The organism is Variovorax ureilyticus (assembly GCF_037889935.1).
Lineage (GTDB): Bacteria > Pseudomonadota > Gammaproteobacteria > Burkholderiales > Burkholderiaceae_C > Variovorax > Variovorax ureilyticus.
Window position 1 is genome coordinate 221977 of the sequence record NZ_JBBKZU010000010.1, and the last position, 56736, is coordinate 278712.

The 56736-nt window shown below is 67.2% G+C and carries 51 protein-coding genes (2 of these 51 cut by a window edge); 24 read left to right on the forward strand and 27 right to left on the reverse strand.

Going from position 1 to position 56736, the window contains the following annotated elements; translation table 11 throughout:
• From WKW77_RS22685 to WKW77_RS22700, 4 genes are all read right to left on the reverse strand, one after another.
• Positions 1 to 486: the beginning of an ABC transporter substrate-binding protein gene (locus tag WKW77_RS22685; protein ID WP_340359132.1), read on the reverse strand. The gene continues 1107 nt to the left of window position 1, outside the view; 486 of the gene's 1593 nt are visible here — the first part of the coding sequence; its start codon is at positions 484 to 486; its stop codon lies beyond the left edge, outside the window.
• Positions 487 to 514: 28 nt separating this feature from the next.
• A complete protein-coding gene (locus WKW77_RS22690; RefSeq protein ID WP_340359133.1) occupies positions 515 to 1768 on the reverse strand; it encodes a M20 aminoacylase family protein in 1254 nt (417 codons plus the stop codon).
• Positions 1768 to 2748, reverse strand: coding sequence for an ABC transporter permease (locus WKW77_RS22695; protein ID WP_340359134.1), 981 nt, complete (start codon positions 2746 to 2748; stop codon positions 1768 to 1770). Before WKW77_RS22695 ends, WKW77_RS22690 begins: the two co-directional genes overlap by 1 nt.
• Before the next feature lie 184 nt (positions 2749 to 2932).
• Positions 2933 to 4249, reverse strand: a complete 1317-nt coding sequence (locus WKW77_RS22700; RefSeq protein ID WP_340359205.1) for a porin — start codon at positions 4247 to 4249, stop codon at positions 2933 to 2935.
• Between the two features lie 282 nt (positions 4250 to 4531).
• Between WKW77_RS22700 and coq7 the strand changes: the two genes are divergently transcribed.
• Entirely contained in the window at positions 4532 to 5161 is a 630-nt protein-coding gene (gene coq7 / locus WKW77_RS22705; RefSeq protein ID WP_340359135.1) for a 2-polyprenyl-3-methyl-6-methoxy-1,4-benzoquinone monooxygenase, read from the forward strand.
• A gap of 32 nt (positions 5162 to 5193) precedes the next feature.
• Here coq7 and WKW77_RS22710 read toward each other — a convergent pair whose 3' ends face one another.
• Positions 5194 to 5643: an OsmC family protein gene (locus WKW77_RS22710; protein ID WP_340359136.1), complete on the reverse strand. Its 450-nt coding sequence runs from the start codon at positions 5641 to 5643 to the stop codon at positions 5194 to 5196.
• Positions 5644 to 5904: 261 nt separating this feature from the next.
• On the opposite strand from WKW77_RS22710, the gene ilvA reads away from it, so the two are divergent.
• Complete coding sequence (ilvA, locus tag WKW77_RS22715) at positions 5905 to 7470, forward strand: threonine ammonia-lyase, biosynthetic (protein WP_340359137.1); 1566 nt, start codon at positions 5905 to 5907, stop codon at positions 7468 to 7470.
• Positions 7471 to 7480: 10 nt separating this feature from the next.
• Here ilvA and WKW77_RS22720 read toward each other — a convergent pair whose 3' ends face one another.
• Positions 7481 to 8101 (reverse strand): type II secretion system protein N, encoded by a 621-nt coding sequence (locus WKW77_RS22720; RefSeq protein WP_340359138.1) that lies wholly within the window; start codon positions 8099 to 8101, stop codon positions 7481 to 7483.
• 108 nt (positions 8102 to 8209) lie between these two features.
• On the opposite strand from WKW77_RS22720, the gene gspG reads away from it, so the two are divergent.
• The 10 genes from gspG (at position 8210) to gspE (ending at position 17642) form a co-directional block, all read left to right on the forward strand.
• Positions 8210 to 8650 (forward strand): type II secretion system major pseudopilin GspG, encoded by a 441-nt coding sequence (gene gspG / locus WKW77_RS22725; protein WP_340359139.1) that lies wholly within the window; start codon positions 8210 to 8212, stop codon positions 8648 to 8650.
• Positions 8625 to 9128: a pilus assembly FimT family protein gene (locus tag WKW77_RS22730; RefSeq protein ID WP_340359140.1), complete on the forward strand. Its 504-nt coding sequence runs from the start codon at positions 8625 to 8627 to the stop codon at positions 9126 to 9128. Before gspG ends, WKW77_RS22730 begins: the two co-directional genes overlap by 26 nt.
• Positions 9125 to 9490, forward strand: coding sequence for a type II secretion system minor pseudopilin GspI (gene gspI / locus WKW77_RS22735; RefSeq protein WP_340359141.1), 366 nt, complete (start codon positions 9125 to 9127; stop codon positions 9488 to 9490). Before WKW77_RS22730 ends, gspI begins: the two co-directional genes overlap by 4 nt.
• The gene (locus tag WKW77_RS22740) at positions 9490 to 10137 is read left to right on the forward strand and encodes a PulJ/GspJ family protein (protein ID WP_340359142.1); all 648 of its coding nucleotides are present in this window, start codon (positions 9490 to 9492) and stop codon (positions 10135 to 10137) included. Before gspI ends, WKW77_RS22740 begins: the two co-directional genes overlap by 1 nt.
• Positions 10134 to 11234, forward strand: coding sequence for a type II secretion system minor pseudopilin GspK (gene gspK / locus WKW77_RS22745; RefSeq protein WP_340359143.1), 1101 nt, complete (start codon positions 10134 to 10136; stop codon positions 11232 to 11234). Before WKW77_RS22740 ends, gspK begins: the two co-directional genes overlap by 4 nt.
• Positions 11235 to 11371: 137 nt before the next feature.
• Positions 11372 to 12574 (forward strand): type II secretion system protein GspL, encoded by a 1203-nt coding sequence (gene gspL, locus WKW77_RS22750; RefSeq protein WP_340359144.1) that lies wholly within the window; start codon positions 11372 to 11374, stop codon positions 12572 to 12574.
• Entirely contained in the window at positions 12571 to 13125 is a 555-nt protein-coding gene (gene gspM / locus WKW77_RS22755) for a type II secretion system protein GspM (protein ID WP_340359145.1), read from the forward strand. The genes gspL and gspM overlap by 4 nt, the downstream gene beginning before the upstream one ends.
• Before the next feature lie 2 nt (positions 13126 to 13127).
• The gene (gene gspN / locus WKW77_RS22760) at positions 13128 to 13931 is read left to right on the forward strand and encodes a type II secretion system protein N (protein ID WP_340359146.1); all 804 of its coding nucleotides are present in this window, start codon (positions 13128 to 13130) and stop codon (positions 13929 to 13931) included.
• The gene (gspD, locus tag WKW77_RS22765; RefSeq protein ID WP_422823247.1) at positions 13928 to 16204 is read left to right on the forward strand and encodes a type II secretion system secretin GspD; all 2277 of its coding nucleotides are present in this window, start codon (positions 13928 to 13930) and stop codon (positions 16202 to 16204) included. Before gspN ends, gspD begins: the two co-directional genes overlap by 4 nt.
• A gap of 16 nt (positions 16205 to 16220) precedes the next feature.
• The gene (gene gspE / locus WKW77_RS22770; RefSeq protein WP_340359148.1) at positions 16221 to 17642 is read left to right on the forward strand and encodes a type II secretion system ATPase GspE; all 1422 of its coding nucleotides are present in this window, start codon (positions 16221 to 16223) and stop codon (positions 17640 to 17642) included.
• A gap of 1 nt (position 17643) precedes the next feature.
• Here the strand turns inward: gspE and WKW77_RS22775 are convergent, their stop codons facing one another.
• Entirely contained in the window at positions 17644 to 18213 is a 570-nt protein-coding gene (locus tag WKW77_RS22775; protein ID WP_340359149.1) for a hypothetical protein, read from the reverse strand.
• A gap of 65 nt (positions 18214 to 18278) precedes the next feature.
• On the opposite strand from WKW77_RS22775, the gene gspF reads away from it, so the two are divergent.
• From gspF to WKW77_RS22795, 4 genes are all read left to right on the forward strand, one after another.
• A complete protein-coding gene (gene gspF / locus WKW77_RS22780) occupies positions 18279 to 19511 on the forward strand; it encodes a type II secretion system inner membrane protein GspF (RefSeq protein WP_340359150.1) in 1233 nt (410 codons plus the stop codon).
• A gap of 223 nt (positions 19512 to 19734) precedes the next feature.
• On the forward strand, positions 19735 to 20631 hold the full coding sequence (locus WKW77_RS22785; protein ID WP_340359151.1) for a 5'-nucleotidase: 897 nt from the start codon (positions 19735 to 19737) through the stop codon (positions 20629 to 20631).
• A gap of 37 nt (positions 20632 to 20668) precedes the next feature.
• Positions 20669 to 22078 (forward strand): 8-oxoguanine deaminase, encoded by a 1410-nt coding sequence (locus WKW77_RS22790; protein WP_340359152.1) that lies wholly within the window; start codon positions 20669 to 20671, stop codon positions 22076 to 22078.
• A gap of 93 nt (positions 22079 to 22171) precedes the next feature.
• Positions 22172 to 23938, forward strand: coding sequence for an ABC transporter ATP-binding protein/permease (locus WKW77_RS22795; protein WP_340359153.1), 1767 nt, complete (start codon positions 22172 to 22174; stop codon positions 23936 to 23938).
• Here WKW77_RS22795 and queC read toward each other — a convergent pair.
• From queC to WKW77_RS22810, 3 genes are all read right to left on the reverse strand, one after another.
• The gene (gene queC, locus WKW77_RS22800) at positions 23917 to 24618 is read right to left on the reverse strand and encodes a 7-cyano-7-deazaguanine synthase QueC (protein WP_340359154.1); all 702 of its coding nucleotides are present in this window, start codon (positions 24616 to 24618) and stop codon (positions 23917 to 23919) included. The two genes, WKW77_RS22795 and queC, sit on opposite strands and share 22 nt — an antisense overlap.
• A gap of 78 nt (positions 24619 to 24696) precedes the next feature.
• Positions 24697 to 25161: a cyanophycin metabolism-associated DUF1854 family protein gene (locus tag WKW77_RS22805; RefSeq protein WP_340359155.1), complete on the reverse strand. Its 465-nt coding sequence runs from the start codon at positions 25159 to 25161 to the stop codon at positions 24697 to 24699.
• The gene (locus WKW77_RS22810) at positions 25158 to 27434 is read right to left on the reverse strand and encodes a cyanophycin metabolism-associated ABC transporter (protein ID WP_340359156.1); all 2277 of its coding nucleotides are present in this window, start codon (positions 27432 to 27434) and stop codon (positions 25158 to 25160) included. Before WKW77_RS22810 ends, WKW77_RS22805 begins: the two co-directional genes overlap by 4 nt.
• Before the next feature lie 139 nt (positions 27435 to 27573).
• Between WKW77_RS22810 and WKW77_RS22815 the strand changes: the two genes are divergently transcribed.
• The 5 genes from WKW77_RS22815 (at position 27574) to WKW77_RS22835 (ending at position 35154) form a co-directional block, all read left to right on the forward strand.
• Positions 27574 to 29814, forward strand: a complete 2241-nt coding sequence (locus tag WKW77_RS22815) for a cyanophycin synthetase (RefSeq protein WP_340359157.1) — start codon at positions 27574 to 27576, stop codon at positions 29812 to 29814.
• Between the two features lie 238 nt (positions 29815 to 30052).
• Complete coding sequence (cphA, locus tag WKW77_RS22820; RefSeq protein ID WP_340359158.1) at positions 30053 to 32623, forward strand: cyanophycin synthetase; 2571 nt, start codon at positions 30053 to 30055, stop codon at positions 32621 to 32623.
• 156 nt (positions 32624 to 32779) lie between these two features.
• Positions 32780 to 33256 carry a hypothetical protein gene (locus WKW77_RS22825; RefSeq protein WP_340359159.1) on the forward strand — a complete coding sequence of 159 codons (477 nt, stop codon included), beginning with the start codon at positions 32780 to 32782 and terminating at the stop codon, positions 33254 to 33256.
• 105 nt (positions 33257 to 33361) lie between these two features.
• Entirely contained in the window at positions 33362 to 33613 is a 252-nt protein-coding gene (locus WKW77_RS22830; protein ID WP_340359160.1) for a hypothetical protein, read from the forward strand.
• A 29-nt stretch (positions 33614 to 33642) separates the two neighbouring features.
• Complete coding sequence (locus WKW77_RS22835; RefSeq protein WP_340359161.1) at positions 33643 to 35154, forward strand: CYTH and CHAD domain-containing protein; 1512 nt, start codon at positions 33643 to 33645, stop codon at positions 35152 to 35154.
• Between the two features lie 120 nt (positions 35155 to 35274).
• On the opposite strand, the gene WKW77_RS22840 is transcribed toward WKW77_RS22835, so the two are convergent.
• From WKW77_RS22840 to WKW77_RS22880, 9 genes are all read right to left on the reverse strand, one after another.
• Positions 35275 to 37008 (reverse strand): IlvD/Edd family dehydratase, encoded by a 1734-nt coding sequence (locus tag WKW77_RS22840; protein ID WP_340359162.1) that lies wholly within the window; start codon positions 37006 to 37008, stop codon positions 35275 to 35277.
• Between the two features lie 8 nt (positions 37009 to 37016).
• On the reverse strand, positions 37017 to 38051 hold the full coding sequence (gene yjfF, locus WKW77_RS22845; protein WP_340359163.1) for a galactofuranose ABC transporter, permease protein YjfF: 1035 nt from the start codon (positions 38049 to 38051) through the stop codon (positions 37017 to 37019).
• A gap of 82 nt (positions 38052 to 38133) precedes the next feature.
• Entirely contained in the window at positions 38134 to 39189 is a 1056-nt protein-coding gene (locus WKW77_RS22850; protein ID WP_340359164.1) for an ABC transporter permease, read from the reverse strand.
• A complete protein-coding gene (locus WKW77_RS22855) occupies positions 39186 to 40688 on the reverse strand; it encodes a sugar ABC transporter ATP-binding protein (protein ID WP_422823248.1) in 1503 nt (500 codons plus the stop codon). The genes WKW77_RS22850 and WKW77_RS22855 overlap by 4 nt, the downstream gene beginning before the upstream one ends.
• Positions 40689 to 40847: 159 nt before the next feature.
• Complete coding sequence (gene mmsB / locus WKW77_RS22860) at positions 40848 to 42071, reverse strand: multiple monosaccharide ABC transporter permease (protein ID WP_340359166.1); 1224 nt, start codon at positions 42069 to 42071, stop codon at positions 40848 to 40850.
• On the reverse strand, positions 42061 to 43584 hold the full coding sequence (gene mmsA, locus WKW77_RS22865; protein WP_340359206.1) for a multiple monosaccharide ABC transporter ATP-binding protein: 1524 nt from the start codon (positions 43582 to 43584) through the stop codon (positions 42061 to 42063). Before mmsA ends, mmsB begins: the two co-directional genes overlap by 11 nt.
• Before the next feature lie 88 nt (positions 43585 to 43672).
• Entirely contained in the window at positions 43673 to 44746 is a 1074-nt protein-coding gene (gene chvE / locus WKW77_RS22870) for a multiple monosaccharide ABC transporter substrate-binding protein (RefSeq protein ID WP_340359167.1), read from the reverse strand.
• 142 nt (positions 44747 to 44888) lie between these two features.
• On the reverse strand, positions 44889 to 45854 hold the full coding sequence (locus tag WKW77_RS22875) for an ABC transporter substrate-binding protein (RefSeq protein ID WP_340359168.1): 966 nt from the start codon (positions 45852 to 45854) through the stop codon (positions 44889 to 44891).
• A 54-nt stretch (positions 45855 to 45908) separates the two neighbouring features.
• Positions 45909 to 47360, reverse strand: coding sequence for an aldehyde dehydrogenase family protein (locus WKW77_RS22880; protein ID WP_340359169.1), 1452 nt, complete (start codon positions 47358 to 47360; stop codon positions 45909 to 45911).
• 88 nt (positions 47361 to 47448) lie between these two features.
• Here WKW77_RS22880 and WKW77_RS22885 point away from each other — a divergent pair, with 88 nt between their 5' ends.
• A complete protein-coding gene (locus tag WKW77_RS22885; RefSeq protein ID WP_340359170.1) occupies positions 47449 to 48405 on the forward strand; it encodes a LysR family transcriptional regulator in 957 nt (318 codons plus the stop codon).
• A 199-nt stretch (positions 48406 to 48604) separates the two neighbouring features.
• Positions 48605 to 49249, forward strand: a complete 645-nt coding sequence (locus WKW77_RS22890) for a response regulator transcription factor (RefSeq protein WP_340359171.1) — start codon at positions 48605 to 48607, stop codon at positions 49247 to 49249.
• 18 nt (positions 49250 to 49267) lie between these two features.
• Here the strand turns inward: WKW77_RS22890 and WKW77_RS22895 are convergent, their stop codons facing one another.
• Genes WKW77_RS22895 through WKW77_RS22905 form a run of 3 tightly spaced genes read right to left on the reverse strand, consistent with a single transcriptional unit; the run spans position 49268 to position 50934 of the window.
• Positions 49268 to 49822, reverse strand: coding sequence for a hypothetical protein (locus WKW77_RS22895; RefSeq protein WP_340359172.1), 555 nt, complete (start codon positions 49820 to 49822; stop codon positions 49268 to 49270).
• 40 nt (positions 49823 to 49862) lie between these two features.
• Positions 49863 to 50492: a hypothetical protein gene (locus WKW77_RS22900; protein WP_340359173.1), complete on the reverse strand. Its 630-nt coding sequence runs from the start codon at positions 50490 to 50492 to the stop codon at positions 49863 to 49865.
• A gap of 46 nt (positions 50493 to 50538) precedes the next feature.
• Complete coding sequence (locus WKW77_RS22905; protein WP_340359174.1) at positions 50539 to 50934, reverse strand: hypothetical protein; 396 nt, start codon at positions 50932 to 50934, stop codon at positions 50539 to 50541.
• A gap of 368 nt (positions 50935 to 51302) precedes the next feature.
• Between WKW77_RS22905 and WKW77_RS22910 the strand changes: the two genes are divergently transcribed.
• Positions 51303 to 51689 (forward strand): hypothetical protein, encoded by a 387-nt coding sequence (locus WKW77_RS22910; RefSeq protein ID WP_340359175.1) that lies wholly within the window; start codon positions 51303 to 51305, stop codon positions 51687 to 51689.
• Between the two features lie 11 nt (positions 51690 to 51700).
• On the opposite strand, the gene WKW77_RS22915 is transcribed toward WKW77_RS22910, so the two are convergent.
• The 5 genes from WKW77_RS22915 to WKW77_RS22935 form a co-directional block, all read right to left on the reverse strand.
• Positions 51701 to 52000: a hypothetical protein gene (locus WKW77_RS22915; protein ID WP_340359176.1), complete on the reverse strand. Its 300-nt coding sequence runs from the start codon at positions 51998 to 52000 to the stop codon at positions 51701 to 51703.
• Positions 52001 to 52130: 130 nt separating this feature from the next.
• Positions 52131 to 53021: a hypothetical protein gene (locus WKW77_RS22920; RefSeq protein ID WP_340359177.1), complete on the reverse strand. Its 891-nt coding sequence runs from the start codon at positions 53019 to 53021 to the stop codon at positions 52131 to 52133.
• Positions 53022 to 53127: 106 nt separating this feature from the next.
• Positions 53128 to 54573, reverse strand: coding sequence for an NAD-dependent succinate-semialdehyde dehydrogenase (locus WKW77_RS22925; RefSeq protein ID WP_340359178.1), 1446 nt, complete (start codon positions 54571 to 54573; stop codon positions 53128 to 53130).
• A 134-nt stretch (positions 54574 to 54707) separates the two neighbouring features.
• A complete protein-coding gene (locus WKW77_RS22930; protein ID WP_340359179.1) occupies positions 54708 to 55328 on the reverse strand; it encodes a hypothetical protein in 621 nt (206 codons plus the stop codon).
• A gap of 99 nt (positions 55329 to 55427) precedes the next feature.
• Positions 55428 to 56736: the 3' portion of an efflux transporter outer membrane subunit gene (locus WKW77_RS22935; protein WP_340359180.1), read on the reverse strand. Its footprint extends 170 nt past the window's final position; 1309 of the gene's 1479 nt are visible here — the last part of the coding sequence; its start codon lies off the right edge, out of view — the gene reads right to left on this strand; it ends in the stop codon at positions 55428 to 55430.

Genomic DNA, 56736 nt, shown 5'->3' on the forward strand with positions numbered 1-56736 from the left:
CTTCTTGCTCATGATCATCGTCAGCGTGATCACGTCGGGGAGGATCGGGAACGGGCCGTTGGTTTCGATCTCGACCGCGTGGTCGCCGACCTTGCGCACTTCCTTGATATCGCTGAGCGTGGCCTTCATGTCGGAGCCATCGCCCTTCGCGCGAGCGAAGCTGAAAACCACGTCGTCGGCGGTGAACGGCGTGCCGTCATGGAAGGTCACGCCCTTGCGCAGTTCGAAGCGCCAGACGCTCGGCGAGGTCTGCTTCCAGCTCGTGGCAAGCAGCGGCGCGAGGCTCAGGTCCTTGTTGCGGCCCACGAGCGGCTCGTAGGCATTCGCCGTCACGCTCAGCTGCAGCGATTCGTTGAGCGAGTGCGGGTCGAGCGAAAGTGCGTCCCCCTGGTTCGCGATGCGAATGGTTTGCGCGCCGGCCACCAGGCTCGTGGCCGTCAGCACCGACAGGATCGCCGCGGCGATCACGTTTTTCTTCAGACTCATGAGAAGCACTCCTCTGGGTTGGAAAGGCTCAAGCGGCCGTCTGGGCCATCTTGCTTCGTGAACTGCCGGCCTCGGCGGCCAGCGGCATGCCCTGCTCGATCAGACCCGCGTGCAATGCGGCGCCGAGTGGCAGGATTTCATCGTTGAAGTCGTAGCGGCTGTTGTGCAGGAAGGCGCCGCCCTTCGCGTCCTGGCCGATGCGCAGGTAGGCGCCCTTCTTCTTCTGCAGCATGAAGGAGAAATCCTCGGCGCCCATGCTGGGCTCCATGTTGCGCTCGACGTTGTGCGCGCCGACCAGCGACTGCGCGACGTCGCCCGCGAACTGCGCCTCGGGCGCGGTGTTGATGGTGGCCGGATAGATGCGCTCGAACTTCACATGCGCGGTCGCGCCGAAGCCGGCGGCGACCGCGGAGCACAGCTCGGCCAGACGGCGCTCGACCTGCTCCTGCACGCGCGAGCTGAAGGTGCGCACCGTCCCGACGAGGGTCGCCTTGCCCGGCACCACGGCCATCGCGCTGAGGTCGCCGGCCTGCACCGCGCAGATGCTGACCACCGCCGCATCGATCGGCCGCACATTGCGCGACACGATGCTCTGAACCGCGGTGATGATGTGCGCCGAAACCACCACCGGGTCGATGGTGAGATAGGCATGTGCACCGTGGCCTCCCTTGCCCGTGACTTCGATCGTGATGCGGTCCGCCGCAGCCATCATCGCGCCGCGGTTGATGCCGACGGTGCCTGCCGGCAGCCCGGGCCAGTTGTGCATCGCGTAGACCGAATCCACCGGGAAGCGATCGAAGAGGCCGTCTTCGATCATCACGCGCGCACCGGCGAAGCCCTCCTCGCCGGGCTGGAAGATCAGCACTGCGGTGCCGTCGAAGTTGCGCGTCTCTGCCAGGTAGCGCGCAGCCCCGACGAGCATGGCGGTGTGGCCATCGTGCCCGCAGCCGTGCATCAGGCCGTTCTTGGCAGAGCGCCAGGCGAAGTCGTTGTCTTCGCACATGGGAAGCGCATCCATGTCGGCGCGCAGGCCGATCATGCGGCCGCTGTCGGTGGAGCGCCCGCGGATCACGCCGACCACGCCGGTCTTGCCGATGGCCGTGTGGATCTCGTCGACGCCGCACGCCCGGAGCGCCTCGGTCACGCGAGAGGCGGTATAGACCTCCTCGAAGCCGAGCTCGGGATGCGCATGCAGGTCGCGCCGGAACGCGGTGATCTCGGGATAGAAGCGGGCGATATGCGCAAACGCTCGTCCGGAGGCTTGCAAACGGGGTGCGGTCATCAGTGTCCTCCTGCAGTGCCGACACGCAAGCGTGGATCGACGACGAAGTAGAGCAGATCGACCACGAGATTGATGACGACGAAGATCAGCGCGATGAGGCAAAGATACGCGGCCATCACCGGAATGTCGGCGAAGGTCACTGCCTGGATGAACAGCAGTCCCATGCCAGGCCACTGGAAGACCGACTCGGTGATGATCGAGAAGGCGATGAGACCGCCGAGCTGGAGCCCGGTGATGGTCATCACAGGGACCAGCGTGTTCTTCAGTGCATGGCCGAAGTGGATCGCGCGGTCTGTGAGCCCCCGCGCGCGAGCGAACTTGATGTAGTCGGTGCGGAGCACTTCGAGCATCTCCGACCGGACGAGGCGCATGATCAGCGTGAGCTGAAAGATCGCGAGCGTTGCCGCCGGCAACACGATGTGCGTCCACCCATCGGCGCGCAACAGTCCGGTGCTCCACCAGCCGAGTCGAACGACCTCGCCACGTCCGAAGCTCGGGAGCCACCCGAGCAAGACCGCGAAAACGAGGATCAGCAGGATGCCGACCAGAAAGGGCGGCAGCGAGACACCGAGCAGCGAGAGCGTCATGAACACCTGGCTCATGAAGCTGCCGCGTCGCAACGCGGCATAGACCCCCATCGGCACGCCGATGACCAGCGCCAGAACGGCAGCGACCATCGCCAGTTCGAGCGTGGCCGGGAAGCGCTCTGCAATCAGTCGCGAGACCTTCGCGCCCTGCCGCAAGCTCAGACCGAACTCGCCCTGCGACGCGTTGACGAGGAAATGCCAGAACTGAACGAAAAAGGGCTGATCGAGCCCCAGCGAAGCCCGCAGCTCACGGATCTGCTCGGGCTTGGCATCCTGGCCGAGCAGAAACACCACCGGATCACCGACGTACTGGAAAAGAAGAAAGGCGATGAAGGCAACCGCGATCATGACGATCACGGCCTGAATCAGGCGACGCAGTACGAAAGCGATCATTCAGCAGATGAAGTGTTCGTCGATGCTAGCAGGAGCAAGGTGTATGCCCATGCAGGAGTACCCCAGTGTGGTGCGCCGGCACACATCGCGACGACAGTCACGGCAGCAATGAAAAAAGCCACTCGACTTTCGTCGAGTGGCTTTCAAGAACTTCCCATTGATGCTGGCTTACGCCAGCGTCAGATCAGAAAGCGTGACGGATACCGATGTCGTAACCGATCGAGCTGGTCGGGTGCGTAGCACCGATGGCAGCTTGAGCGGCAGCGTTGTTGGCGCTGAGACCCGTCGCGGCGGTGGTCGCCGGCGCGTAGAAGGAACCGCTGGTCGACAGACCGGAACCATACAGATCGTTGTCCTTGTTGTTCACGTAGGCAACGGTCGCGTACAGGGCGGTGCGCTTCGACAGGTTGTGCACGTAGCCGAGAGCGAACTTGTCAGCCTTCGGATCCTTCAGACCGAAGATCTGATTGACCGTGCCGATGGCAGCAGCGGGGACCGGCAGGTCGCTGTACTTGACGCCCGAGTACGACGCACGGATCAGGCCAGGGCCGACCGGAACGGTCGCGCCGATGAGCCAGCCCTTGGCGCTGGGATCGGTGAAGCCGAAGGCGTTGAAGGCGTTGACAGCCGAGCGATCGGTCTTGTTCTTGCCGTACGAGTACTCGCCGAAGAGCTTCACGACGCCGAGGTCATACGAAGCGCCGATGTTCCAGGACTGGAGCGTGCCGGTCGTGCCAGCGAAGAAGTTGTCCGTGTTCGTGGCTTCGCCGTAGGCAGCAGCAACATCCAGCGGGCCGTTGGCATAGCCAAAACGACCACCGATGTAGCGGCCAGCGCGCTGCGTGTCAGCGAGGTCAGGCGTCAGAGCAGCGTTGTCGTACTTCGTCGCTTCGTTGAAAGCGTACATGACTTGGCCATAGAAACCACCCAGGTTCGGGGGCAGGAAGTAGCCGACCGAGTTGCTGGCGCGGACGTACATCTGGTTGGTCGTGAAGCCGGTCGGAGCACCAGCACCGTAGCCGTTGGCCGTCGAGATCAGGTTGGTACCAACGCCGTTGGTGCCGAACGGATCGAACACGGTGTCGTTCCAGAAGGTCGGGACGTAGTCACGGCCGAGGCGGACTTCACCGAATGCGCCCGACAGGCTCACGGTCGAACGGCGGTTGAAGAGGCCAGTCACGGTGCGGCTCGTGCCAGCAACGTTCGAAACATTGCCACCAGTCGTGCCGTCGTCGTTGCCCAGCGAGGCTTCGAGCCAGAAGCTAGCAGCCAGACCGCCACCCAGATCTTCCGTGCCACGGAAGCCAAGACGGCTGCTGTTGTAGCCGGAGTTCGTCAGTTGGTTCTTCGTGACCTTGACTTCTTGGCCGAAGATGTTTTCCGACTTGTTCGAGTAGCCACTGAAAGCAGCGTCGACCACGCCGAACAGCGTCACGGACGACTGAGCCGAAGCAACGCCGGCAACAGCCAGAGCAGCCAGGGCGACTAGAGATTTTTTCATTGCAAGTTTCTCCAAGGTTAAACATAGGGCTCCGGTGCGAAGGGCTCACCGTGACTGGCACTTCTGTGCACCCACCGGACCCCGGGCCAACCTCCTTTTGGGAAGTTGACGCTATTGCACCAGAGCAGCTCCGCAAGGGCAAAACAAATCGCCCGAAATGTCGGCTGCGCTCGACGTTTCGTTGCACGACTGCAACAAAGCATCTCGAACGCGCGGCGTACCGCAGTGCAGAACGTGTTTCGCGGGATTTGTGTCTTTTTGTAGATCGGTTCCAATTGCCCGATGAACCGATCGCTCGACTCCATCCTGTCGGTGGCAGACGCGGCACTGCGCACCCTTTTTGCAACGCCGCACGCGACGCGGCCGACACCGTCGCCGGACACGCCGCCCAGCGCGCTGACTGATGCGGAACGCCGCGAAGCGGGCGCGCTCATGCGCGTGAACCATGTGGGAGAAGTCTGCGCGCAGGCGCTCTACACCGCGCAGGCCGCGGTGACCCGGGATCCTGCGCTGCGCATGCATTTCAACGATGCTGCGCGCGAGGAGACCGATCATCTCGCATGGACGCAACAGCGGCTGGACGAGCTCGGTTCGCGCCCGTCCGTGCTGAATCCGGTCTGGTACATCGGCGCGTTCGGCCTCGGTCTTGTCGCCGGGCGGCTCGGCGATTCGTTGAGCCTGGGATTCGTCGCAGAGACCGAGCGACAGGTGGAAGCCCATCTCGACGGCCATCTGGACCGATTGCCCGCCGGCGATACGGCATCCCGGGCCGTGATCGACCAGATGAAGTTCGATGAAGCGCGCCATGCCAGCCAGGCATGGAGTGCAGGCGCCAAGGAGCTGCCGCCGCCGGCCAAGTTCCTGATGCGCGCAGCGGCCAAGGTGATGACGACCGTCGCCCACCGCATCTGAAGCCCCGACGGCTCGCGAGGGCCGGGCTGTCTTTACAAGTCGATCAGATCGAAACTGGTGGTGATCTCGGCCGTCTTCGCCAGCATCACGCTGGCCGAACAATAAGTGTCGTGGCTCAAGGCGATGGCCCGCTCCACCGCGGCTGCCGGAATGCCCTTGCCCGCCACGGTGAAGTGCATGTGGATCTTGGTGAAGACCTTGGGGTCCTTCTCTGCACGCTCGCTGGTGAGCTTGACGCTGCATCGCTCGACCTGATGCCGGCCGCGCTTGAGGATCAGCACGACGTCATACGCCGTGCATCCGCCCGTGCCGGCAAGCAGCGTCTCCATGGGGCGCGGCGCCAGGTTCTGGCCGCCGTTCTCGGGCTTTGCCGCGTCGGGCGCGCCATCCATCATCAGGACATGGCCGGTCCCGGTCTCGGCAACGAAGCCCATCGCCGATCGCGCACCGGAATTCCCGGTCCAACTGACAGTACATTCCATCTTCACTGACTCCAAAGGGTCCACGAACACACGCAGAATCACAAAATTCATACGGCGGCGTGAATTTGTGTTCGAAAAGCATCACTCGCTTGTTGCAATGCAACAAACAGTCGATATACTTTATTTCATCGCACACGAAGCCGTGTGCACCGGTTGTCTCCTCCACCCTCCCAATTGGTGGATTTAGCCCCGAGCCGCAAGGCCCGGGGCTTTTTTCTTGGCACAGCCGCCCGCGGGTGAGAGGCCTATGATCGCGGCCCTATGTCCAGCAACCCGAATCCGCCAGCCCCTCCGCTCACCCCTGCCGACTACCTGAAACGCATCCTGACCGCGCGCGTGTATGACGTCGCCGTCGAATCCGCGCTCGAGCCGGCGCGCGCGCTGAGCGCGCGGCTCGGCAACACCGTGCTGCTCAAGCGCGAAGACCAGCAGCCCGTCTTCAGCTTCAAGCTCCGGGGCGCCTACAACAAGATGGCGCACCTGAGCCCCGAGCAGCTCGCCAGCGGCGTGATCTGCGCCTCGGCGGGCAATCATGCCCAGGGCGTGGCGCTGGGCGCCAGAAAACTCGGTGCGCGCGCGGTGGTCGTGATGCCGGTCACCACGCCTCAATTGAAGATCGATGCCGTGCGCGCGCTCGGGGGCGAGGTGCACCTGCATGGCGACAGCTACTCGGACGCCTATGTCTATGCCCTCGAGCAGCAGAAGACGCATGGCCTGACCTTCGTCCATCCCTTCGACGATCCGGACGTCATCGCGGGACAAGGCACGATCGCCATGGAGATCCTCCGCCAGCACCAGGGGCCGCTCGACGCGGTCTTCGTGGCGATCGGCGGTGGCGGCCTCATCGCGGGCGTGGCCAGCTACATCAAGGCACTGCGCCCGGAGATCAAGGTGATCGGCGTTCAGATGAACGATTCGGACGCCATGATCCAGTCCGTCGCCGCGAAAGAACGCGTGGCGCTCCCGGACGTGGGCCTCTTCTCCGACGGCACTGCCGTCAAGCTGGTCGGCGAGGAGACCTTCCGGCTGGCATCGGGACTGGTCGATGAATACATCGCCGTCGATACCGATGCCGTCTGCGCCGCCATCAAGGACATCTTCATCGACACCCGCAGCATCGTCGAACCCGCGGGTGCACTCGCGGTCGCCGCGATCAAGCAGTACGTCGAGGAACGCGGCACCCGCGGCGAAACCTATGCCGCCATCCTGTGCGGCGCCAACATGAATTTCGATCGGCTGCGTTTCGTCGCCGAGCGCGCCGAGGTCGGCGAGGAGCGCGAGGCACTGTTCGCAGTCACGATCCCCGAGGAGCGCGGGAGCTTTCGCCGCTTTTGCGAACTGGTCGGCCAGCTGCCCGGCGCTTCGCGGAACGTCACCGAGTTCAACTACCGCATCAGCGACTCGAAGGAAGCGCACGTCTTCGTCGGGCTGACCACCACGACGCGGGGCGAATCGAAGACGATCGCGGACATCTTCGGGGCGCACGGCTTCGGCGCCATCGACCTCACGCACGACGAGCTCGCGAAGGAGCATATCCGCCACCTCGTGGGCGGTCGCACGGGGCTCGCGCACGACGAGCGACTGCTGCGCTTCGTGTTCCCCGAGCGGCCCGGCGCTCTGCTGAAGTTCCTGAGCCTGCTCCGGCCGAACTGGAACATCAGCCTCTTCCACTACCGGAACCAAGGCGCCGACTACGGGCGCATCCTCGTCGGACTTCAGGTTCCAGCGAGCGATAACGCCGCGTTCGACGAATTCCTCCAGACGCTGGGCTATCCCTTCGTGGAGGAAACCCAGAACCCCGCGTACCGGCTGTTCCTGCAGGCCTGAGCCGTCGCGCTCAGCTCGGCTGGGCCGCAGGCGGCATCACCGGAGCGACCCCGGGCGTAGGGAAATTCGGCGGCAGCGGTGGTGGGGCGGTGCCCGCCGGCGGGGCGCCCGCCGGCGACGGCGGTGCCGCCAAAGCCGGCTGCTGCGGCGCCACCGCCGCGGGCTGAGGCGGAGCCGCCAGAGCCGGCTGCTGCTGCGGCTGGAGCGGCCGCGATGGCGACGGTATCGCCAAAGGCCGCGTCGGCAGCTGCAGCGTCAAGGCCGCCTTGCCATCCGCGCTCGGACCGAGCGCGGCCCCGCGCGTCGTCACGGACTGGAGCACGAATCCGTCAACCACCCTGGCACCGACCTTGAACGGGCGCGCCGGCTTTCCATCGACAGCGATGAGCGCCGCACCCTGCTGGTCCGCATCCGCGACCACGCCGAGCAATGCGAAGCGGCTTGCCGCCTCGGGCGTGGCGGCCACGGGCTGGTTCGAGATCGCGCCCAGCATCTGAGCCACAGCCGCCGGATCGGGCTCCAGCGGGGCCTTGACGACCGCAGGCGGCGCGACTGCATCGGAAGGCGCCGTCAATCTCAGTCCCCAGAACACGGCGCTCGCCGCCGCAAGTGCCCAGATACCGGCTGTCACAGAGGCTGCAGGCCATCGGGCAGGTGCGTAAGGGACAGACATAAGGCCGGATTATCATTCAGCGAACACGGCGAGCGCCGCCCTCCCCCCGGGTTCTCACTCAAATCCATGCCCATTTCCTACCGCTCCATTTCGCGCACCCTGCAGCGCGGCTTCACGCTGATCGAACTGATGGTGGTGCTGGTCATCATCGGCGTGCTCGCCGCGCTGATCGTTCCCAACGTCATCGAACGCGCGGATGACGCACGCGTGACCGCGGCCAAGACCGACATCAACAACCTGATGCAGGCGCTCAAGCTCTACCGGCTCGACAACCAGCGTTACCCGACCGGGGAGCAAGGGCTGCAGGCACTGGTCGCCCGCCCGACAGCGGGTCCGGCGGCGCCCAACTGGAAGCCCTATATCGACAAGCTGCCCAACGACCCCTGGGGCCATCCCTACCAGTACATGAATCCGGGCATCAAGGGCGAGGTCGACGTACTCTCGCTCGGCGCCGACGGACAGCCCGGCGGCGAGGGCAAGAATGCCGACATCGGCAGTTGGCAGTAGGCGCGGCTGGCGACCCTTCCAGCGGACACGCCGCGCGGGCCGCGGGTTCACGCTGCTCGAGCTGCTGGTCGTGATCGCGATCATCGCGGTCGCCACCGCGGGCGTGAGCTTCGCGATGCGCGATTCCGCCCAGGCCGCGCTCGATCGAGAAGCGGAAAGGCTCGCGGCTCTGCTCGAATCGGCGCGTGCGCAATCGCGTGCAAGCGGCATCGTCGTGCGCTGGCGACCGACGCCCGAAGGTCCCGGCAGCTTCGCCTTCGACGGACTGCCGGTCGGCACGCTGCCGAACGTGTGGCTGACCGAAGGCATCGCGGCCCAGCCGATGACGGCGGGCCGGGTGGCGGTGTCGGCGCTGCAGCTCGGGCCCGATCCGATCATCGCGTCCCAACAGGTGCTGCTGACATCCGAGACGCTCCCCAATCGCAGCCTCATCGTCGGCACCGATGGCCTGCGACCGTTCACGGTGATGACGCCATGAAGCGCGTGCGCCAAGTCGGCTTCACGCTGATCGAGGTGCTGGTCGCGCTGGGCATCGTCGCGATCGCGCTCGCTGCCGGCACGCAGGCGAGCATGGCGCTCACGCGCAATGCACAGCGCCAGTCCGATGTGATGCTGGCCCAGATCTGCGCCGAGAACGAGCTCATCAAGACCCGGCTCGCCAAGCAGTTGCCTGCAGTCGGGGACGCGGGCTCCACCTGCGTGCAGGCAGAAGCCACATTCGGCGTCACCGTCTCGACCACCGCCACGCTGAACCCCAACTTCCGCCGCGTGGACGTGCAGGTCGTGGATGTGGACCAGGCGCCGGTGCTCAGAATCTCGACCGTCGTGGGGCGCTACTGATGCGTCGCGCGCGCGGCTTCACGCTCATCGAGCTGCTGGTCGCGATCGCGGTCATGTCGATGCTCGCGATCATGAGCTGGCGCGGCCTCGACGGCATGGCCCGCGCACAGGCAGTGAACCGCGAGCGCGGGGATGCGGTGCTCACGCTGCAGACCGCCCTGACCCAATGGGGCGCCGACCTCGATGCCACGGTGGCGCTTTCGCGGATCAGTGCCATCGACTGGGATGGCCGCGTACTGCGCATGACCCGCCGAAGCACCGACGGCGACACGCCGCGCATCCATGTCGTGGCCTGGACGCTGCTGACGGACCCGGCGACCGGCACGCGGTGGCGCCGCTGGCAGTCGCCGGGCTTCACCACCCAGCCCGAGTGGCAGCAGGCATGGGATCGCGCAGCGGCATGGGCGCAGGGCAGTTCCACCGATGCCGGCGATGCCCAAGTCGACCTGCTGCCGGTCGCCGAATGGCGCGTCTACTACTTCCGCAACGACGCCTGGAGCCCCGCGGTCAGCGCCGAGGCGCTCGGCGCCAGCACGCCCTTGCCCGATGGGGTCAGGCTGGTCATCAGCATTCCCTCTGGCGCATCGCTGTCAGGCACGATCACGCGCGACTGGGTGCGCCCTTCCGTCACGGTGCCCAAATCATGAAGCGAACCCAGCACGGCGCGGCCCTGTTGACCGCCATGCTCACCGTGACGCTGGTCGCGACCTTCGCGGCGGCCGCGCTCTGGCAACAATGGCGCTCCACGGAAGTCGAAGGAGCAGAGCGGGCGCGCGTGCAGTCAGGCTGGATCCTGATCGGGGCGCTGGACTGGTCGCGGCTGATCCTGCGCGAAGACGCGCGCGCCAGCTCCGCATCCGGTGGCGCGGACCATCTCGCCGAACCGTGGGCCGTCCCGCTGGCCGAGGCGAAGCTGTCGAGTTTCCTGGCTGCCGACAAGAACATCTCCAGCGACGCGCTCGAGGGGCTGCCGGATGCCTTTCTTTCAGGCCAGATCATCGACGCGCAATCCAAGCTCAACGTGATGAACCTGGTCGACGGCGGCAAGCCAGTGGAATCGGCCGTCACCGCCTTCACCAAGCTCTTCCAGTTGCTGGACCTGCCGGCTGGCGAGGTCAACGTGCTGGTCAGCAACCTGCAGCGCGCGTTGCCTCCGGCCGCGACCACGAGCACCAGCAGCGCGACACCCGGCAGCACCGCGACCACGACAACGGGAACGACTTCGACCACCTCGACCGGCTCGACTTCCACGACGTCGACGACCGGCGCGACCGGCACCACGGCCGCGAGCAACAGCCCGGGCACTGGGCCCCTGATGCCGCAGCACACCTACCAGCTGGTCTGGCTCGGCCTGTCGTCGTCGACCGCGGCGGCGCTCGAGCCGTACGTCACGGTGCTTCCGGTGAAAACTCCGCTCAACCTCAACACCGCCAGCGCCGAGGCGATCTACGCGAGCGCGCCCAAGCTCGACATGGCCAGCGCCAAGCGGCTGGTCGAACGCCGCGCCCGGAGCTATTTCCGAAGCCCGGCCGATGCCAGCGCGCTGGTCCAGGAAAGCTCCACGCAGTTCACCGACACGAACCAGTACAGCGTGGCCACCAGCTACTTCGAAGTACAGGCCCGCCTGCGACTCGACAACGCCTGGGTCGAGGAGCGAACCCTGCTCCAGAGAGACAACCTCGATGTCCGCATCGTGTGGCGGGAGCGTGGCGCCGGAGCCACGGTCCTGCCGCCGAAATCCTGACGGCTGAGTTGAACTGACGTTGATTGGGTCAAGAATATTTGCAACGCCCGCAGCTCCTGTATGGGATGCTATCAAATTTGTAGCGGAAATTGTCGTCCCGCCCCTACAATGACGACCCTCTTTCTCCTTCTATATCCGTGCTGCTTGTAACTATTCCTCTCACATCCGGTTCGGCGCCCGCCGAATACGGCTGGGCGGACTGGTCCAGCGACGGCCGCAAGCTGCAAGCCCAGGGGACGGCGCCCGCGGCCCTCTTGCCGTCGAGCGATGAAATAGTGCTCGGGGTGCCCAATGGGGCACTTTCCTGGCATCGGGTCACGCTGCCGCAAGGCAGCATGAGCGGCGGGGCCCGCGTGCGCTCCGTGCTCAACGGCCTGCTCGAGGACCATCTTCTCGACGACCCCGAATCCCTGCATTTCGCGCTGGAGCCCGGCGCCAGCGTGGGCGCCCCGATCTGGGTGGCGGCATGCAACCGGACCTGGCTGCGCAGCGCCGTCCAGGCGCTGGAGGCGGCCGGCCGCCGTGTCACGCGCATCGTTCCCGAATTCACCCCTGCGCCCGTCGATGGTCCCTCGATGCTGTTCGTCATCGGCGAGCCCGATGCGGCGGTCTGCGTGATCACCGGTCCGGACGGCGTCGCGACGCTGCCCTTCGACAGCACGGGCCTCGCAGTGGCGGGCACGCTTCCGCCCGGCACCAGCGCGCTGGCCGAGCCCGCGGTCTCCGAGCTGGCTGAAAGCGTCCTCGGCCAGCGGGTGCCGATCGTCAAACCGGCGGAACGTTGGCTGCGCGCCAGTGCGTCGCCCTGGGACCTCGCGCAATTCGACCTCGCCTCCACCGGACGCGCCCGCGCGAGCAAGAAGCTCGCGGCAATTTCGCGCGAACTCTGGCGCGGCCGCCGGTGGCGCGCGGCGCGTTGGGGTGCGCTGGTGCTGGTGCTGGCGCAGCTCGCCGGTCTCAACGCATGGGCCTGGAGGGAACGCAGCGCGGTCGAAGCCAAGCGCGCTGCGGTGCGCAACGTGCTCACGCAGACCTTTCCCTCGGTGCAGATCGTGGTCGACGCGCCGGTCCAGATGGCGCGCGAGGTCGCGGCGCTGCAGCAGGCGACTGGGGGCGTCACCGCCGCGGACTTCGAACCCATGCTGGGCGCGCTCTCAGCCAGCCTGCCGCGCGGGCGCGTGCCGACGGCCATCGATTTCAGCGGCGGGCAGCTTCGCCTGCGCGGCCTTGGTTTGCAGCCTTCGGAGCTGGCCAGCGTGACCTCGGCACTGTCTTCGCGCGGCTACAGCGCGCGCAGCGAGGGTGATCTCCTGCTCGTGCAGGCGGAGGCAACGCGATGAAGTGGACCCAGACCCTCGAAGCCCGCTGGCAGGCTTGGTGGCCTGAGCTCGGCGCGCGCGAACAGCGGCTGGTCATCGCCGCCGGCGTGTTCGTGGCGGTCGCCCTGTTCTGGTGGATCGGTCTCGCGCCGGCACTGCGCACGCTGTCTTCCGCCCCTGCCGAACACGCGCAGCTCGACGCGCAACTGCAGAACATGACGAACCTGCAGAAGCAGGCCAAGGCCCTGCAATCGCAACCGCGCGCAAGCCGCGACGACGCCATGCGCAGTCTCGAAACCTCGGTGCGCGAGGACCTGCGCGGCGCCGGGCAGTTGCAATCCGCCGGCGTCGGCGAAGGCGCGACCATCGCGGTGCGCGGCGCATCGGCCGAAACGCTGGCGCAATGGTTTGCGCAGGTGCGCAGCAATGCACGCGCGGTGCCGCGCGAGGTCCACCTGACGCGCAACACGCAGCAGGGCGGCAAGCCGCCGGGCACCACGGGTTCCGGGGGCGCCGAGCCTTCGGGCTCGCGCTGGGATGGCACCCTCGTCATGAGCCTGCCGGCTCGCTGACCATGGCCGCACGACGCCTCGCCCCCAACTTCGACGGCGCCTCCGGCTGGCGCTGGGCGGCGCTCGGCGGGCTGGTCGGGGTCGCGTTCGCCCTCGCTTTCTTCGCACCGGCGCGCTGGCTGGCGGCCGGGCTCTCCCAGTGGAGCAACGGTCACCTGAAGCTGGTCAACGCACGCGGGACGGTCTGGACCGGCACGGCGGGACTCGTGTTCTCGAGCGGCGCGGGCGGCGCCGAGGCGATCTCGCTGCCGGGCACGCTCGGCTGGACGCTGCGCCCGCGCTGGGACGGCGTCACCGCCGCGCTCGACATCCCGTGCTGCGCCGCGAAGCCGCTGGAGTTCAGCGCACGGCCTCGCCCGGGCGGGCTCGAACTCGCATGGCGCGACGGTCAGTCGCGCTGGCCCGCCGCGCTGCTGACCGGCTTTGGCGCCCCCTGGAACACGCTCAAGCTCGACGGCACCATGGACGTCTCGATGCAGGCCTTCAGCCTGCGCTGGAACGGCCCTCAACTCGCACTCGCGGGCCGCGCCGTGCTCGACGCGACCGACATTTCGTCCAGTCTCTCGACCCTGAAGCCCATGGGCAGCTACCGGGTGGCCCTCGAAGGCGGCCCGTCGCCGAGCCTGCTCCTGACGACCCGCGAAGGCAGCGGCCTGCAGCTCAGCGGCAGCGGCCGATGGAACGGCAGTGCGCTGCACTTCGACGGCGAGGCCAGCGCAGCGCCGGGACGGGAAGACGCACTGTCGAATCTGTTGAACATCATCGGGCGGCGCGAAGGCGCACGTTCGCTCATCACACTGGGATGATCATGAAGAAGCCCAAGACTTCGTACGGTGCGCGCATCGGCACCATCGCGCTCGCCGCACAGATGCTGGTCGGCGCGTGCATCCCGTCGGCCTTCGCGCAAGACCTTCCGCGGCGGGGCGAGCCGATCACCCTGAACTTCACCAACGCCGAGATCGAGTCTGTCGCCCGCACGATGGCGGTGGTCACCGGCCGCGACGTGGTGGTCGATCCGCGCGTGAAGGGCACCGTGACGCTGCAGACCGATCGCGCGATCCTGCCGGAGGCGGCGTTCAACCAGTTCGCCGCCGCGCTGCGGCTGCAGGGCTTCGCGGTCGTGCAGGCCGAGGGGCTTTACAAGATCGTGCCCGAGGCCGATGCCAAGCTGCAGAGCACCACGGTGTCCGCGGCCACGCCCGTCACGTCGAGCGTGAGCGGCAACCAGATCGTCACGCAGATCTTCCGGCTCAACTACGAGTCGGCCAACAACCTGCTGCCGGTGCTGCGCCCGCTGATCGCGCCGAACAACACGATCAACGTGAACCCTGGCAACAACTCGCTGATCATCACCGACTACGCCGAGAACATGCGCCGGCTGGCGCGCATCATCGCCTCGCTCGATTTGCCGAATGCATCGGACATCGAGGTGATTCAGCTCAAGCATTCGGTCGCGACGGACCTGGCGCCGCTCGTGACCCGGCTCGTCGAAGGCAGCTCGGGTACGGCCGGCGCGCCGGGTGCCGCCCCGGGCACTACCGACGCGTCGTTCCGGACCACGCTGCTGGCCGAGCCGCGCAGCAACTCGCTGATCCTGCGCGCCGCCAACCCGGCAAGGGCGCAACTGGTCCGCACGCTGGTCGAGAAGCTCGACCGCCCCCCAACGGACAACGGCAACGGCGCCGCGGGCAATGTGTACGTGGTCTATCTGAAGAACGCCGACGCGGTGAAGCTCGCGGCGACGCTGCGCGCGGCCATCGCCGCGCAGGGAGGCGATCGAAGCGCCGGCGCCAGCAGCGTGACCCCGGTCACCGGCGGGAACCAGCCTGCGGCGCAGCTCAATGCGGCGCAGGGAACCTCCGGGGCTTCGACGCAGGCGACCGCGCCGGTGAACAACGCGAACCAGCCATCGACCGGCGGCCAGATCCAGGCCGACCCCTCGACGAACTCGCTGATCATCACCGCCGCCGAGCCCCAGTACCGCCAGTTGCGCGCCGTCATCGACAAGCTCGACGGCCGCCGCGCGCAGGTCATGATCGAGGCCCTGATCATCGAGGTCAGCGCCACGCGGGCGGCCGAGTTCGGCGTCCAGTGGCAAACGGCGGTCGGCAACCGCGGCGTGATCGGCACCAACTCCAGCCTGACGGGCGCGAACATCCTGGCGCTGACCGCGGCGCTCGCGGGCGGCACCACGTCGGCGCTGACCACGCTGGGCACGGGCATGAACATCGGCATCGGACGCCAGACCTCCAGCGGCTTCGTGATCAATGCGATCGCCAACTTCCTCGCCCAGAACAAGGAAGGCAACCTGCTGTCGAAGCCGAATCTGCTGACCCTCGACAACGAGGAGGCAAAAATCGTGATCGGCCAGAACGTCCCCTTCGTCACCGGCCAGTTCACGAACACGGGCGCCTCGAACGGCTCGGTCAATCCGTTCCAGACCATCGAGCGCAAGGACGTCGGCCTCACTTTGCGCGTGCGCCCCCAGATCAACGAAAACGGCACCATCAAGATGGTCGTCTTCCAGGAAACGTCGACGGTGCAGGCGGGCACCGAGAACGCGCTCAACGGCCCGACCACCAACAAGCGGTCGATCGAATCGAGCGTGCTGGTCGAGGACGGCGGCCTCGTGATGCTCGGCGGCTTGCTGTCGGACAACTACAGCAACAATCTGGAGAAGATTCCTCTCGCCGGCGACATCCCGGTGCTGGGGAATCTCTTCAAGAACGAGACCCGCTCACGCGAGAAGGTCAACCTGATGATGTTCCTGCGCCCCGTCGTGGTTCGGGACGGCGCCACCACCGACGCCCTGGCCTACGACCGCTACCAGATGATCCAAAGCGCCCAGCAGCAAGTGCAGCCCGAAGGCGGCAACGTGATGCTCAACAACGTGCCCGAGTCCGGCGTCATACCGCCGGTGCCGGTTCGCCCGACGAGCAGCAGCAGTAGCAGCGGCGGGATCGAGGGGACGGTGCTCATTCCGCCGCCCACGCCGACGTCGACGCGGCTCGCACCGTCGCCGCTCAGGGGCGCCCTGCCGGCGACGTCCGACCCAGCGAGCTCGCGCGAACTGCCGTAACGAAGGCGAAGTTCCGATGCGCTACCCACTTCCCTACGCTTTCGCGCGCAGCCAGCAGTTGCTGCTCGAAGAAACGGATGACGGCAACCTGACGCTCTGGATGCCGACGGTGCCGCCACGCAGCGCGCTCGGCGAGGTGCTGCGCAAGTTCCAGGTGAAGAGCTTCGAGCCGCTCCCGCCGGACCAGCTCGCCAAGCGCATCAGCGCCGCCTATGCGCAGGGCGAATCCAATGCCGCCGCGGTGGTGAGCGAAGTGCAAAGCGACGCCGACCTGTCGCGCATGATGCAGGAGCTGCCCGCGGTCGAGGACTTGCTCGAATCGGCCGGCGACGCGCCGATCATCCGGATGCTCAACGCGCTGCTCACGCAGGCGGCGCGTGATGGCGCGAGCGATATCCACATCGAGCCCTACGAGCGGACGTCTTCGGTGCGCTTTCGCATCGACGGCACGCTGCGCGAGGTGGTTGAGCCCAACCGCGCGCTGCACGCGGCGCTGATCTCGCGTCTGAAGATCATGGCCGACCTCGACATCTCCGAGAAGCGCCTGCCGCAGGACGGCCGCATCAGCCTGCGCATCGGCACGCGGGCGGTGGATGTGCGGGTCTCGACCCTCCCTTCGGCACACGGCGAGCGCGCGGTGCTGCGTCTGCTCGACAAGTCCGAGAACAAGCTCACGCTCGAATCGGTCGGCATGCAGGGCGACACGCGCGCCCGCTTCGAGCACCTGATCGGGCAGCCGCACGGCATCGTCCTCGTGACCGGGCCGACCGGCTCGGGCAAGACGACGACGCTGTACGCCGCGCTCGGCCAGCTCGATGCCAGCAGCAGCAACATCATGACGGTGGAAGACCCGATCGAGTACGAGCTGCCCGGCGTCGGCCAGACGCAGGTCAACGCGAAGATCGACCTGACCTTCGCCAAGGCGCTGCGCGCCATCCTGCGGCAGGACCCGGACGTGATCATGATCGGCGAGATCCGCGATTTCGAGACCGCGCAGATCGCGATCCAGGCATCGCTCACCGGCCACCTCGTGTTCGCCACGCTGCACACCAACGACTCTGTCAGCGCGGTGACCCGGCTGACCGACATGGGCGTCGAGCCCTTCCTCCTGAGTTCTTCGCTGCTCGGCGTTCTCGCGCAGCGTCTGGTGCGCAAGCTCTGTCCCGTGTGCTCTGCGCCCGGCCCCGGCGGCGGCGAGGCCGTGCCCGTCGGATGCGACGCCTGCGGCCAGACCGGCTACCAGGGCCGCACCGGCATCTTCGAGCTGCTGGTGGCGGACGACACGGTGCAATCGCTGATCCACAACCGCGCGCCCGAAAGCCAGATCTTCGTGGCAGCCGAGCGCGGCGGCCTGCGATCGATGCGCGAGGACGGCGAGCGGCTGGTCAAGGCCGGCATCACCTCGCGCGCCGAGTTGCTCCGGGTCACCCGCGAGTAGCTCAATCCGCCACGACGAGGTTCTTGGTCTGCGGGTCGGTCACGATCTCGCGCACCCTGCCAGCCTTGTCGAAGACGACCTGGTATTCGGCGAAGCTGCTGATCCACATGCGCCAGATCTCGGCATCGAGCTTCGGGTTCTCGCTGCTGATCGGCCAGCCGACCGCCATCGCGACCTGTTCTCGCGTCATGCCTTTGGTCACGCGCGCTTCCTTGATGGCGGCCTGGATCTTCGGCGGGAAGGTCGCGATCTTGGCGGCCGGGTCTTCCTGCACCACCCAGCGCTGGGCGAAGCCGCCCAGGTCGATGTCGCGGCTGTAGTCGTTGCCGATGTCCTGCTTGCCGCCGTTGACCTCGATGTGCACCCGGTAGCGGCCGTAGCCCGTGACCTTCACCGGCGTGCCGACGGGAATGATGCGCTTACCACTTTCGGCATAGTTGCTGTCGCTGGCCCAGCTTCCGTCGGTGCGCAGGTTGCAGCACAGGTAGCCGCTGAAGGTGGGTTGCGCCCAGGCGGGAACGGCGAGCGCGCCGAGCAGAGTTGCAACGACGGCGATATGGCGGATCGGCATGATGAACTCCTCCGATGGGTATTGCCCCGACAATGCGGGCTCGCGCATTCTGCAACCCGTCCCCCATGCCTGCCTATTCCTTCGAAGCCATAGACCAACAGGGACAGCCCCGCAAGGGCGTACTGGAGGCCGACACCGCCCGCAGCGCGCGCGGCATGCTGCGCGCCCAGTCGCTGATCCCGCTCGCGGTGACGGTGGTCGGCAGCGCCGAAGGCGGCGCACCGGCCGCCGGCGGCTGGAACCGCGTGATCGGCGGCGGCCGGATCTTCAACTCGACCACGCTGGCCGTCTGGACGCGCCAGCTCGCCGGGCTGGTCTCGTCGGGGCTGCCGCTCGAACGCGCGCTGACCGCGCTCACCGACGAGGCGGAGAACGAGGCGCAGCGCAACCTCGTCGCTTCGCTGCGCGCCGAAGTCAACGCGGGCTCGCCCTTCGGCCGTGCACTCTCGCAGCATCCCCGTGAGTTCTCTCCGATCTACACCGCAGTGATCGGCGCCGGCGAGCAGAGCGGCAACCTCGGGCTGGTGCTCGAACGCCTCGCGGACGACCTCGAGCAGCGGCAGGCCCTGCAGCAGAAGCTGGTCGGCGCCGCGCTGTACCCGGCGATCGTGACCATGGTCGCGATCGTCATCGTCGTCTTCCTCGTGAGCTACGTGGTGCCGCAAGTGGCGAACGTGTTCGCGGGGACCAAGCGTGCCCTGCCGATCCTCACCGTCGCCATGTTGGCGATCAGCGACTTCGTACGCAACTATGGGTGGTTGATGCTGGGCGTGATCGTCCTCGCGGCGCTCGGTGCGCGGGTCGCACTTTCGCGTGCCGCATTGCGCGAGAAGTTCGACGCGGCCTGGCTCAACCTGCCGCTGGTCGGCAAGCTCTCGCGCGGCTATAACGCCGCGCGCTTCGCGAGCACGCTCGCGATGCTGGCCACGGCCGGGGTGCCCATCCTTCGCGCGCTGCAGGCGGCGTCCGAAACGCTGGGCAACCGCGCCATGCGCGCCGATGCGCTCGATGCGCTGGTGCTGGTGCGCGAGGGCGCGCCGCTCGCATCGGCGCTGGCGCAGAAGAAGCGCTTCCCGGGCATCGTCTCGATGTTCGCGCGGCTCGGCGAACAGACTGGCACGCTGCCGCTGATGCTTCAGCGCGCGGCCAATCAGCTCGGCGCCGAAGTGCAGCGCCGCGCCATGCATCTCGCAACGATCCTCGAACCGCTGCTGATCGTCGCCATGGGCGGCGTCGTGATGCTGATCGTGCTCGCCGTGCTCATGCCGATCATCCAGCTCAACCAGTTCGTCAAATGAAGCACACCCCCGGGCTCGCGCACTTCGTGTCGCTCTCCACCCCCTTGCAGGGGGCGCAGCCAGCGGACCGGCAGAGCCAGTTCCGCGGCGCCCCCCGCGAAGAGCAGCGCGAAGCATTGCGAGCCATACCAGGAATACCGCGGAACCGGCTTTGCCGGGCCGCTGGTATTGCCCCCGGTCGAGGGGTGGCGGCTACACGAAGTGAGCAAGCCTGGGGGCGAGTGTGGTAACCCTCGAGGACAAACTCGTCGTCGCGATCTCCTCGCGCGCCCTTTTCAACCTCGAGGAGGAAAACCGCATCTTCGAATCGGGCGACGATGCCGGCTACATGAAGCTGCAGCTCGAAAGGCTGGACGTCCCGGCGCAACCGGGCATCGCCTACTCGCTGGTGCGCAAGCTGCTGCGCTTCAACGACGATGGCGTGCAGCGCGTCGAGGTGGTGATCCTCTCGCGCAACGATCCGGTGTCGGGCATGCGCGTGTTCCGCTCGGGCGTGGCGAACGGGATCACGCTGCAGCGCGGCGTGTTCACGCAGGGCCGCCCGCCCTTCGGCTATCTGCGGCCGCTGCGTGCGCACCTCTTCCTCTCGGTGAATGCCGATGACGTGCGCGAGGCGCTGCGCGCGGGCTTCCCGGCCGCCCGCGTGCTGGTCGAATCGGTGCATGCGAGCGATGCCTATCCGAACGAAGTGCGAATTGCCTTCGACGGCGATGCAGTGCTCTTCAGCGACGAGGCGGAGCGCGTCTTCCAGTCGCAGGGCCTGGACGCCTTCCAGCTTCACGAATCGAGCAAGGCGCAGATGCCCCTTCCGGAAGGCCCGTTCAAGCCGCTGCTCGCCGCGCTGCACCGGCTGCAGCAGGCCAGCAATCCGGCGATGCGCATCCGCACCGCGCTCGTCACGGCGCGCAGCGCGCCGGCGCACGAGCGCGCCATCCGCACGCTGATGGACTGGAACATCAAGGTCGACGAGGCGATGTTCCTCGGCGGCCTGCCCAAGGGCGAGTTCCTGCGCGAGTTCGAGCCCGACTTCTTCTTCGACGACCAGACCGGCCACGTCGACGCGGCCGCGCGGCATGTGCCGGCCGGCCACGTTGCGAGCGGCATCAGCAACGAGCGTTGATCGCGCCGCAGCACACGCCTTCACGGGAGGGAATGACATGAACGCACCCCCTCGCACTCTCATCCTTCGCCATGCCGACGTGCTGGTCACCATGGACGCCGACCGCCGCGAGATCCCGGACGGTGCTGTGGTCGCCGATGGCCCGGCCATCACCTGGGTCGGCGCCACGTCCGAGCTGCCGGCCGTCCATGCCGATGCCGCGCGCGAGGGCCGCGCCGACGTGTTCGACCTGCGCGGGCACGTGGTGATGCCCGGCCTCGTCAACACGCATCACCACATGTACCAGAGCCTGACGCGCGCGGTGCCCGAAGCGCAGGACGCCGAGCTTTTCGGCTGGCTCACCAACCTCTACCTGCTGTGGGCGCGCATCACCCCCGAGATGATCCGCGTCTCGACCCGGACCGCGATGGCCGAGTTGATGCTCTCCGGGTGCACCACCACGAGCGATCACCTGTACCTCTTCCCGAACGGCGCGCGGCTCGACGACTCGATCGAGGCGGCCGAGGCGATGGGCATGCGCTTCCACGCGTCCCGCGGGAGCATGAGCGTCGGCCGCAGCCTCGGCGGCCTGCCGCCCGACGAGGTGGTCGAGACGGAAGACGCCATCCTGCGCGACAGCGAACGCCTGATCGATCGTTGGCACGACCCTTCGCGCCACGCGATGCGGCGCATCGTGCTGGCCCCGTGTTCGCCGTTCTCCGTCTCGCGCGACCTGATGCGCCTGGCGGCAGAGCTGGCGCGCGAACGCGGCGTCTCGCTGCACACGCACCTGGCCGAGAACGACAACGACATCGCGTACTCGCGCGAGAAGTTCGGCATGACGCCGGCCGAATATGCCGAGGACCTCGGCTGGGTCGGCCATGACGTGTGGCATGCGCACTGCGTGAAGCTCGACGCGGCCGGCATCGCGCTTTTCGGCCGCACGGGGACCGGCGTCGCCCACTGCCCCTGCTCCAACATGCGCCTCGCCTCGGGCATCGCGCCGATCGGTGCGATGCGCCGCGCCGGCGTGCCGGTGGGCCTCGGCGTGGACGGCAGTGCGTCGAACGACGGCGCGCACATGCTCGGCGAGGCGCGGCAGGCCATGCTGCTGCAGCGCGTCGGCTTCGGGCCTTCAGCGATGACGGCGCGCGAGGCGCTGGAGATCGCGACGCTCGGCGGCGCGCGCGTGCTTGGCCGCGACGACATCGGCGCGCTCGCGCCGGGGATGGCGGCCGACATCGTGGCGTTCGACATGAATGGCGTCGCGCACGCCGGTGCGGGCCACGATCCCGTCGCGGCCCTGGTGTTCTGCCAGCCGGGCGGGGTCGCGCTGAGCGTGATCAACGGGCGCGTGCGCATTCGCGACGGCCGCTTCGACGATGTCGAGCTCGCACCGCTCCTGGCGCGGCATCGCGATCTGGCGCGCACGCTGTACGAGCGGGCGCGGCATCCGCACACGGCCTGAAGCATCCTTTTTCAGCGGTGCTTAAGACTGGGGCGCTGCAGGGGGGTAGCATGAAAGCAACGCGCCTTCCCGGCGCGCTTACATGCCCACGCAATGAATTCTCCTGACGGCTCCAAGAACCTCCTTGCCACCCTGCGTCGCATCGGTGCACTGACCGCGCCCTACTTCCGCTCGGAAGAGAAATGGACCGCCCGCGCGCTTCTCGCAGCGATCGTCGCGCTCAACCTCGGCACGGTCTACATGCTGGTGCTCAACAACGAGTGGTACGCACGCTTCTACGATGCCCTGCAGAACAAGGACCAGGCCGTCTTCTGGCGCGAGATCATCTTCTTCTGCTGGATCGCCGCCGGGTACATCGCCATCGCGATCCTGAAGTTCTATCTGACGCAGTTGCTGCAACTGCGCTGGCGGGCGTGGATGACGCGAAGTTATCTCGCGCGCTGGATGGCGGACCACACCTTCTATCACCTGGAACTCGCGCGCTACGGGCAGAAGGACGGCCAGTCGCCCGACAACCCCGACCAGCGCATCCAGGAAGACATGCAGCTCTTCACCGACTACACGATGACGCTGTCCATGGGCCTGCTCAACGCCGTGGTCACGCTGGTGAGCTTCATCGGCATCCTGTGGGGACTGAGCGGCGTCACCTCCGTCTCGCTGTTCGGCAACACCTACACCGTGCCGGGCTCCATGGTGTGGATCGCACTGGCCTATTGCGCGGCGGGCACGATCATCACGCACTACATCGGCCGTCCGCTGATCGGCCTCAACTACCAGCAGCAGCGCTTCGAAGCCGATTTCCGTCACCACCTCGTGCGGGTGCGCGAATACAGCGAAGCCATTGCGCTCGACCGCGGGGAGCAGGTCGAGCATGAGCAACTCAAGCTGCGCTTCGGTTCGGTGCTCAGGAACTACCTGCAGCTGATCACGAAGCAGAAGAACCTCGTGGCGTTCACCGCATCGTTCGGGCAGGCCTCGGTGATCTTCGCGTTCATCGTGCAGGCGCCGCGCTTCTTCAGCGGCGCGATCCAGCTCGGACAACTCATGCAGGTCAACTCCGCGTTCGGCCGCGTGCAGGATTCGCTGAGCTGGTTCGTCGACAACTACGACCGTGTCGCGGTATGGCGCGCCACCGCCGATCGTCTCACCAGCTTCGAGGCGGCGATGCGCGCGCATGCGAGCGAGACGAGCGCGCTCGAGCGCACGCCGGCGGTGAGCGGCGAAGGCCTCCAGGCCGCCGACGTCAGCGTCACGCTGCCCGACGGCGTGCCGCTGATCCAGGGCGCGGCGCTCGCGGTCCAGCCCGGCGACAGCGTGCTGCTGCAGGGCCCCTCGGGCAGCGGCAAGTCGACGCTGTTCCGCGCCTTCGCGGGCATCTGGCCGTTCGCGAACGGCCGTGTCTCGATACCGGCGAACGCGATGTTCATTCCGCAGCGGCCTTATGTGCCGAACGGCCGCCTGCGCGATGCGCTTGCCTATCCGCAGCCGGCGAGCGCCTATACCGACACGCAGCTCGTACAGGCCTTGAAGGAAGCGATGCTGCCCGACCTGGCGACACGCCTGGACGACAGCGATGCCTGGAGCCAGAAGCTCTCCGGCGGCGAACAGCAACGGCTCGCGATCGCGCGCGTGCTGCTGCGCAAGCCGGCATGGGTCTTCGCCGACGAGGCCACGAGCGCACTGGATGCCGAGACCGAAGAGACGCTGTATCACCGCCTCACGTCGGGCGTGAAGGCCGCGGGCGGCGCGATCGTGTCGATCGCGCATCGCGCCTCGGTCGGCGCCTTCCACGACAGGCGCTGGACGCTGGTACCCGAATCGAACGGCTCGGCCGCCCGCTACAGGGTCGAGGCGATGTAGCGCTCCCAGCCGCGGGCGCGCAGCTCGCAGGCCGGGCAGTTGCCACAGCCGTAGCCCCAGCCGTGGCGCTGGGCGCGGTCGCCGAGATAGCAGGTGTGCGTGTCCTCGACGATGAGATCGACCAGCGCCGGGCCGCCGATGCGATGAGCCATCTCCCAGGTGGCGGCCTTGTCGATCCACATCAGCGGCGTTTCGATCAGGAGCCGCCGGTCCATGCCGAGCGACAGCGCGAGCTGCATCGCCTTCATGGTGTCGTCGCGGCAATCCGGGTAGCCGGAGAAATCGGTCTCGCACACGCCGGTCGCGATCACGTCGAGGCCGCGCCGGTACGCCAGCGCGCCGGCGAGCGTGAGGAACAGCAGGTTGCGCCCCGGCACGAAGGTGTTCGGCAAGCCGTTGGCCTGCATCTCGAAGGCAATGTCCTGCGTCAGCGATGACGCGCTGATCTGCCCCAGCACGTCGACCGTGAGCAGGTGGTCCTCACCCAGACGTGCGTCCCAGCGCGGGAAGCGCTCGCGCAATTGCTCCAGCACCCGGAGGCGCACATCGAGCTCGATGCGATGACGCTGGCCATAGTCGAAGCCCACCGTTTCGACACGCTCGTACTTGTCGAGCGCTGCCGCGAGGCAAGTGGTCGAATCCTGCCCCCCTGAGAACAGGACAAGTGCGGAGGTATGCATGGTGATCTTCGTTCCCTGAAAGGGCGCGAGTTTGGCACCATCCAGCGGCGCGTGTCGAACGTCGGCTCAGCAGTCGCGTTACAGGAAACGTTCCAGCAGCTTGCGGGAGGGGCGATCCAGCGCCTTGACGTCCGGGATGCGGAACTGCAGCCCGTGCGCGCTCGCGATCAGCAGCGCACCGTGGTCCAGCCGGCGGATGTCTTCCTCGGCCTTGAGCACGAAGCTGGTTTCGCCGCGATCGGTGCTCACGTTCCACGTGCTCGGCACGCCGAAGCTCGACACCTTGTGCAGCTTGAGCAGCGTCGGTGCGAAGTCGCGCGCCACCAGGTCCTGATTCAGCAGCTCGCGCATCGGCGTAGGCAGGTCCGCAATCTTGTCGATCCACTCGAGCTCGCGCCCGTCCGGCCCCACCAGCGAAATGCCGTGGTCCGGCGCCGTCAGCGGAAAGGCGCGCACCGGCACGACGCCCGCGTGATGCCCACCCTCGGCATCGGTCAGCACGAGGCGCCCGAAGGCATCGCGTTCCAGTTGAAAGTCGATCATGCGTCCCCCGCCGGATGGGCTGCGTGTGCGCCGAGCGCAACGGCCACGGCGCTGCGTTCGGCCGCCGCGCCCGCGCTTTCCTCTTCGTCGGCCTGCCGCAATTGCGCCTGGTAGAGCCGCCAGTAGGCGCCCTGCTTTTCCATGAGCGCGTCGTGCGGGCCCACTTCGACGATCTCGCCGCGATCCATCACGACGAGGCGATCGGCCTTGCGCAGCGTGGACAGCCGGTGCGCGATCGCAATGGTGGTGCGGCCCTTCACGAGGTTGTCGAGCGCCTTCTGGATTTCCTTCTCGGTCTCGGTGTCGACCGCCGAGGTGGCCTCGTCGAGGATCAGGATGCGCGGGTCGATGAGCAGAGCGCGCGCGATGCTGATGCGCTGCCGCTCGCCACCCGAGAGCCCCTGGCCGCGCTCGCCGACCAGCGAGTCGTAGCCATGCGGCAGGCGCAGGATGAAGTCGTGCGCATGCGCCGCGCGCGCCGCCGCCACGATCTCCTCGCGTGTCGCATCGGGCTTGCCGTAGGCGATGTTCTGGGCGATCGTGCCGAAGAAGAGGAAAGGCTCCTGCAGCACCAGCCCGACGTGCCGGCGGTAGTCGGCCACCGCGAAGCGGCGGATGTCCGTGCCGTCGACCTTGATCGCGCCATCGGTCACGTCGTAGAAGCGGCAGATCAGGTTGACCAGGGTGCTCTTGCCCGAGCCGCTGTGGCCAACGAGGCCGATCATCTCGCCCGGCTCGATCACGAGATCGAGGTCGCGGATCACGGCGCGGCTGCCGTAACGGAAGCCGACATCGGACATCTCGATGCGGCCCTGCACCCGCTCGACCTGCACCGGGTTCGTGGGCTCGGGCACGTTGCTCACATGGTCCAGGATGTCGAAGATCCGCTTGGCGCCGGCGGCCGCCTTCTGCGTGACCGAGACGATGCGGCTCATCGAATCGAGGCGCGTATAGAAGCGGCCGATGTAGGCGATGAACGCCGTGAGCACACCGACCGTGATGCTGCCGCGCGCCACCTGCCAGATGCCGAATGCCCAGACCACGAGCAGCCCGACTTCGGTGAGCAGCGACACGCTCGGCGTGAAGAGCGACCAGGTCTTGTTGAGCTTGTCGTTGACCTGCAGGTTGTAGGTGTTGGCCGCGCGGAAGCGGTCGGATTCGCGCTGCTCCTGCGCAAAGGCTTTCACCACGCGGATGCCGGGAATGGTGTCGGCGAGCACGTTGGTGACCTCGCTCCACACCCGGTCGATCTTCTCGAAGCCGGTGCGCAGCTTGTCGCGCACCACGTGGATCATCCAGGCGATGAAGGGCAGCGGCACCAGCGTGACGATCGCCAGCAGCGGGTTGATCGAGAACAGGATGACCGCCGTCATCGTGATCATCAGCACGTCGGTGAGGAAGTCGAGCGCATGCAGCGACAGGAAGACGTTGATGCGGTCGGTTTCGGAGCCGATGCGCGCCATCAGGTCCCCGGTGCGCTTGCCGCCGAAGTAATCCAGGGGCAACGTCAGCAAGTGTTCGTAAGTTGTGGTGCGCAGGTCGGCGCCGATGCGTTCGGACACCAGCGCCAGCAGGTAGGTGCGCGCCCATCCCAGCGCCCAGCCGACGAGCGCTGCGGCCAGCAGCGCGCTCAGGAACACCACCACCTTGTGGACAGCGATCTGCTGCCCGTTCTGGAACGGGATCAGGATGTCGTCCATCAGCGGGATGGTCAGGTAGGGCGGGACCAGCGTGGCGGCGGTCGAGGCCAGCGTCAGCAGGAACCCGGTGATCAGCTGCTTGCGATAGGGCTTGGCGAAGCGGCCGAGCCGCAGCAGCACCCAGGTCGAGGGCGGGGTCTGGAGTTCGGATTCGCCCGCCCCGTCGTCCCCGTCGACCCCCGGCAGTGTCACTTGCGCGACACGCTCCGCATGCTGCTCGAAGAGCTTCTGCACCTTCAGCGCGGCGGCCTGGTGCGCCAGCGTGTACCGCCACCGGGCGAGCCGGCCCTTGTCGTCCAGCAGGTCCAGCGTGCCGATGCCCGCATGGTCGGAAAGTTGCAACTCCAGCCCTTCTGCGGGGAGCGCCCATTCGAACCAGGCGCCTCCCGGATCGCGCACGAGCAGGCGCCGATCGGTCAGCGCGAGCAGCCCGGATGCAAACCGAAGTTCCTCGTCAAGGTCAACCGGCAGCGTCGCCAGAACGTTTTCCGCGGGTATGAGCCGGCTTTCCAGCGCCGCTGAAGCCTCCTCAGATTCGCCCCCCGGGGTGCCGACTGGATCGTGATGTTGCATTGTGTTTCTGTATCTCCGGCCCGCTGCCGGACCCTTCATGGCGCCCAGGACCTGTTTCCGAGGGCGCCGATTCTGACCGATCGCCATGGGCGCTTCTGAAGGCGCCGCAGTGCTCGGCCAAAGCACATCGAACGTTTTCATGACCCGTTTCGACGACATCCGACTGCTGCGCATCAACTATTTGCGCGGCCCGAACCTCTGGACCTACCGACCCGTGCTGGAAGTCTGGCTCGATCTCGGCCGGCTGGAGGAGCATCCATCCAACACGATCCCCGGCTTCACCGACCGGCTCACGGCCCTGTTGCCGGCGCTGATCGAGCACCACTGCGGCGTCGGCGAGCGCGGCGGCTTCATCCAGCGCCTGACCGAAGGCACCTGGGCCGGCCACGTGCTCGAACACGTGGTGATCGAGCTCCTGAACCTCGCCGGCATGCCGACCGGCTTCGGGCAAACCCGGAGCACCTCGGAGCACGGCGTCTACCGCATGGTCTTCCGCGCGCGTGACGAGCAGGTCGCCCGCGTCGCGCTGGCCGAAGGCCACAGGCTGCTGATGGCCGCGATCAACAACGATCCGTTCGGCGCACCCGACGTGCAGAAGGCGGTCGACGCGGTCAAGGCCAAGGTCGAGGACTGCTACCTCGGCCCGAGCACCGCCTGCATCGTGGGCGCGGCCACCGACCGCGGCATCCCGCACATGCGCCTGAACGACGGCAACCTCGTGCAACTCGGCTACGGCGCCAACCAGCAGCGCATCTGGACCGCCGAGACCGACTACACCAGCGCGATCGGCGAATCGATCGCCAGCGACAAGGAACTGACCAAGTCCCTGCTCGCGAGCTGCGGCGTGCCGGTGCCCGAAGGCCAGGTGGTCGCCGACGCCGAGGAAGCCTGGGAAGCGGCCGAGGACATCGGTCTGCCGGTGGTGGTCAAGCCATCGGACGCCAATCATGGGCGGGGCGTCTCGCTCGAACTGAACACGCGCGAGGAAGTCATGGCCGCCTTCGCGGTCGCCGAGCCGGAAGGCAGCGACGTGATGGTCGAGCGCTTCATCCGCGGATCCGAACACCGCCTGCTGGTGGTCGGCGGCCAGGTGGTCGCGGCCGCGCGGGGCGAAATCATCACGGTGAGCGGCGACGGCCGCTCCACCGTTGCGGAACTGATCGACAGCCAGCTGAACAGCGACCCCCGCCGCGGTGCGGAAGAGGAATACCCGCTGGACGTCATCATTCTCGAGACCGACGCCAAGCTGCAGCTCGAACTCAAGCGCCAGGACCTGGGCGGCAACTCGGTGCCTGCCGCCGGCCGCGTCGTCACGATCCAGCGCAACGGCAACATGTCGATCGACTGCACCGACCAGGTCCATCCTGAAGTCGCGCATGCGGCCGTGCTGGCCGCGCGCGTGGTCGGCCTCGACATCGCGGGCATCGATCTCGTGGCGCAGGACATCGCGCGGCCGCTGCACCTGCAGGGCGGCGCGATCGTCGAAGTCAACGCAGGCCCCGGCCTGCTGATGCACCTGAAGCCGGCGGTCGGCTCGCCGCGTCCGGTGGGCCGCGCGATCTGCGACCACCTCTTCCCGGACGACGCGCCGGGACGCATCCCCGTCGTCGGCGTCGCCGGCTCGCGCGACACCGCGGTGCTGTCCCGCCTCGTCGCCTGGCTGATCGGTCTCGGCGGCCGCCACACCGGCCTCGCCTGCCGCGACGGGCTTTTCCTCGAACGCCGCCGCGTCGACGCGCGCGACAGCGCCAATTGGGAAGCCGGCCATCGCCTGCTGGTCAACCGCGCCGTGCAGGCGGTCGTCATCGAGAACGGCGCCGAGACCATCCTGCGCGACGGCCTGGCCTACGACCGCTGCGAAGTCGGCATCGTGACCGACCTCGAGGGCTACGAGGCGCTCTCCGAATTCGACATCATCGAGAGTGACCAGATGGTCAAGGTGCTGCGCACGCAGGTCGACGTGGTGCTGCCCGAAGGGACCGCCGTGCTCAATGCGGCCGATCCGCGCGTCGCAGGACTGGCCCCGCTGTGCGACGGCGGCGTGATCTTCTACTCGACCGACCCGCAGGCCGAAGCGCTCGCCAGGCACCAGGCCGACGGCGGCAAGGCCGTGCTGATCCGCCAGGACCGCGTGGTGCTCGCCAACGGTTCCAGCGAATCCTTCCTGCCCGGTCTGGGCCGCCTGACGATCTGGCGCGCCACGCATGCCGGCGTCAGCCTCGAAAGCCTGCTCGCGGCAGTGGCCGCCGGCTGGGCGATGGGCATTCCCCTGAACCTGATCGGTGCCGGCGTCGAAGCCTTCGAAGCCGACCTGCAGGCAGCGCTCGCGTCCTTGCAGCTCTCGCAGACGCTGCTGTCCCCCGAACAACAATTCGCCTAGAAATGGAGCACACCCCCAGGCTCGCGCACTTCGTGTCGCTCTCCACCCCCTTGCAGGGGGCAATCCCGGCGGCCCGGCAAAGCCGGTTCCGCGGGATTCCCCGCAGCCTGATGGAGGCGCCGCGCGTCTCTTTGTGGGAGCAGTCGCGGAACCGGCTTTGCCGGGCCGCTGACTGCGCCCCCTTGAGGGGGGAGGCGGCTACGCGAAGCGAGCAAGCAACGGGGGTGGGTCAATAGATATGGAAGTCATCCGTACCCGCGCCCTGCGCGGCCCCAACCTGTGGAGCCGCCACACCTGCATCGAGGTCGTCGTGCGCTGCGAAGGCGATGAAAACGCTGTCGAGCGGCTGCCCGAATTCGAGAACCGCCTGCGCGCCCTCTTCCCGACCATCGGCGAGCTGCACCCCATCGTGCTCGGCCAGCCGCTGGCGCTGGCGCACGTGCTCGAAAACGCCGCGGTGGCGCTGCAGGCGCAAGCCGGCTGCGCGGTGAACTTCGGCCACACCTCGCGCACGGTCGAGGAAGGCGTCTACCAGGTCACCTTCCAGTACAGCGAGGAAGCGGTCGGGCGGCTGGCACTCAAGCTGGCGCTGAAGCTGATCGAAGCGGCGATGCGCCCGGGCGGCGAGTTCGATGCGACTGCAGCGATCACCGAGTTGCGCGACCTCGACGAAGACGAACGGCTCGGGCCCAGCACCGGTTCCATCGTGGATGCGGCGGTCGCCCGCGGCATTCCCTATCGACGTCTCACCAGCGGCAGCCTCGTGCAGTTCGGCTGGGGCTCGAAGCAGCGCCGCATCCAGGCCGCCGAAGTCGACAGCACCAGCGGCGTGGCCGAGTCGATCGCGCAGGACAAGGAACTCACCAAGCAGCTGCTCAATGCCGCCGGCGTTCCAGTGCCGCTCGGCCGACCGGTCGCGGACCTCGAGGACGCCTGGGCCGCCGCGCAGGACATCGGCATGCCCGTGGTGGTCAAGCCGCAGGACGGCAACCAGGGCAAGGGCGTCACGGTCAACATCACGACGCGCGAACAGCTCGGCGCCGCCTTCGCGTCCGCCGCGCACTACGGCGAAGTCATGGTCGAGAAATTCCTGCCCGGCTTCGACTTCCGCCTGCTGGTGGTCGGCGATCGCCTGGTGGCCGCCGCGCGCCGCGATCCGCCGCAGGTGATCGGCGATGGCGCGAAGACGGTGCGCGAGCTGGTCGACATCGTCAACCAGGACCCGCGCCGCGGCGAGGGCCACGCGACCTCGCTCACCAAGATCCGGCTCGACGACATCGCCGTCGGCCGCCTCGAAGCGCAGGGCCTCACGCCCGACAGCGTGCCGTCGCTCGGCCAGCGCGTGGTGCTGCGCAACAACGCGAACCTCTCCACCGGCGGCACCGCCACCGACGTGACCGACACCGTCCACCCCGAAGTCGCCGCGCGCGCGGTCGACGCAGCGCAGATGGTCGGCCTGCACATCTGCGGCGTCGACATGGTCTGCGAGAACGTGCTGCGCCCGCTCGAAGAGCAGCACGGCGGCGTGGTCGAAGTCAACGCGGCGCCCGGCCTGCGCATGCACATCTCGCCTTCGTTCGGCCGCGGCCGTGCGGTTGGCGAAGCGGTGATGGACACGCTCTACGCGCCCGGCGACGACGGCCGCATCCCCGTCGTGGCCGTGACCGGCACCAACGGCAAGACCACCACCGCGCGCCTCATCAACCACCTGCTCGCGAGCAGCGGACTGCGCACCGGCATGACCAACACCGACGGCGTCTACGTCGACGGCCGACAGACCGACAGCGGCGACTGCAGCGGACCGAAGAGCGCGCGCAACGTGCTGATGCATCCGGATGTCGATGCGGCCGTGTTCGAGGTCGCCCGCGGCGGCATCCTGCGCGAAGGCCTCGGCTTCGATCGCTGCCAGGTGGCGGTCGTGACCAACATCGGCAGCGGCGACCACCTGGGCCTGAACTACATCACGACGGTCGAAGACCTCGCGGTGCTCAAGCGCGTGATCGTGCGCAATGTCGCGCCCGGCGGCTACGCGGTGCTCAACGCGGCCGACCCGAACGTGGCCGCGATGGCGACCACCTGCCCCGGCAATGTGATCTTCTTCGCCGCCGATCGCCAGCACCCGGTCATGGCCACGCACCGCGCGCAAGGCAAGCGCACCGTCTACGTCGACCAGGACGCGGTGGTCGCGGCCGAAGGCTCGTGGCGCGAGCGCATTCCGCTGCGCGACGTGCAGATCACGCGCAACGGCACGATCGGCTTCCAGGTCGACAACGTCATGGCCTCGATCGCCGCCGCATGGGCCGTCGGGCTGGACTGGGACACCATCCGCAGCGGCCTCGCCAGCTTCAAGAACGACGCCGCCGGCGTGCCCGGCCGCTTCAACGTGATGGACTATCGCGGCGCGACCGTGATCGCCGACTACGGCCACAACACCGACGCGATGCGCGCGCTGGTGTCGGCGGTCGACACCATGCCCGCGAACAAGCGTTCTGTCGTCATCAGCGGCGCGGGCGACCGCCGCGATTGCGACATCCGCGACCAGACCGCGATCCTCGGCGAGGCGTTCGACGACGTGATCCTCTACCAGGACGCCGCGCAGCGCGGACGCGCCGACGGCGAGGTGATGGGGCTGCTGCGCCAGGGCCTCAAAGGCGCGAAGCGCACGCGCTTCATCGACGAGATCCGCGGCGAGTTCATCGCGATCGATTCCGCGCTGGCCCGCCTTCAACCCGGCGATCTCTCGCTGATTCTGGTCGACCAGGTCGAGGAAGCGCTCGCTCACCTCGCCAAGCGCATCGCCGAGGGCTGAGCGTCCGGGCGCATCCGCAAGACGCGCCCGCGACCGCCAGCCGGTCTTGTCCGACACGAATGCGCGCCGGTGGGCGCTGGCCCCGGGCCCGCCCGCTTCACATACTTTGAACTCCTGGTGCGGCCCTGCCGTGCCGCAGTGAAAAAGGAGTGACCCATGAAGAGTGCTGTTCGTTCGTGTCTTGCCGTTCTTGCCGCTGCAGGTGGCTTGGCCGCGGCGTCCTCCGCCCTCGCGCAATCCAGTTCCCTGCCTTGCGACGGCGTGATGCAGGACCGCGCCGCCTGCCTGCGCGAAAGAGGTGCGGCAGCGCAAACCGCGCGCCAGGGAGGCTTCCCGAAGGTGGACGAAGCCCAGCTGCGCCAGAACGCACTGGCCCGCTGCGCCCGCCAGCCCCCGGCCGAGCAGACGGCCTGCGAACAGCGCGTGCTCGGCACCGGCCAGACCACGTTCACCGGCACGGTGCTCGGTGGCGGCGTGATCCGCACGACCGAAACACCGGTGCCGGCCGCCGAGGCAACGGTCGCTCCCATGCCGGCACCTGCGCCCCAGGTGACACCGATGCCGGCGACGCGGCCCGCGCCGATGCAGAGCCCGATGCAGAGCCCGATGCCTATGCCTGCCCCGACGCGATAGGCACCGCATCGCCAGGGCCGCGCCCAGACCGTCACAAAACGGTAACAATCGGGCGGGGCCCCGTGGCTATATTCGTGGGCTTGTCTCAATCGAGGAGAGTTCCCCATGAACGCCATCAAGGTCGCGCGTCGCTTCATTGAAACCGACCCGGCCAACGAGTCGGCACAAATCCTGGCGAGGCTCGTGCTCGCGCTCGAAGCCGAAAGCAGCTTCGAGCTCGTGCGGCTGTACGACCTCGACTACAAGAGCTTCCAGTTGGCCATCGACATCCTGAAGGAATGGCGGCTCGACCGGTACTACGCCAGCAAGTCCAAGCTGTTCGATCTTTCGCTGCAGGTCCGCGAGCTGCAAGAGTGATGCCGCCGGATGCGGCCGTCGACCCACCAGTGACCGAATTCGAACTCAAGTTCCAGATCGACCCCCAGCAACGTGCAGCGGTCGAAGCGGCGGTGAGCCGCGGCCGCTCCCACGTCGCGCGCCTGCGCGCACGCTACTTCGACACCGCCGACGGGGCTCTTGCGGCAGAGCGCATCGTGCTGCGCCTGCGCAAGGAAGGCCGCACATGGTGGCAGACCGCGAAGGCGCCGGGCGGCACGCTGCTCGAACGCCATGAGCACAACGTCGAGCTGCCGCCCGCGAGCGCGCGCGAAGTGCCGGTGCCGCGCATCGAGCGCCACGAAGGCACGCCCGTCGGCGCGCTGATCCACGATGCGCTGCGCAAGGCCGGACACGATGCCCGGGCGGTCGAACTCGTCGCGCTCTACGGCACCGACGTACGCCGCACCACGCGCGAAATGCGCACCGGCGACGCCCTGGTCGAACTCGCCTTCGATCACGGCGAGGTGAGCGCAGGCGAACGTTCGCATGCACTGTGCGAACTCGAGATCGAGCTGAAGAGCGGCAGCCCCCGTTCGATGCTCGAGCTTGCCCATCGCTGGCGCAACCGCTACGCGCTCTGGCTCGACACCGTGTCGAAGTCCGCGCGCGGCGAGCGTCTGGCCAGCGGCGCGCGGTTCGGCGATCCGGTCAAGGCCGAGCCGCCCCGCCTCGATGAGCGGTCCGACGACGGGCCAGAGGTGCTTTGCGCGGTCATCAAGACCTGCCTGTCGCAGATCCTCGCCAACGCGAGCGAAGTCGCCGCCGGCAGCACCGAGCCCGAACACGTGCACCAGTTGCGCATCGGCATCCGTCGGCTGCGCACCGGACTGCGCGAGATGGAGGCCCTCGCACCGACACTGATCGATCCGGCCTGGGAGCCCGCGCTGGTGACCGCGTTCCGCGCCCTCGGCCGCCAGCGCGACCGGGATCATCTGCTGCAGGACGTCGAGCCGCGCCTCGCGGCCGTCGGAGCGCCGCCGATCGCATGGGCCGACGAAGAGCCGCTGCCCGCCCCTGCGGACGTGGTCCGCAATGCCGACTTCCAGAACGCACTGCTCGATCTCGTGGCCGCCACGCTGCCGACGGAACAGGCGGAGGACGACACCGCCGGAAATACGCCCGCACCACCCGCCTCCGCCCGCAAGGCCCTGCGCAGGCAGCTCACGAAACTGCACCACCAGGTCGTGCGCGACGGCCAGCGCTACGAAACCCTGGAGCCGCACGCGCAGCACCGTGTGCGCAAGCGGCTCAAGCGCCTGCGCTACCTCGGTGAATTCGTCGCGCCGCTCTTCGGCACGCGCGATGCGAAGCGCTACCTCAAGAAGCTCGAACCGGCGCAGGATGCGCTCGGGCAGCACAACGACAACGCGGTCGCCATCGCCGCATACCGCGACAACGCGCCGCACGACGGGCGCTCGTGGTTCGCGGCCGGCTGGCTCAGCGCACGCCAGCCCGCGAGCGCCGCCGAATGCCGCAAGGCGCTCGACGAGGTCGCGAAGGCCAAGCCCTTCTGGAAATAGTTCGGGCTTCAGCACGCCCAATGCCAGGAATCCCGCGGAGCCGGCTTTGCCGGGCCGCCGGGGTTGCCCCCGGAAAGGGGGTGGAGAGCGACACGAAGTGCGCGAGCCTGGGGGTGAACTTCAATGCGAATGCTTGGGCACCGCGGCACCGCGGCAGCCGACAAGGAAGTCGAAGTCGCAGCCTTCATCGGCCTGCAGCACATGGTCGATGTAGAGGCGCTGGTAGCCGCCGCCCTTTTCGCGGGGCGGGGCGACTGATTGGAGCCGATCGGCGAGTTCGGCATCGCCGATGTCGAGATGCAGACGGCCCTGTTCGCAGTCGAGTTCGATCCAGTCGCCGTCGCGCACCACGGCGAGCGGGCCGCCGGCGGCCGCTTCAGGCGCGACGTGGAGCACCACGGTGCCGTAGGCCGTGCCGCTCATGCGCGCATCGGAGATCCGCACCATGTCCTTGATGCCCTGGCGCAGCAGTTTCGGCGGCAGGCCCATGTTGCCGACCTCGGCCATGCCCGGATAGCCCTTGGGCCCGCAGTTCTTCATCACCAGCACCGAACTGGCATCGACGTCGAGCGACTCGTCGACGATGCGCGCCTTGTAGTGTTCGAAGTCCTCGAACACCACCGCGCGCCCGCGATGCCTGAGCAGTTCGGGCGAAGCCGCCGACGGCTTGAGCACCGCACCGCGCGGAGCAAGATTGCCGCGCAGGATGCACATGCCGCCATCCTCGATCAGCGGCTTGTCGATGGGGCGGATCACCTCGTCGTTGTGGCTCGGCGCATCGCGCACGTTGTCCCACAGCGAGCGGCCGTTGACCGTCAGCGCGTCGGGATGCGGCAGCAGGCCGTGTTCGCCGAGCCTGCGCAGCACCGCGGGCAGGCCGCCGGCGTAATAGAACTCTTCCATCAGGAATCGGCCCGAAGGCATCAGGTCCACCAGCGTGGGCGTGCCGCGGCCGATGCGGGTCCAGTCCTCCAGTTCGAGCGGCACGCCGATGCGACCCGCGATCGCCTTGAGGTGGATCACCGCGTTCGTCGACCCGCCGATCGCCGCATTGGTGCGGATCGCGTTCTCGAAAGCCTCGCGGGTGAGGATCTTCGACAGCGCGAGGCCCTCGCGCGCGATCTCCACCGCGCGCATGCCCGACATCTGCGCGAGCACGTAGCGCCGTGCATCGACCGCCGGAATCGCCGCGTTGTGCGGCAGCGCCACGCCGAGCACCTCGGCCATGCAGGCCATCGTCGACGCGGTGCCCATCGTGTTGCAGGTGCCCGCCGAACGCGACATGCCCGCTTCGGCCGAGAGGAACTGGTGCACGTCGATCTCGCCGGCCTTCATCGCTTCATGCAACTGCCACACCGCGGTGCCGGAGCCGATGTCGCGCCCTTCCAGCTTGCCGTTGAGCATCGGACCGCCCGACACCACGATGGCGGGAATGTCGCAGCTCGCCGCGCCCATCAACAGCGCGGGGGTGGTCTTGTCGCAACCGGCGAGCAGCACCACCGCATCGATCGGATTGCCGCGGATCGCCTCTTCCACATCCATGCTCGCGAGATTGCGGGTGAGCATGGCGGTCGGACGCAGATTGGACTCGCCGTTGGAGAACACCGGAAACTCGACCGGGAAGCCGCCTGCTTCGGATATACCGCGCTTCACGTGCTCGGCGATCTTGCGGAAGTGCGCATTGCATGGCGTGAGCTCCGACCAGGTATTGCAGATCCCGATGATCGGCCGGCCGTCGAATTCATGATCGGGAATGCCCTGGTTCTTCATCCAGCTGCGGTACATGAAGCCGTTCTTGTCGGCCGGGCCGAACCAGTCGGCGGAACGCAGCTTGCGGGGTTTCTGATCGGACATGCGTGTTCCTAGCGCTCTGCAGCGCGCGCGGTGAAAAGTCGTTGAAGCAGGCAGAAGACGAACAGCAGCACGCCGACCACGATCCGTGTCCACCACGAACTGAGCGTGCCGTCGAAGGAGATGAGCGTCTGGATGATCCCGAGCATCAGCACGCCGAACAGCGTGCCGACCACGTAGCCGACGCCGCCGGTGAGCAGCGTGCCGCCGATCACCACGGCCGCGATGGCATCGAGTTCCAGCCCCACGGCATGCAAGCCGTAGCCGGACAGCATGTAGAAAGTGAAGACCACGCCACCCAGCGCCGAACAGAAGCCCGACAGGGTGTAGACGCCGATGATGGTCGAGCGCACCGGCAGCCCCATCAGCACCGCCGATTGCTCGCTGCCCCCGATGGCGTACACCGCGCGGCCGAAAGGCGTGTAGTGCGCGACGAACACCGCGATAGCCACCACGCCGAGCGCGATCAGGCCGCTGAGCGAGATCGACGCGCCGCCCCACACCGGCAGCCGCCACTGCGAGACGTCCGAGTAGAACTCGTTGGTGATGCTGATCGAATCGATGCTGATGAGGTAGCAAAGCCCGCGCGCGAGGAACATGCCCGCGAGCGTGACGATGAAAGGCTGGAGCCGGAAGCGCTCGATGAGGAGCCCCATGAAGGCGCCGAAGAGCGTGCCCATCGCCAGCACGAGCGGGATCACGATCGCGGGGCTCCAGCCCTGCTTCTCGACCAGCGAGGCGGACACCATGGTGGTCAGCGCGATCACCGAGCCGACCGACAGGTCGATGCCGCCCGAGAGGATCACGAAGGTCATGCCCACCGCGACCACGCACAGGAACGCGTTGTCGATCAACAGGTTGAGGAACACCTGCAGCGAGAAGAAGCCGTCGTAGAACACCGAGCCCAGCGTTCCCATCAGCACGAACAGCGAGATGGTCGCGGCCAGCGGCAGGTACTTCGGGTTCAGGCGCGCGCGCGGACGCGTCTCGGGCGCAGTCTTGGCCTTCCCGCGCAACGCGGTCGATTCGGGTACGACGGCGCTCATTGGTGCCCCCACGCTCGGCACTTCGTGTCCTCGCTGCCCCCCGAGGGGACGCGAGCTTGCTCGGAGCGATCCGGCGCTGCGCTCATCGCACCCACTCCCCACGCGCCGGGCGCTGCACGAGTTGCCGGATGCTCGCGCGGAACTCGGCCGACTGCAGCAGCATCACGGCGAAGACCACCGCCGCCTTCACCACGAGGTTGATCTCCGGCGGCACGCCCAGCGAGTAGATGCCGTAGGTCAGCGTCTGGATGATGAGCGCGCCGATCACGCTGCCGACGAGGCTGAACCGCCCGCCGGTCAAGGCGGTGCCGCCGAGGGTGACCGCGAGGATCGCGTCGAGCTCCAGCAGTTGCCCGGCGTTGTTGCCGTCCGCGCTCTTGACGTTGGAGCTGATCAGCAGGCCCGCGACTCCCGCGCAGAAGCCGCAGAACACGTACGCGCCGACCATGATGCGCCGCGCCCGCACACCGGCTACCCGCGCCGCACTGGGGTTGATGCCGACCGACTGCACGAACAGCCCGAGCGCGCTGTGCGTGATCGCGAGATACACCAGCGCGAAGACCAGCGCGGCGATGTAGACCGAGAACGGCAGACCCAGCAGGTAGCCGCTGCCGATGAAGAAATAGGGCTTGTAGTAGATCGTGATGATCTGCCCGCCCGTGATGAGCTGCGCGATGCCTCGGCCGGCCACCATCAGGATCAAGGTCGCGATGATCGGCTGCATGCCCACCCGCGCCACCAGCAGCCCGTTCCAGAGTCCGCAGATCGCCGCGACACCGAGCGCCGCGACGACCGCCATCCACATCGGGAAGCGGCTCACCTCCGCGGCGGCACCGTTGTTGACGACCAGCGAGCCGCCGATCATCCACGCAGCCAATGCCGCAGCAATGGCGACCACCGCGCCCACGGAGATGTCGATGCCGCGCGTGGCGATGACCAGCGTCATCCCGAGCGACACCAGCACGAGTGGCGATGCGCGGTTGAGGATGTCGACCAGGCTGCCGTACAGATGCCCGTCGCGCACCTCGATGCGCAGGAAGCTCGGATTGAAAGCTGCGTTGATCGCGAGCAGGATCAGCAGCGTGATGACCGGCCATGCGAGGCGATGGCGGAAGATGCGTGCGATGCGGTCGCTCATGCCTCTGCCGCGATCAGGTCATAGACCGCGTCCTCGCTGGTTCCCGCTGGCAATTCACCCACCTTTCGCCGTTCGCGCAGCACCGCGATACGGTGCGACACGCGCACCACCTCGTTCATTTCCGACGAAATGAAGATCACCGCCATGCCGCCGCGCGCCAGGCGAAGGATCTCGTCCATGATCTCCTGCTTGGCCGCCACGTCGATGCCGCGCGTCGGCTCGTCCAGGATCAGCAGGCGCGGTTCGATAGCGAGCCAGCGCGCCAGCAGCGCCTTCTGCTGGTTGCCGCCGGACAGCAATCCGATCGGGGTGTCGACGCTCGCGGTCTTGATGCCCAGCGCCTTGACGAAGCGCTCCGCCAGTGCGGTCTGCTCGGCGCGATTCAGCGTGTTGCGCACGCCGCGCCGCGCCTGCAGCGCGAGTGCGATGTTCTCGCGCAGCGAGAGGTCGGCCACGATGCCGTCTGTCTTGCGCTCCTCCGGGCACAGCGCCAGGCCGTGCCGGACCGCGTCGGCCGGGCTGTCCAGGTCCACCGCCACACCGTCGATCCGCAGGGTCCCCGAATCGGGTGTCGCGAGTCCGAAGAGCAGACGCGCGAGTTCGGTGCGGCCCGATCCGAGCAACCCTGCGAGCCCGACGATCTCGCCCTTGCGAACGAGCAGGTCGACGGGCTGCAACTGCCCGCGCTGGCCCAGGCCTTCGGCCTCCAGCACGCTGCCCGATGATTCATCGATGGCAGGCAACGGTGCGGGACCACTCGCCTGCGCCGCCAGTTCACGCCCGACCATCGCGGCGATCAGCGCCTGCGGACCCAGTTGGCTCGTCGGCCATTCGCCGACCCACGCACCGTTACGCAACACGGTGATGCGATCCGACACCGCATACACCTGGTTGAGGAAGTGCGTGACGAACAGGATCGCCATGCCCTCGCTGCGCAGGCGCCGAAGCACCGCGAAGAGACTCTGCACTTCGTCGTCGTCCAGGCTCGACGTCGGCTCGTCGAGGATCAGCACCTTCGACGACAAGCCCAGCGCCCGCGCGATCGCGACCATCTGCTGCACCGCCACCGAGTAGCTCGACAGCAGCCGCGACACGTCGATGTCCACGTCCAGCCGCGCGAGCAGGGCGCGCGCCTCGCGGTTCACGCCCGCCCAGTCGATGCGCAGGCCCCGGCGCGGATAACGGCCCGCGAGGATGTTCTCGGCCACCGACAGGTTCGGGCAGAGGTTCACCTCCTGGTAGACCGTGCTGATGCCCATCTTCTGCGCCTCGATCGGCGAGGCCGGGCGGATCGGCTGGCCCGACAGCGCCATCTCGCCGCTGTCGGCCCCATACACGCCCGTGAGCACCTTGATGAGCGTGGACTTGCCCGCGCCGTTCTGCCCCATCAGCGCATGGATCTCGCCCGCGCGCAGGCGCAGCGACACCCCGCGCAGTGCAGGCACGCCGCTGAAGCTCTTGTCGATGCCCGTGAGCTGGAGCACAGGAGAGTCGGCCACCATCTCAATCACCCGAACTGACAGGGGAACCGGCGACGTATGCAACTGGCGCAGACAGGACCAGGAATCCCGCGGAGCCGGCTTTGCCGGGCCGCTGGGATTGCCCCCGGAGAGGGTGTGTCAGAGCCACACGAAGTGGGCGAGGCTGGGGGTGAGTCATCATTTGTTCTTGTTGTAGACGTCGATGAAGACGGCAGCGAGCAGCACCAGCCCCTTGATCACCTGCTGGTAGTCGATGCCGATGCCGAGGATCGACATGCCGTTGTTCATCACACCCATGATGAAGGCGCCGATCACCGCACCCATGACCTTGCCCACGCCGCCGGACGCCGAAGCCCCGCCGATGAAGCAGGCCGCGATCACGTCGAGCTCGAAGCCCAGGCCCGCCTTCGGCGTCGCGGTGTTCAGCCGCGCCGCGAACACCAGCCCCGCCAGCGCCGCGAGCACGCCCATGTTCACGAAGGTGAGGAAGGCCAGCCGCTGCGTCTTGACGCCCGAAAGTCGCGCCGCCTTCTCGTTCCCGCCCAGTGCATAGATGCGGCGGCCGATGGTGGTGCGGTTGGTCACGAAGTCGTAGGCGACGATCAGCACCGCCATCACGATCAGCACGTTAGGCAAGCCCTTGTAGGTGGCCAGCAGGTAGCTCAACAGCAGGATTGCACCCGCGAAGAACAGGTTCTTCAGGAGGAAGAAGCCGTAGGGCTCCTGCGCCATGCCATGCTGCACCAGCCGTGCGCGGCCGCGCATCTTGAAGAACACCAGCGCGCCGGCAGCCAGCACACCCAGCAGCAGCGAGGTGGTGCGCAGGCTCTCGCCGCCGAGCACGTCGGGCACGAAGCCCGAGCTGAGCTTCTGGAAGGCCTCGGGGAACGGCCCGACGGACTGGCCCGCCAGCAGCGCCAGCGTGAGCCCCTTGAACACCAGCATGCCGGCCAGCGTGACGATGAACGACGGAATCCGGAAGAAGGCCACGAACCAGCCCTGCGCCGCACCGATCGCACCGCCCGCGATGAGGCAGACGATGAAAGTCGGCACGAAGTGCCAGTCGTACTCCACCATCAGCACCGCCGCGAGCGCGCCGATGAAACCGCACACGGAGCCGACCGACAGGTCGATGTGCCCCGCCACGATCACCAGCAGCATGCCCAGCGCCATGATGACGATGTAGCTGTTCTGCAGCACCAGGTTGGTGAGGTTGAGCGGCCGCATCAGCGTGCCGTCGGTCAGCACCTGGAACAGCACCATGATCGCGATCAGCGACAGCAGCATGCCGTAGTCGCGCAGGTTGTTCTTGATGAAACCCGCGTGCTCGGCGGCAGCGGTGCTGCTCGGCGCTGGCGTGATGGGGGTGGCCGGTTTCACGGCTTCGACTTCAGGCGGCATGGACGCTGCTCCCGGAAGCTACGATGACTCTCATGATCCTCTCCTGTGAAGCCTCTGCCACGGGGAATTCCGCAACGAAACGCCCTTCGTTCATCACATAGATGCGGTCGCACATGCCGAGCAGTTCGGGCAGTTCCGAAGAGATCATCAGAATGCCTTTTCCCTCGCTCGCGAGCCGATCGATGATGGTGTAGATCTCGTACTTGGCACCCACGTCGATGCCGCGCGTGGGCTCGTCGAGCATCAGCAGCTCGGGCTCGGTGAAGAGCCACTTGCTCAGCACCACCTTCTGCTGGTTGCCGCCCGAGAGATTGACCACGCGCTGGTTGACGCCGGGGCAGCGGATGTTGAGCGCGCGCCGGTAGTCGTTCGCCACCTTGAATTCGCGTGCATCGTCGATCACACCGCGCTCGGAGATGGCTGCAAGATTCGCCAGGCTCACGTTCTTGCGGATGTCCTCCTCGAGCACCAGTCCCGCACTCTTGCGGTCCTCGGTGACGTAGGCGATGCCGTGGGCGATCGCCTTGCCGATCGTGCTCACGTCGACTTCCTTGCCATGCATGTGCACCGACCCACTGATGCGCTGGCCGTAGGAGCGCCCGAACACGCTCATCGCGAACTCGGTGCGGCCCGCGCCCATCAGGCCCGCGATGCCGACGATCTCGCCGCGCCGCACGTTGAGGTTCACGCCCTTGATCTGCTCGCGATCGGCATGCAGCGCGTGGTGCACGCGCCAGTCGCGCACCTCGAAGATGACTTCGCCGATGTTCGGCACGCGCTCCGGGTAGCGGTGCGCCATGTCCCGCCCGACCATGCCGCGGATGATGCGGTCCTCGCTGATCGGCGCGGCGCGGCAGTCCATGGTCTCGACCGTCGCGCCGTCGCGCAGCACGGTGATCGAATCGGCCACCTTGGCGATCTCGTTGAGCTTGTGCGAGATCAGGATCGACGAGATGCCCTGCGCCTTCAGCTCCAGCAGCAGCTTCAGGAGCGCATCGCTGTCGCTTTCGTTCAGGCTCGCGGTCGGCTCGTCGAGGATCAGGAGGCGCACCTTCTTCGACAGCGCCTTCGCGATCTCCACCAGCTGCTGCTTGCCCACGCCCAGGTTGGTGATGAGTGCGGTGGGCGGCTCCTTGAGCCCGACTTTCGCGAGCAGCTCGCGGGTGCGCGCATAGGCCTCGAACCAGTCGATCACGCCGCGCTTCGCCGTCTCGTTGCCGAGGAAGATGTTCTCCGCGATCGACAGCAGCGGCACCAGCGCGAGCTCCTGGTGAATGATGATGATGCCGAGCGCCTCGCTGTCGGCGATGTCGCTGAAGCGGCGCAGTTCGCCGTCGAAATGGATCTCGCCCGCGTAGGAGTCGCAGGGGTACACCCCGCTCAGCACTTTCATGAGCGTGGACTTGCCCGCGCCGTTCTCGCCGACCACGGCATGGATCTCGCCTGCGCGCACCGCGAGGTTGACGTTGTCCAGCGCGTTGACCCCCGGGAAGGTCTTGGTGATGCCGCGCATCTCCAGAATCACATCGTTCACCCTGTCTCCTTCGAGCCTGCGGGGCCGTTGGCCGATGCCTCCCGGCCCCGCGTCGCCTTCGCGGCTGCTACTTGATCTGGCTTTCCTTGTAGTAGCCGGTGTCGACCAGTGCCTGCTTCCAGTTCGTCGCATCGACGCTCACCGGCTTGAGCAGGTACGACGGCACGACCTTCACGCCGTTGTTGTAGGTCTTGGTGTCGTTCACCTCCGGCGCCTTGCCGGCCATCATCGCGTCGACCATGTTGACGGTCACCTTCGCCAGTTCGCGCGTGTCCTTGAACACCGTCGAAGTCTGTTCCTTCTTCAGGATCGACTTGACGGAGGGGACTTCCGCGTCCTGCCCCGTCACCACCGGCATCGGCTGCTGCGGCGTGCCGTAGCCCACGCCCTTGAGCGAGGAGATGATGCCGATCGACAGCCCGTCGTACGGCGACAGCACCGCGTCCACGCGGTCCTTCGTGTAGTAGGCCGACAGCAGGTTGTCCATGCGCGCCTGCGCCACGGCGCCGTCCCAGCGCAGCGTCGAGACCTTGTCCATGCCGAGCTGCTTGCTGCGCACCACCAGCTTGCCGCTGTCGATGTAGGGCTTGAGCACCGACATCGCGCCGTTGTAGAAGAAGAACGCGTTGTTGTCGTCCGGCGATCCGCCGAAGAGCTCGATGTTGTAGGGCCCCTTGCCCTCCTTGAGCTTCAGGGCCTGCTCGATGTACTGCGCCTGCAGCACCCCGACCTGGAAGTTGTCGAAGGTCGCGTAGTAGTCGACGTTCTTCGAGCCGCGGATCAGCCGGTCATAGGCAATCACCTTGACCCCCTTGTCCGCCGCCTTCTGCAGCACGTCCGACAGCGTCGTGCCGTCGATCGCCGCGATCACCAGCACCTTCGGCCCCTTCGTCACCATGTTCTCGATCTGCGCGAGCTGGTTCGGAATGTCGTCCTCGGCGTATTGCAGGTCGGTCTTGTACCCCTTCTCGTTGAAGTACTTGACCATGTTCCCCCCATCCGCGATCCACCGCGCCGACGACTTCGTCGGCATGGAGATGGCAACGAGCCCCTTGTCCTGCGCGTAGGCGACGGGCCCCAGCCCCAACACCACGACGGCCGCCACACCGCCCAACAAGGCCTTCAAGAATTCTCTTCTCATAACAGTCTCCTCTAAGTGAAATGCAATGCGGCCGCGAAGCGCGCCGCCCTTGGTGGGCTGCCGCGGAACCGGCTCTGCCGGGCCGCAGGCAGCGCCCCCTGAAAGGGGGTGGAGAGCGACACGAAGTGCGCGAGCCTGGGGGTCAGTACTTACGGTTCGGGAATTCGGCCTTCGCGACCTCCATCGGGAAGATCCCTTCCTTCGTCAGGATGCGCTTGGGAATGGGCTTGCCCGCCTTGATGTCCTTCACCGCGCTCATGAGCTGCGGGCCCAGCAGCGGGCTGCATTCCACCGACACATTGAGCTTGCCGGCCATCATGGCCTCGAAGGCGCCCTTCACCGCGTCGACCGAGATGATCACGATGTCCTGCGCAGGCTTGAGGCCCGCTTCCTCGATGGCCTGGATCGCGCCGATCGCCATGTCGTCGTTGTGCGCATAGAGCACGTTGATCTTCTTGCCCTCGGCCTTCAGGAAGGCTTCCATCACTTCCTTGCCCTTGGCGCGCGTGAAATCGCCGGTCTGCGAGCGGATGATCTTGAACTTCGGATCGGCCTTGATGATTTCCTCGAAGCCCTTCTTGCGATCGATCGCGGGCGCCGAGCCCACCGTGCCCTGCAGCTCGACGATGTTCACGTCGCCCTTGGTGTCCTTCATCTTCTCGACCAGCCAGCGGCCGGCCTTGCGGCCTTCCTCGACGAAGTCCGAGCCCATGAAGGTCACGTAGAGCGTCTCGTCCTTGCTGTCGACCGCACGGTCCGTGAGCACCACCGGGATGTTGGCGGCCTTGGCTTCCTTCAGCACGGTGTCCCAGCCGGACTGGACGACCGGCGAGAAGGCGATCACGTCCACCTTCTGCGCGATGTACGAGCGGATGGCCTTGATCTGGTTCTCCTGCTTCTGCTGCGCGTCGGAGAACTTGAGGTCGATGTCGGACTCCTTCGCGGCCGACTTGATCGACTCGGTGTTGGCGGTGCGCCATTCGCTTTCCGCGCCCACCTGGGCGAAGCCCAGCACGATCTTCTTCTGCGCGAACGCCGTGACAGGCAGCAGCGAAGAAAGGGACGCGCTGGCAAGAGCGATGTTGAGCGTGCGACGGTTCAGTTTCATGTTGTCTCCTGGTTGACGTGGTGAAAGAAATCTTGATGTTGTTATGGCAATCACTCAGGCCAGCACGTAGCCGGTCTTGACGGTGGTGTAGAACTCCGCGGCATGGCGGCCCTGCTCGCGCGGGCCGTAGCTCGAGGCCTTCCGGCCACCGAAGGGGACGTGGTAGTCGACGCCCGCGGTCGGCAGGTTGACCATGGTCATGCCGACACGCGCATGGCGCTTGAAATGCGAAGCCCGCGACAGCGACGTGGTACAGATGCCCGCGCACAGGCCGAAGGGCGTGTCGTTGGCGAGCGAAAGCGCGTGCTCGTAGTCGTCGGCCTGAAGCACGCAGGCGACGGGGCCGAAGATCTCCTCGCGCGCGACGCGATGCTCCGGCCGCGCGAGGAAGAGCGCCGGGCTCATGAAGTAGCCTTCGCTCGCGCGCGAGAGCCGCTCGCCGCCCCAGACGTGCTCGGCGCCCTCTTCCGTGGCGTTGGCGACGGCGGCGAGGTTCTGTTCGAGTTGCGATGCATCGACGACGGGGCCGATGTCGATGCCACGCTCCAGTGCATGGCCGACCTTCAGCGCGGCGAGCCGATGGCGCAGCCGCACCACGAAGGCGTCGTGCACCGACGCCTCGACGATCAGGCGGCTCGATGCGGTGCAGCGCTGTCCGGTCGAGAAATAGGCACCCTGCACCGCGCAGTCGACCGCGCGATCGAGGTCCGCATCCGCGAGCACCACGAGCGGGTTCTTGCCGCCCATCTCGAGCTGCACCTTCGCACGCCGACGCGCGGCCGCCTGCAGGATGTGCTCGCCCGTGGGCACCGAGCCCGTGAAGCTGACCGCATCGACCAGCGGATGGTCGACGATCGCCTGCCCCACTTCGCGGCCGCTGCCCATCACGAGGTTGAACGTGCCCGCCGGCAGCGCCGCGCGGCTGATGATCTCGGCCAGTGCCCAGCCGCAAGCCGGCACCAGTTCGGCCGGCTTGAAGACGACGGTGTTGCCGTAGGCGAGCGCCGGCGCGATCTTCCATGCGGGGATCGCCAGTGGGAAGTTCCATGGCGCGATGAGGCCGACCACGCCGACCGGCTCGCGCGTGATGTCGACCTGCACATCGGGACGCACCGAGGCGAGCATCTCGCCCCCGGCCCGCAGCGCCTCACCGGCGAAGAACTTGAAGATGTGTCCGGCGCGAGCCGCCTCGCCGACGGCTTCGGGCAGGGTCTTGCCTTCCTCGCGCGCCAGGAGCAGCCCGAGTTCGTCGCGGCGCGCGAGGATCTCGCTGCCGATCTGGTCGAGCACGTCGGCGCGCCGCTGCGGCGTGGTGTGGCTCCAGTGCGGAAAGGCATCGGCCGCCGCGCGGATCGCGGAATGGGTCTGGTTGCGGTCGGCGCGCGCGTACTCGGCGACCACTTCCCGCGTGTCGGACGGGTTGCGGCTGATGCCGGTGGTCACGCCCGTTTCCCATCGGCCGTTGATGAACTGCCGGGTGCGTTGCTGAAGCTCGTTGCGTTTCAAGGTGGGGCGAGTCTAGGAATCGCCCCGATATCTTTCCAATCAAGATTTGGATGGAATCGATATCAGAACCGGCATTCAGGTAAACCCCATGACCAACTACACGCACTGGTTCATCCGTGCGCGCCTCAAGACCCGGCAGCTCCTGCTGCTGGTCGCGCTCGCGGAGGAAGGCAACATCCACCGTGCGGCCCAGGTCCTCAACATGACCCAGCCCGCGGCCTCGAAGCTGCTGAAGGACCTGGAAGACGTGCTGGAGGTATCGCTGTTCGATCGCCTGCCGCGCGGCATGCAGCCGACCTGGTACGGCGAGACGATGATCCGCCATGCGCGCATCGCGCTCGCGAGCCTCAACCAGGCGCACGACGAACTGATGGCGCTCAAGGCCGGAGTCGCCGGACAGGTCAACATCGGCGCGATCACCTCGCCCGGGCTGGTGCTGCTGCCGCCGGCGGTGGCCGCGGTGAAGCGCGAGCATCCCAATCTGCGGGTCTCGCTGGATATCGAGACCAGCCCGGTGCTGCTGGAGCGGCTGGAGCAAGGCAAGCTCGACCTGCTGGTCGCACGCCTCTTCGCCGAGCACGACAAGACGAACCTGCGCTACGAGGCGCTCACCGAAGAACCGGTTTGCGCGCTGGTGCGGCCGGGGCATCCGCTGCTCGGCATGACCGGGCTGGGGCTGCGAGACCTCGTCTCGGCCGGCTGGATCGTGCCGCCCGCCGGCAGCGTGCTGCGCCACCGCTTCGACCTGATGTTCCAGGAGGAAGGCCTCGCACCGCCGATCAACGTGATCGAGACCGCGGCGCTGCTCTTCATCACGCGCATGCTGCAGCAGAGCGACATGGTGGCTGTGCTGGCGTACGACGTGGCGCGCTACTACGCGGCGCACGGCATCGTCGCGCTGCTGCCGGTGGAGATGCCCTGCCACATGGACGCCTTCGGCATCATCACCCGCACCGACCGCCTGCTCTCTCCCGCGGCGAAGGTCATGATGAAGGCGCTGAAGGCAGAGAGCTTCGCGGCCTACGGCAAGCGCCTGGAGGACTGAACCGACGGCATGACATCCTCCTTTTTGGGGATGGGCGCCCACTCGCGCCTTTAGTACAAAACGATTAATTTTTCAAGCGTTTGACAGCGGACTAGGCCAAACGGCGGGTTGCCATGCACCAAGGCTGAGTGTTGAATGCGCTGGGCACGGCTGAACGAAGCCTTAACAACAACCTGCCGCGCTGAACTGGAGAAAAGGAATGAGCGATCCGACCTTGAACCCAGCGGAGGAAATGCCTGTCATCCGGCTCATCGACGACGATGTGGCTTTTCGGCGCGCGGTGCGCCGCCTGCTGCAGGCGGCTGGCCACCATGTCGCGGAGTACAACTCGGTGGGCGCGATGCTGCTCGACGGCATCGGGAGCGCACCCGGATGCCTGGTGCTCGATATCCACATGCCCGGGCCCAGCGGGCTGGATCTTCAGGAAATGATCGCCACGCAACCCGAGCCGCTGCCGGTGATCTTCGTGACGGCCCAAGCCACCGTGCACGAGACGCTGCGCGCCATGAAGGCCGGCGCAGCGGACTTCCTGTTCAAGCCGGTCGACGGCGACACGCTGGTGTCGGTGGTGAACCGGGCGGTGGCCGAGGACGCCGCGCGGCGCAAGAGCCGCCGGCACCTCGCCGATCTCCAGAACCGCTATGCGCGGCTGAGCCCGCGCGAGCGGCAGGTGCTCGACATGGTGGTGAGCGGCGCGCTCAACAAGCAGATCAGCGCCGAGCTCGGCGCGGCGGAGCGCACCGTCAAGGCGCATCGCGCGCATGTCATGTCGAAGATGGGCGTGAACTCGCTGGCCGATCTGGTCCGCGCGGTCGTCCAGCTGGATGCGCCGGCCAGCGTCTGATCCGGCCCGCGAAACCGGCTAAGGCTTCAGGCGCAGTCCGGCGACGAGATAGGTCATTCCGGCCACCGCCGTCAGCGCGACCACGAGCGTGCGCCGGCTGTCTTCGGTCGATAGGCCGAAGATCAGCGCCAGTCCGAACAGCAGCGTCGCCAGGCTGACGATGAACAGCGGCAGCGCGCCGTTGCGCTGGCCCTTGGGCAAGGGCTGTCTGCCCTTCGTGAAGGCGTAGATGATCCCGATCGCGCCCAGCACGATGCAGAACACGATGACCACGCCGAAATAGGCCACCGAGCCGAGCACGCGCGACTGGATCCCCGGATTGGCGAGACCGAACACGCCGATCACGACGCGCAGCACCGCATCCGCGAACACCAGCGAGGAGAGCCAGCGTGCGGGCGGGTACTTGGACACCGCGAACCACAGTGCCGCGCCGATCAGACCGTCCACGAGCGAGAAGTAGCCGTTGCGTCCCAGACCCTTCTGCGCTTCGACGGAGATCGGCACGATCAGCAGGTAGGCCACGAAGAGCAGGCTGATCGCCCCCCGAAGCAGCAGGACCAGTCGCAGGTTCATGACGCAACTCCGTCGGAATGTTTCGTGCCTTTTTCAGTGCCTACTTCTTCCTGGCCGCCTTGCCGCCCGGCTCGACGAACAGCGCCTCGCCCTGGATCAGCGTCGCCTCCACCTGGTCGCCGACCTTCAGCGAATCGAGCAGCTTCGGATCGTCGACCTCGAACTTGCGGGTCTCGCGCACGCCGCGCAGCGTCACCGTCTTCTTCTTCCGGTCGATGGCGAAGACATTGACTACCGCACGCACCGTGTGCTTCACCGCCACGCCAGGGCTCTGCCCAGGCTGGGAGAGGAACACTTCGACCCAGTCGGTGCGCTGGCGGATGCCACTGCCTTCCGCCTTGCGCAGTTCCATCAGCAGCGCCGCGCCCTGCTTCAGCGTCACGACGTCGCCGACCTTGAGCTGGGCGAAGTTCTTCACCTCGTCGCCGGCCCGGATCGTGACCTCGGTGCCATTGGGCCGCTTGAGGGTGATGTCGCGCGTCGCGGAATCGATCTTGGTGATGGTGGCCGAGCGCGTGACGACTCCCCCCGCAACCGCCTCGCCCGGCTCACGGCCGATGACGACCGCAGCCGCGTCCGGCGGGGCAGCCTGGGGCTTGTCCTGCGACCAGACCGGAACCGCCACCGTGGCGGACACCGCCAGCATGAGACCCACAATGCGCTTATTCATGAATGAAGCTCCTGATGAGGGGAAGAAAATCGGATCGGTCGCCGGATCAACTGCCCGACCAAGGCCCGACCACCTGCCAAGGCGACGCGCCCTTGGCGGTGCTCTTGTTCCTGCAGAAGATGTAGTCGCCGGCGTTCTGCAGCGAACCGTGGCGGTTCTCCACGCGCGCGAGCTTGCAGTCCGGGCGGCCTTTAGGATCTTTCGAGGGCGTGACGCTGCCGCTGGCGCTGGCGCCGCTTTCCCACTTGGTGGTGACGCCGTCTTCGCCGTCGAGCGCCTTGTTGATCGTCCTGGTCATGACCGCGACGTCGGCCTTGCTGAAACGCGTGATCGGCTGGTCGCGGATCCCGTTGTAGAAGTCCATCGGGCGCGCGTCCGCCGCCATCGTGACCAGCGCCGCCGCGGCAGCCGCCAGCCATCTGATTCCCTCGCTCCTGTGCATCCTCGCCCCCTTGCTTCGGAAGAAGATTTGACATCGACCATGCGCATGAAACCGTGCGGCTTCGATGCACCGTCTGGCCGGATCGTGTTGTAGCCCGCCCGCAGCATGAAGTCCATCGGAACGGTGTCGCGCCCATCTTGCGATTCACCGCGCGGGCTGCAAATCGGCCCGACGGGCAGCACCGCTTGCACCTTGGGGCAATTGGCGTCACCGCATCGTGCGTGCGATGCATTCGAGCAACGTCGGATGCGCCGTGCGCGATGGAATGACGGGGCGAGCCGGAATAGTTCACAAGGTCGATGGCGCAGGGTGTCGAGCGCGCATTACGATGAGTCGCGCAACCAGGACATCGAGGCAGGGAGGCCCGCATGAAGAGACGTTTCGAAATCGAGTCGCTGCTCACCGCAGTCGCCATCGCGGTGCCGTTGACAACGAATGCAGAGCCGGCAGCGGCCCTGTCTCCCGAGCAACAGGAGGCGGACTACCGCGTGATCGCCGCACGCTGCGGCACGCCCGCCTACGAGAAGGCGTTCTTCAAGCAGTCGAAGGCCGTGGTCGCTGCCGGACTGGTCTCCAGGACGCGGCCGCCCGCCGAGGTCGAGAAGACCGTCACGGCGCTGCGGCGCAGCCCTTTCGTGCTCGTCGCCGCGCCTGCGGATTGCGCGGCACAACTCAAGCAGCTCGATGCATTGCGCAGCACCCGCAATGCGCTGCTCAAATCCTCGCCCGGGGCGCGCAAGGCCGCGGCGAGATAGGCGCAGCGGAGTCAGCGCCCGCCGTAGACGCTCTCGTCGGGCGATGCGCGATCGTGCCGGATCGAAGCACTGCGCAGGCTCAGGATCCACAGCCGCGCGTGCCGCTGTTCGCGGTTTTCGAAGCGCTCGGTGAGCCGGCGGATGCCGGGCCGTTCGATGGCTGCGAGGGTCATCCAGTCGGTGCCGCCGAACGACGGCGATTCCCCACTGCGATCCACCAGGGCAGGGCGAAGCGCGGTCACCCATTCGGTGGGAACACTCGGATCGCGATCCAGCGTCCGCAAGGCGATCTTGGCGGCCTTGGGGCTCAAGGCCTGAATCTTGTGAAGGTGGAAATCAAGGTCCAAGAGGCTACCCCCCTTTCAGATACATCAGGATACAGGTGTATGTGAAAATTTCACAGGGGTTTTCCCGGCATTTCCTCCGGTTTGCGTGGCAAGGCTACTGGGAGCTCATCCGTTTGTATTCATTGCGCTTCATCGTGAGATAGTCCTGGCGCTCGACCTCGTGCAACTGGCGCGCGTAACGCTCGGTGCTGTCGAACCAGAGCGCGAGGCGCTGAGGCAGCTGAGCCTTCGTCGGCTGCTCGAGAAAGGCGTCGATCGCGAGGTAGTAGCGCATGGTGTTGCGCTCGACCACGCCGAGCACGCCGCCGATGTAGTCCGGCTCGCCGGATGCCGTCTTGCCGTTGGCGGTGAAGCCGACCTTGTCGCTGCCGATCGTCTTGAGGTAGCCCTGCATCGCGATCCGCGCCGCGGCGCCGTAGCCGTACGAATAGCTCAGGTGGATGAAGCTCTTGCCGTCCGGCAGCGGCGTCGCCTCGAGTTCGATGCGGTAGTCGCGCGTCGACAAAGGCCCCTTGTCGGCCCCGAGGCCCACGCTCAGGAAGTCCGGCGACACCGTCGAGGGCTTCCAGACGAAATCGATGCGCTGCGCCTCCGACAAAGGCTGGTCGAACTTGCGTCCCACCGAGACGGCCAGCGACTTGGCATCGCCTTCCCCACGTACCGCGCAGTACTTGGTGTTGAGATGCAGCATGAGCACATCGCACCACACCGTGGGCTGGCTCAAGGACGCGCTCACTTCGCTGAACGGATGGCTCAGCACCGCGAAGATGTTCCCGCTGAGCTGCCCCGAAGCCTCCGACGATTCGAGCACCAGCGGCCGGCCGAAGACGTTGTCCGCAAGCTGGGATTGCACGGCCGCGTGCTTGGCTTGCAACGCCGCCGCGCTGCCGAGCATGCCCTGCGCGAATCCACCGGCAGGAAGGAAGAGAAGACAGAGCCAGAGCGCCAGGCGACGGAACATCGAGTGCTTCATGATGAAAGACATTCTTTCCGCACGGCAGGGAGCTCGGCGCGCAGGCGGGTGCCTGCTCTGTCGAAGCGGAACGGCCCCGCGCGCCGTGCAACAGCGCGGGCCGCTCCGCCCCGAAGGGTCAGACCGCCGTGACCGACACCGCCTTGGTGACCAGATAGGCCTCCATGGCTTCGGGTCCGCCTTCGGAACCGTAGCCCGAGTCCTTCACGCCGCCAAAGGGCATTTCAGGTGTCGGCGTCGCCGGCTGGTTGACCCAGAGCATGCCCACTTCGAGCTGATGCGACAACAGGTGCAGGTTCTTGATCGACTTCGTGTAGGCATAGCCGGCCAGGCCGTAGGGCAGGCGGTTGGCTTCGGCGATGGCTTCCTCGATGGTGTCGAAGCCGCGGATCGCAGCGATGGGGCCGAAGGGCTCGTTGTTGAACACATCGGATTCGAGCGACACGTCGGTCAGCACGGTGGGCGCGAAGAAGTTGCCCTCGCTCCCCACGCGCTCGCCGCCCGTGGCGACGGTCGCGCCCGTGGCGCGGGCGTCCTCGATCACCTTGGCCATCGCGCTCAGGCGGCGCGCATTGGCCAGCGGGCCGAGCGTCGTGCCTTCGGCCAGGCCGTCGCCCACCTTGAGGCTTTCGGCGTGCTTCACCATCGCCTTCGCGAAGGCGTCGCGGATGCTGTTGTGCACCAGGAAGCGGGTCGGTGAGATGCAGACCTGACCCGCATTGCGGAACTTGGCGCCGCCCGAGGCCTTGACCGCGAGCTCGACATCGGCGTCCTCGGCCACGATCACCGGTGCGTGGCCGCCCAGTTCCATCGTCGCGCGCTTCATGTGCGCGCCGGCCATCGCGGCGAGTTGCTTGCCGACCGGCGTCGAGCCGGTGAAGGTCACCTTGCGGATGATCGGATGCGGGATCAGGTAGCCGGAAATCTCGGCCGGATCGCCGAACACCAGGCCGACGGTGCCCTTCGGCACGCCGGCGTCGACGAAGGCCTGCAGCAGCGCGGCCGGCGAAGCGGGCGTTTCCTCGGGCGCCTTCACGAGGAAGGAGCAGCCGCTCGCGAGCGCCGCGCCCAGCTTGCGCACGATCTGGTTGATCGGGAAGTTCCAAGGCGTGAAGGCGGCGACCGGGCCGACCGGCTCCTTGATCACGAGCTGCTGCGCATTCAGATTGCGCGACGGCACGATGCGGCCGTAGACGCGGCGGCCTTCGTCGGCGAACCACTCGATGATGTCCGCGCCCGCCAGCACTTCGCCCCGCGCCTCGACGAAGGGCTTGCCCTGCTCCTGCGTAAGCACGCGGGCGATGTCGGCGGCGCGCTCGCGCACCAGGCCGGCCGCTTTGCGCATGATGGCGGCGCGCTCGTTGGCCGGCATCCGGCGCCAGGCCTGGAAGCCGCGCTGCGCCGCATCCAGCGCACGGTCGAGGTCGGCGATGCCCGCGTGGGCGACCTTGCCGATCGGCTTGCCGGTCGCGGGGTTGATCACATTCAAAGTCTTGCCACTGACGGCGTCGCACCATTCGTTGTCGATGAGCAGGCGCGTGTCGGGATAACTGGCTGAAGTCATGCTGGGTCCTTGAATCCGTGAGAGGGGTGTGCCGGTTCGAGCGGATCGAACCTGGCGAAGGCCGCGCCGCCGGTAGCGGCGCCGGGCGCAACACGAATCCTAGCGCTGTTTGGCAAGGGCCCGCCCGCGGCGGGTCACTGCTCGCCCCCGCCGGCGCGCACCCAGTAGAAGGTCTTCGGCGCCACCGGCATGGAGGGCGCGCGCAGCCGCCGCTGGGGCGCGGAGCGGAACTGCCCGTCCATTGCGCAATACAGCGGCTCGCCCTCCGGCAGGCTCCGGTGCGCATCGAGCATCGCCTGCAGCGAGACCTCGTCGCTGTGGCAGCGGGTTTCCACCCAGCGGACGTAGAAGCGCTCGCGCGTGGCGACGAGCTGGCTGTGGGGCTGCACATCGCCGTCGGGTCCGATCCAGGTGGCACCGACGTCGAACGCGAGCATCACCGCGTCGGGCGTGTCCATGCCCGCCAGCGCGCCGCTCTGGGCCGCGGAAAGCCAGCCGAGCAACTGGGGCGTGAGTTCGAAGCTGACGGAATCGGGCCCCGACACGCCCGTGCCGGGCACGTCCACGAACACGGTCCGGGTCGCACGGCTCGCCGCCTCGGCCATCAGCATGCGCCGGCGTTGTCGGCGCGTGCGCACATGGACGACGGCGATCAACCCTGCCAGCGGCCCTGCGGTCGCCAGCACCTCGATGGCATTGAAGCCCGACAGCGCCGCATGCACGCCGGCGCCCGCGAATCCAATTCCCAGACTCACACCCGCTCCTCTCGAGGCAGGCTCGCCGGAATCCGCGAGTGCCTGCCGCACAAGGGCTATCGGCAGTCCGCAGGAAAACTTGAGTGCTACTTTGTCGCCTTACTTGATCGACCCGACCGGCCGGGGCGTCATCGCGTCCGCCACATCGACCCAACCCCCGCCCATCGCCTGGTAGACATTGACCACCTGCGTGTAGCGGTCGGTGGTCAGCCCCACCAAGGCGAGCTCGGCCGCAAAAAGCTCCGTGTCCGCCACCAGCACTTCGAGATAGCCGATCAGGCCGCTTTCGAACTTGAGGCGCGACAGCCGCGCGAATTCGCGCAAAGCGATCACTCGCTCGCGCTGAAACGCAACCCCCTCGATGGTCTTCTGCGTGCCGATCAAGGCATCGTTGGTGTCGCGGAAGGCGTTGAGGATGGTCGACTGGTAGACCAGCTCCGCCTGCGCCTTCTGCGCCTCGGCGGACCGGACCTGCCCTTCGATCGCGCCGAAGGTGAAGATCGGCCCGGTCAGGCTCGCGGCGGCCTGCCACGCGGTCGCGGGGCCGGTGAGAAAGCTGCCCGCCGCGGTGCTGGTCGAGCCGTAGAGCCCGGTCAGCGAAATGCTCGGGTAGTACAGCGCGCGCGCCGCGCCGATGCTGGCGTTGGCGGCGACGAGGTTCTGCTCGGCCTGGAGAATGTCGGGGCGGCGTTCGAGCAGCGTCGAAGGCAGGTCGGCGGGGATCAGCGGCGCGACGAGTTGGTCGATGGTCCTGCCGCGCGGGATCGGCCCCGGGTCGCGCCCGAGCAGGATCGAGATGCGCCCTTCCACCGCGGCGATCTGCTGCTCGATCACCGGGATCGACGCCAGCGCCTGCTGCCATTGCGAACGCACCTGCGTGACTTCGGTCTTCGAGACGATGCCGGACTTGAAGCGCAGGTCGAAGATGCGCGCCGTCTCGCCGAAGTTGCCGGCGGTCGCCACCGCGATCTCGCGCTGCCGGTCGAGGCCGCGCAACGTGATGTAGCTCGTGGCGACGCCGGCGACGAGCGTGAGCACCACGCCACGCTGCGCCTGCTCGCTCGCGTAGACCTGCGACTGCGCGGCCTCGCTCAGGCGGCGCACGCGGCCGAAGAGATCGATCTGCCAGCTCGCGCCCAGCGCCGCCTGGTAGAGCGTGAAGTACGGATCCGCCGGCTCCGGAATCGGCGGCTGCCCGACGCGGCTCGCCCGGGTGCGGCTCGCCGCGCCGCTGTACGCGAGCTGCGGATAGAACTGCGAGCGCACCGTGCCCAGCGTGCCGATGAACTGGTCGATCCGTGCCGCCGCCACGCGCACGTCGAGGTTGTCGCGCAGCGCGGTCTCGACGAGCTCGTTGAGCACCGGGTCGCCGAACTGCTCCCACCATTTGGTGTTCGCCACGTCGGCG

Excerpts from the sequence above, each read along its gene's own strand:
- WKW77_RS22690 (WP_340359133.1), bottom strand. The coding sequence starts at position 1,768 with ATGACCGCACCCCGTTTGCAAGCCTCCGGACGAGCGTTTGCGCATATC.
- WKW77_RS22695 (WP_340359134.1), bottom strand. The coding sequence starts at position 2,748 with ATGATCGCTTTCGTACTGCGTCGCCTGATTCAGGCCGTGATCGTCATG.
- WKW77_RS22700 (WP_340359205.1), bottom strand. The coding sequence starts at position 4,249 with ATGAAAAAATCTCTAGTCGCCCTGGCTGCTCTGGCTGTTGCCGGCGTT.
- coq7 (WP_340359135.1), top strand. The coding sequence starts at position 4,532 with ATGAACCGATCGCTCGACTCCATCCTGTCGGTGGCAGACGCGGCACTG.
- WKW77_RS22710 (WP_340359136.1), bottom strand. The coding sequence starts at position 5,643 with ATGGAATGTACTGTCAGTTGGACCGGGAATTCCGGTGCGCGATCGGCG.
- ilvA (WP_340359137.1), top strand. The coding sequence starts at position 5,905 with ATGTCCAGCAACCCGAATCCGCCAGCCCCTCCGCTCACCCCTGCCGAC.
- gspG (WP_340359139.1), top strand. The coding sequence starts at position 8,210 with ATGCCCATTTCCTACCGCTCCATTTCGCGCACCCTGCAGCGCGGCTTC.
- WKW77_RS22730 (WP_340359140.1), top strand. The coding sequence starts at position 8,625 with ATGCCGACATCGGCAGTTGGCAGTAGGCGCGGCTGGCGACCCTTCCAG.
- gspI (WP_340359141.1), top strand. The coding sequence starts at position 9,125 with ATGAAGCGCGTGCGCCAAGTCGGCTTCACGCTGATCGAGGTGCTGGTC.
- WKW77_RS22740 (WP_340359142.1), top strand. The coding sequence starts at position 9,490 with ATGCGTCGCGCGCGCGGCTTCACGCTCATCGAGCTGCTGGTCGCGATC.
- gspK (WP_340359143.1), top strand. The coding sequence starts at position 10,134 with ATGAAGCGAACCCAGCACGGCGCGGCCCTGTTGACCGCCATGCTCACC.
- gspM (WP_340359145.1), top strand. The coding sequence starts at position 12,571 with ATGAAGTGGACCCAGACCCTCGAAGCCCGCTGGCAGGCTTGGTGGCCT.
- gspN (WP_340359146.1), top strand. The coding sequence starts at position 13,128 with ATGGCCGCACGACGCCTCGCCCCCAACTTCGACGGCGCCTCCGGCTGG.
- gspD (WP_422823247.1), top strand. The coding sequence starts at position 13,928 with ATGATCATGAAGAAGCCCAAGACTTCGTACGGTGCGCGCATCGGCACC.
- gspE (WP_340359148.1), top strand. The coding sequence starts at position 16,221 with ATGCGCTACCCACTTCCCTACGCTTTCGCGCGCAGCCAGCAGTTGCTG.
- WKW77_RS22775 (WP_340359149.1), bottom strand. The coding sequence starts at position 18,213 with ATGCCGATCCGCCATATCGCCGTCGTTGCAACTCTGCTCGGCGCGCTC.
- gspF (WP_340359150.1), top strand. The coding sequence starts at position 18,279 with ATGCCTGCCTATTCCTTCGAAGCCATAGACCAACAGGGACAGCCCCGC.
- WKW77_RS22790 (WP_340359152.1), top strand. The coding sequence starts at position 20,669 with ATGAACGCACCCCCTCGCACTCTCATCCTTCGCCATGCCGACGTGCTG.
- WKW77_RS22795 (WP_340359153.1), top strand. The coding sequence starts at position 22,172 with ATGAATTCTCCTGACGGCTCCAAGAACCTCCTTGCCACCCTGCGTCGC.
- queC (WP_340359154.1), bottom strand. The coding sequence starts at position 24,618 with ATGCATACCTCCGCACTTGTCCTGTTCTCAGGGGGGCAGGATTCGACC.
- WKW77_RS22805 (WP_340359155.1), bottom strand. The coding sequence starts at position 25,161 with ATGATCGACTTTCAACTGGAACGCGATGCCTTCGGGCGCCTCGTGCTG.
- WKW77_RS22810 (WP_340359156.1), bottom strand. The coding sequence starts at position 27,434 with ATGCAACATCACGATCCAGTCGGCACCCCGGGGGGCGAATCTGAGGAG.
- WKW77_RS22815 (WP_340359157.1), top strand. The coding sequence starts at position 27,574 with ATGACCCGTTTCGACGACATCCGACTGCTGCGCATCAACTATTTGCGC.
- cphA (WP_340359158.1), top strand. The coding sequence starts at position 30,053 with ATGGAAGTCATCCGTACCCGCGCCCTGCGCGGCCCCAACCTGTGGAGC.
- WKW77_RS22825 (WP_340359159.1), top strand. The coding sequence starts at position 32,780 with ATGAAGAGTGCTGTTCGTTCGTGTCTTGCCGTTCTTGCCGCTGCAGGT.
- WKW77_RS22830 (WP_340359160.1), top strand. The coding sequence starts at position 33,362 with ATGAACGCCATCAAGGTCGCGCGTCGCTTCATTGAAACCGACCCGGCC.
- WKW77_RS22840 (WP_340359162.1), bottom strand. The coding sequence starts at position 37,008 with ATGTCCGATCAGAAACCCCGCAAGCTGCGTTCCGCCGACTGGTTCGGC.
- yjfF (WP_340359163.1), bottom strand. The coding sequence starts at position 38,051 with ATGAGCGCCGTCGTACCCGAATCGACCGCGTTGCGCGGGAAGGCCAAG.
- WKW77_RS22850 (WP_340359164.1), bottom strand. The coding sequence starts at position 39,189 with ATGAGCGACCGCATCGCACGCATCTTCCGCCATCGCCTCGCATGGCCG.
- mmsB (WP_340359166.1), bottom strand. The coding sequence starts at position 42,071 with ATGCCGCCTGAAGTCGAAGCCGTGAAACCGGCCACCCCCATCACGCCA.
- mmsA (WP_340359206.1), bottom strand. The coding sequence starts at position 43,584 with ATGCGCGGCATCACCAAGACCTTCCCGGGGGTCAACGCGCTGGACAAC.
- chvE (WP_340359167.1), bottom strand. The coding sequence starts at position 44,746 with ATGAGAAGAGAATTCTTGAAGGCCTTGTTGGGCGGTGTGGCGGCCGTC.
- WKW77_RS22875 (WP_340359168.1), bottom strand. The coding sequence starts at position 45,854 with ATGAAACTGAACCGTCGCACGCTCAACATCGCTCTTGCCAGCGCGTCC.
- WKW77_RS22885 (WP_340359170.1), top strand. The coding sequence starts at position 47,449 with ATGACCAACTACACGCACTGGTTCATCCGTGCGCGCCTCAAGACCCGG.
- WKW77_RS22890 (WP_340359171.1), top strand. The coding sequence starts at position 48,605 with ATGAGCGATCCGACCTTGAACCCAGCGGAGGAAATGCCTGTCATCCGG.
- WKW77_RS22895 (WP_340359172.1), bottom strand. The coding sequence starts at position 49,822 with ATGAACCTGCGACTGGTCCTGCTGCTTCGGGGGGCGATCAGCCTGCTC.
- WKW77_RS22900 (WP_340359173.1), bottom strand. The coding sequence starts at position 50,492 with ATGAATAAGCGCATTGTGGGTCTCATGCTGGCGGTGTCCGCCACGGTG.
- WKW77_RS22905 (WP_340359174.1), bottom strand. The coding sequence starts at position 50,934 with ATGCACAGGAGCGAGGGAATCAGATGGCTGGCGGCTGCCGCGGCGGCG.
- WKW77_RS22910 (WP_340359175.1), top strand. The coding sequence starts at position 51,303 with ATGAAGAGACGTTTCGAAATCGAGTCGCTGCTCACCGCAGTCGCCATC.
- WKW77_RS22920 (WP_340359177.1), bottom strand. The coding sequence starts at position 53,021 with ATGTCTTTCATCATGAAGCACTCGATGTTCCGTCGCCTGGCGCTCTGG.
- WKW77_RS22925 (WP_340359178.1), bottom strand. The coding sequence starts at position 54,573 with ATGACTTCAGCCAGTTATCCCGACACGCGCCTGCTCATCGACAACGAA.